The 45,902-nt window shown below is 50.6% G+C and carries 38 protein-coding genes and 5 pseudogenes; 25 read left to right on the forward strand and 18 right to left on the reverse strand.

Going from position 1 to position 45,902, the window contains the following annotated elements; translation table 11 throughout:
* Positions 1–334: pseudogene (gene hopQ1-1 / locus FOV68_RS22965) on the forward strand (type III secretion system effector HopQ1-1); the annotation flags it as partial.
* A gap of 115 nt (positions 335–449) precedes the next feature.
* Here hopQ1-1 and xopB read toward each other — a convergent pair.
* Positions 450–2,600: a XopB/HopD1 family type III secretion system effector gene (xopB, locus tag FOV68_RS22970; RefSeq protein WP_143991650.1), complete on the reverse strand. Its 2,151-nt coding sequence runs from the start codon at positions 2,598–2,600 to the stop codon at positions 450–452.
* A gap of 511 nt (positions 2,601–3,111) precedes the next feature.
* Here xopB and hha point away from each other — a divergent pair.
* The 5 genes and pseudogenes from hha (at position 3,112) to FOV68_RS22995 (ending at position 9,073) form a co-directional block, all read left to right on the forward strand.
* Positions 3,112–3,315: a hemolysin expression modulator Hha gene (gene hha, locus FOV68_RS22975; protein ID WP_143991651.1), complete on the forward strand. Its 204-nt coding sequence runs from the start codon at positions 3,112–3,114 to the stop codon at positions 3,313–3,315.
* A gap of 386 nt (positions 3,316–3,701) precedes the next feature.
* The gene (locus tag FOV68_RS22980; protein WP_010260494.1) at positions 3,702–4,568 is read left to right on the forward strand and encodes a RepB family plasmid replication initiator protein; all 867 of its coding nucleotides are present in this window, start codon (positions 3,702–3,704) and stop codon (positions 4,566–4,568) included.
* A gap of 1,168 nt (positions 4,569–5,736) precedes the next feature.
* Complete coding sequence (locus tag FOV68_RS22985; protein WP_143991652.1) at positions 5,737–6,945, forward strand: AAA family ATPase; 1,209 nt, start codon at positions 5,737–5,739, stop codon at positions 6,943–6,945.
* On the forward strand, positions 6,942–7,928 hold the full coding sequence (locus FOV68_RS22990; protein WP_143991653.1) for a ParB family protein: 987 nt from the start codon (positions 6,942–6,944) through the stop codon (positions 7,926–7,928). Before FOV68_RS22985 ends, FOV68_RS22990 begins: the two co-directional genes overlap by 4 nt.
* Positions 7,929–8,368: 440 nt before the next feature.
* Positions 8,369–9,073, forward strand: a pseudogene (locus FOV68_RS22995) (IS6 family transposase).
* Between the two features lie 367 nt (positions 9,074–9,440).
* On the opposite strand, the gene FOV68_RS23005 reads toward FOV68_RS22995, so the two are convergent.
* Positions 9,441–9,818: a type II toxin-antitoxin system VapC family toxin gene (locus FOV68_RS23005; protein ID WP_143991654.1), complete on the reverse strand. Its 378-nt coding sequence runs from the start codon at positions 9,816–9,818 to the stop codon at positions 9,441–9,443.
* On the reverse strand, positions 9,818–10,021 hold the full coding sequence (locus FOV68_RS23010) for a type II toxin-antitoxin system VapB family antitoxin (protein ID WP_143991655.1): 204 nt from the start codon (positions 10,019–10,021) through the stop codon (positions 9,818–9,820). Before FOV68_RS23010 ends, FOV68_RS23005 begins: the two co-directional genes overlap by 1 nt.
* A 79-nt stretch (positions 10,022–10,100) precedes the next feature.
* Here FOV68_RS23010 and FOV68_RS23015 point away from each other — a divergent pair, with 79 nt between their 5' ends.
* Positions 10,101–10,301, forward strand: a complete 201-nt coding sequence (locus tag FOV68_RS23015) for a hypothetical protein (protein WP_143991656.1) — start codon at positions 10,101–10,103, stop codon at positions 10,299–10,301.
* A 136-nt stretch (positions 10,302–10,437) separates the two neighbouring features.
* On the opposite strand, the pseudogene FOV68_RS23020 reads toward FOV68_RS23015, so the two are convergent.
* A pseudogene (locus FOV68_RS23020) lies at positions 10,438–11,569 on the reverse strand (Tn3 family transposase); the annotation flags it as partial.
* 75 nt (positions 11,570–11,644) lie between these two features.
* Between FOV68_RS23020 and FOV68_RS23025 the strand changes: the two are divergent.
* Complete coding sequence (locus FOV68_RS23025) at positions 11,645–12,568, forward strand: IS5 family transposase (protein ID WP_143991657.1); 924 nt, start codon at positions 11,645–11,647, stop codon at positions 12,566–12,568.
* A gap of 109 nt (positions 12,569–12,677) precedes the next feature.
* Here the strand turns inward: FOV68_RS23025 and FOV68_RS23030 are convergent, their stop codons facing one another.
* From FOV68_RS23030 to sctW, 14 genes and pseudogenes are all read right to left on the reverse strand, one after another.
* Positions 12,678–13,664 (reverse strand): MFS transporter, encoded by a 987-nt coding sequence (locus FOV68_RS23030; RefSeq protein ID WP_370513304.1) that lies wholly within the window; start codon positions 13,662–13,664, stop codon positions 12,678–12,680.
* 282 nt (positions 13,665–13,946) lie between these two features.
* Positions 13,947–14,177, reverse strand: a pseudogene (locus FOV68_RS23035) (IS5/IS1182 family transposase); the annotation flags it as partial.
* Positions 14,178–14,214: 37 nt separating this feature from the next.
* Entirely contained in the window at positions 14,215–14,670 is a 456-nt protein-coding gene (locus FOV68_RS23040) for a GNAT family N-acetyltransferase (RefSeq protein ID WP_143991659.1), read from the reverse strand.
* A gap of 107 nt (positions 14,671–14,777) precedes the next feature.
* On the reverse strand, positions 14,778–15,860 hold the full coding sequence (gene sctU / locus FOV68_RS23045) for a type III secretion system export apparatus subunit SctU (RefSeq protein ID WP_143991660.1): 1,083 nt from the start codon (positions 15,858–15,860) through the stop codon (positions 14,778–14,780).
* A 1-nt stretch (position 15,861) separates the two neighbouring features.
* On the reverse strand, positions 15,862–16,659 hold the full coding sequence (gene sctT / locus FOV68_RS23050; protein WP_143991661.1) for a type III secretion system export apparatus subunit SctT: 798 nt from the start codon (positions 16,657–16,659) through the stop codon (positions 15,862–15,864).
* 2 nt (positions 16,660–16,661) lie between these two features.
* Positions 16,662–16,922 carry a type III secretion system export apparatus subunit SctS gene (gene sctS / locus FOV68_RS23055; protein WP_064690662.1) on the reverse strand — a complete coding sequence of 87 codons (261 nt, stop codon included), beginning with the start codon at positions 16,920–16,922 and terminating at the stop codon, positions 16,662–16,664.
* A gap of 9 nt (positions 16,923–16,931) precedes the next feature.
* The gene (sctR, locus tag FOV68_RS23060) at positions 16,932–17,585 is read right to left on the reverse strand and encodes a type III secretion system export apparatus subunit SctR (protein ID WP_143991662.1); all 654 of its coding nucleotides are present in this window, start codon (positions 17,583–17,585) and stop codon (positions 16,932–16,934) included.
* Positions 17,582–18,589: a FliM/FliN family flagellar motor switch protein gene (locus FOV68_RS23065; RefSeq protein WP_143991663.1), complete on the reverse strand. Its 1,008-nt coding sequence runs from the start codon at positions 18,587–18,589 to the stop codon at positions 17,582–17,584. Before FOV68_RS23065 ends, sctR begins: the two co-directional genes overlap by 4 nt.
* The gene (locus FOV68_RS23070) at positions 18,589–19,062 is read right to left on the reverse strand and encodes a type III secretion system HrpP C-terminal domain-containing protein (protein ID WP_143991664.1); all 474 of its coding nucleotides are present in this window, start codon (positions 19,060–19,062) and stop codon (positions 18,589–18,591) included. Before FOV68_RS23070 ends, FOV68_RS23065 begins: the two co-directional genes overlap by 1 nt.
* Positions 19,059–19,457 carry a type III secretion system protein gene (locus FOV68_RS23075; protein WP_255473754.1) on the reverse strand — a complete coding sequence of 133 codons (399 nt, stop codon included), beginning with the start codon at positions 19,455–19,457 and terminating at the stop codon, positions 19,059–19,061. Before FOV68_RS23075 ends, FOV68_RS23070 begins: the two co-directional genes overlap by 4 nt.
* Positions 19,458–19,485: 28 nt before the next feature.
* On the reverse strand, positions 19,486–20,850 hold the full coding sequence (sctN, locus tag FOV68_RS23080; RefSeq protein ID WP_143991666.1) for a type III secretion system ATPase SctN: 1,365 nt from the start codon (positions 20,848–20,850) through the stop codon (positions 19,486–19,488).
* A complete protein-coding gene (locus tag FOV68_RS23085) occupies positions 20,844–21,767 on the reverse strand; it encodes an FHA domain-containing protein (protein WP_143991667.1) in 924 nt (307 codons plus the stop codon). Before FOV68_RS23085 ends, sctN begins: the two co-directional genes overlap by 7 nt.
* Positions 21,746–23,905 carry a type III secretion system export apparatus subunit SctV gene (sctV, locus tag FOV68_RS23090; protein ID WP_143991668.1) on the reverse strand — a complete coding sequence of 720 codons (2,160 nt, stop codon included), beginning with the start codon at positions 23,903–23,905 and terminating at the stop codon, positions 21,746–21,748. Before sctV ends, FOV68_RS23085 begins: the two co-directional genes overlap by 22 nt.
* On the reverse strand, positions 23,906–25,081 hold the full coding sequence (sctW, locus tag FOV68_RS23095; RefSeq protein WP_143991669.1) for a type III secretion system gatekeeper subunit SctW: 1,176 nt from the start codon (positions 25,079–25,081) through the stop codon (positions 23,906–23,908).
* 275 nt (positions 25,082–25,356) lie between these two features.
* Between sctW and FOV68_RS23100 the strand changes: the two genes are divergently transcribed.
* The 17 genes and pseudogenes from FOV68_RS23100 to FOV68_RS23195 all read left to right on the forward strand — a co-directional run bounded on the left by FOV68_RS23100 (position 25,357) and on the right by FOV68_RS23195 (position 45,717).
* Positions 25,357–25,905: an RNA polymerase sigma factor gene (locus tag FOV68_RS23100; protein ID WP_143991670.1), complete on the forward strand. Its 549-nt coding sequence runs from the start codon at positions 25,357–25,359 to the stop codon at positions 25,903–25,905.
* A 144-nt stretch (positions 25,906–26,049) separates the two neighbouring features.
* On the forward strand, positions 26,050–27,540 hold the full coding sequence (locus FOV68_RS23105) for a PAS domain S-box protein (protein ID WP_143991671.1): 1,491 nt from the start codon (positions 26,050–26,052) through the stop codon (positions 27,538–27,540).
* Positions 27,541–27,544: 4 nt separating this feature from the next.
* Positions 27,545–28,186 carry a response regulator transcription factor gene (locus FOV68_RS23110; protein WP_143991672.1) on the forward strand — a complete coding sequence of 214 codons (642 nt, stop codon included), beginning with the start codon at positions 27,545–27,547 and terminating at the stop codon, positions 28,184–28,186.
* A gap of 355 nt (positions 28,187–28,541) precedes the next feature.
* On the forward strand, positions 28,542–29,516 hold the full coding sequence (locus FOV68_RS23115) for a sigma 54-interacting transcriptional regulator (protein WP_143991673.1): 975 nt from the start codon (positions 28,542–28,544) through the stop codon (positions 29,514–29,516).
* A 203-nt stretch (positions 29,517–29,719) separates the two neighbouring features.
* Positions 29,720–29,959: a hypothetical protein gene (locus FOV68_RS23120; RefSeq protein WP_143991674.1), complete on the forward strand. Its 240-nt coding sequence runs from the start codon at positions 29,720–29,722 to the stop codon at positions 29,957–29,959.
* Positions 29,960–30,021: 62 nt separating this feature from the next.
* On the forward strand, positions 30,022–30,387 hold the full coding sequence (locus FOV68_RS23125; protein WP_143991675.1) for an EscI/YscI/HrpB family type III secretion system inner rod protein: 366 nt from the start codon (positions 30,022–30,024) through the stop codon (positions 30,385–30,387).
* 5 nt (positions 30,388–30,392) lie between these two features.
* Positions 30,393–31,172: a type III secretion system inner membrane ring lipoprotein SctJ gene (gene sctJ / locus FOV68_RS23130; RefSeq protein ID WP_143991676.1), complete on the forward strand. Its 780-nt coding sequence runs from the start codon at positions 30,393–30,395 to the stop codon at positions 31,170–31,172.
* Positions 31,165–31,755 carry a type III secretion system protein gene (locus tag FOV68_RS23135; protein ID WP_143991677.1) on the forward strand — a complete coding sequence of 197 codons (591 nt, stop codon included), beginning with the start codon at positions 31,165–31,167 and terminating at the stop codon, positions 31,753–31,755. Before sctJ ends, FOV68_RS23135 begins: the two co-directional genes overlap by 8 nt.
* Entirely contained in the window at positions 31,749–32,336 is a 588-nt protein-coding gene (gene sctL / locus FOV68_RS23140; RefSeq protein WP_143991678.1) for a type III secretion system stator protein SctL, read from the forward strand. Before FOV68_RS23135 ends, sctL begins: the two co-directional genes overlap by 7 nt.
* A gap of 91 nt (positions 32,337–32,427) precedes the next feature.
* Complete coding sequence (locus FOV68_RS23145; RefSeq protein ID WP_143991679.1) at positions 32,428–32,652, forward strand: type III secretion protein HrpF; 225 nt, start codon at positions 32,428–32,430, stop codon at positions 32,650–32,652.
* A gap of 410 nt (positions 32,653–33,062) precedes the next feature.
* On the forward strand, positions 33,063–35,096 hold the full coding sequence (gene sctC, locus FOV68_RS23155; protein ID WP_143991680.1) for a type III secretion system outer membrane ring subunit SctC: 2,034 nt from the start codon (positions 33,063–33,065) through the stop codon (positions 35,094–35,096).
* A 13-nt stretch (positions 35,097–35,109) separates the two neighbouring features.
* On the forward strand, positions 35,110–35,304 hold the full coding sequence (gene hrpT / locus FOV68_RS23160) for an HrpT family type III secretion system protein (protein ID WP_143991681.1): 195 nt from the start codon (positions 35,110–35,112) through the stop codon (positions 35,302–35,304).
* A 645-nt stretch (positions 35,305–35,949) separates the two neighbouring features.
* Entirely contained in the window at positions 35,950–37,050 is a 1,101-nt protein-coding gene (locus FOV68_RS23170) for a harpin HrpZ family protein (protein ID WP_143991682.1), read from the forward strand.
* A 200-nt stretch (positions 37,051–37,250) separates the two neighbouring features.
* A complete protein-coding gene (locus FOV68_RS23175; protein WP_255473756.1) occupies positions 37,251–37,613 on the forward strand; it encodes a type III secretion system chaperone in 363 nt (120 codons plus the stop codon).
* A gap of 739 nt (positions 37,614–38,352) precedes the next feature.
* Positions 38,353–44,100 carry an AvrE-family type 3 secretion system effector gene (locus FOV68_RS23180; RefSeq protein ID WP_255473755.1) on the forward strand — a complete coding sequence of 1,916 codons (5,748 nt, stop codon included), beginning with the start codon at positions 38,353–38,355 and terminating at the stop codon, positions 44,098–44,100.
* A 56-nt stretch (positions 44,101–44,156) separates the two neighbouring features.
* The gene (locus FOV68_RS23185; RefSeq protein ID WP_143991684.1) at positions 44,157–44,576 is read left to right on the forward strand and encodes a type III secretion system chaperone; all 420 of its coding nucleotides are present in this window, start codon (positions 44,157–44,159) and stop codon (positions 44,574–44,576) included.
* A 351-nt stretch (positions 44,577–44,927) separates the two neighbouring features.
* Positions 44,928–45,717, forward strand: a pseudogene (locus tag FOV68_RS23195) (MBL fold metallo-hydrolase).
* The last annotated feature ends 185 nt before the right edge of the window (positions 45,718–45,902 follow it).

Genomic DNA, 45,902 nt, shown 5'->3' on the forward strand with positions numbered 1-45,902 from the left:
ATTGCTTCCCGGGTTGGATGACTCATGGTTCTTTCGGACGTTCATGCCGAATGCACAGATTGAAGCAGCACAACTGGATAAAAATAAAGAGAGTTCGTTTGAAGATATCTGGCCTAAGGTGACGAAGCTAAACCTGTATGATCCTCTGACATTACTGGCCTCAGTGCCAGGGGCGGCAAAACTGCTATTTAAACCAAAAGCTATACACACAGAAGGATTTGGTGTTGTAGAGCAAGTAGGTCCAGATGATGTGACGCATCCAGAGAAAGCAAAGTTATTGATGTCCGCTTTAGCCAAATCTGCGCTTGTCCAGTCGACGGTAGCCCCAGATTGACCCGTAGTGCCGACAAATGTGGGACCATCCGCGATGGCTAGGGTAGCACGGTGAAAAACCATGCTACCCGCCTGACTGCTGCTCTTGAAGTCCTGTAGATCGCGTCGACTATGATTCAGGGTTCGGGCTGACGCAGCATGTCGGGCATAGCCAGGTCTTGATACGGAATACGTTCGGCCAATGGAGCCTGACCGTATCCAAGCTTCCGAACCAGCGCGGGAATTGCCTCAAAGCTGGCATTCATGCCGTTGACAATCGCAGATCCCACATGGCGCAGGAACTCGCTCCGGGGAGCCAGCATTTGATGTAGCTCCTCTGCGGAAATGTCACGGTTTCCAGCTTCCATGTGCTGGCTGGCCCGCGCAAGGATGGTTTGTACCACGCGTGCATGCTTGGCATTGTCGGAATCAAATAGCCCGGGAACGTTGACACGCCCGCCAAGCGCCAACGCGTTCAGAGCGATGGCTTCGATTGGATTGAAGACGGCGCTCCGGAAAATACGCAGTATTTGTTCCGACAGCAGCCCGGTTGCCTTGTTGCTGGCAATCAGTGGAATCATCCCGACAATCGATGCCAGCCCCATGGACTTGACAGCGGTGCTTTCGCCCGGAGCGATATCCAGCGCATGGCGCGTCATCCGCTCAATCGTCTTTTTGGTGTCCACCCCCTCGCCTGGATGAGCCATCACGCCGTCCTTCATGCTCTGGAATAAGCCAGCACGCATCAGCTCTTCACTTTCCTTTACCTCGGGTGGAATACCGGAGGCGGCGCCAAAGATGGCCCCTTCAGTTGTCACTGAGTTTGCCGCAAGATCGCCGACTCTGGATTTGAAACCTGCATACTGCAAAACATTATTGGGGAATGACACCACCGAGGAAATGGCACCGGCCTTCAACGCCTTGGGAAGTAGATCGCTCATGGACCACTCCTCACCTTTCATGCCCTTGATGATGGCAAGTACGCACATGGTGTCCATGGACTCGATAATCAAAGGAGGCACTGAATCGATTCCAGCCAATTGCAGGGCATATTGGCTCGGTGAGAAATTTTTGCCGAAGATGGCATTTTTCAACAGCTCAGAAGCGCCAAGCTCCCATGCCGAGCCGAGTATGCTGCTGACCCCGATGCTGCCGGCTAGACCGCCGAGCTGGAACTCCTTCTTGGTGGCTACATGCAACAATTCCTGCGCGCCTAGGCGAACCCGGAGATCTTCGTCCCTATTGAGCTTCTCGGTGACGAACGCTGAGAGGAAATTGTCATTGGACGTGATCGTGGGAGCCAATGAGGAGAGAAACGCTTTCGCACTTATCCGGCCGCCATCCGCCTCCTCAATCAATGCGCCTGGGCCAAATGCCGCAACCCCCCGCTCAATAGCCTTGAGCAATAAGGGGATATGGATGTCTGCGTTGACGTCCTCATCTACCCGCTCCGAGGAGTTGGCACCGGACATCAGTTGCGCCTTCTCCACCGTGAAGGCACCTTTGAATTTCTCAAGTTCTTGCTCAATATCCCGACATGGCCGCATTTGCAGCTGGGCTTTGTCAGTAATGCGTGCGAGATGTCGTGGAAATGCCTTGTCGCCCCGCGCGAACGATAGCAGGGCCTGCACTACCGGGTTATCGGAAACAAGGCTGCCTGAGTTCCAGCGGACCGACCCGACATGCACGGGCTTTGGCTGTGATGGCGGACGAGAATGGTCTGGCGAGCTCAGTAACGGAGTTTCCAGGCTACTGCTGTCTACTGCATCTTGTGAGAGAACGCGACTCATACCTAGATGGGTCCGTTCACTCAAGACAGAAGATGCTGAACCATGTGCGGGCGGGGGGCTGGGTACGTCGAAGGATATGGCTTTCGAAGAGCCATGCAAATGTGCGCTGACGCAGACGATGTCGTACTTCGATTGATCATTTAATCGGGCCTGAACCGTCAGCTCGTTATTAATCAAGTGGTCGGCTCTTACGGTATCGGTATCATCTGGCAGACAGATTGGCGCTTGATAGATTACTTGCATGTCGTTACTGGGTTGAAATTGAAGTGTGCCATCCAGCAGAGCGTTGAGTACCAATGATGCAATGCTTTGGTGTTCGGCACTAGCTGAGGAGCTTGCTAGAGCGTTGAGAGCTTGGTGAGCGCTGTCGCTCAATTGAGAAAGTGAAATACTTTCAGGATGGGATTGCTGGGCCTGAGGGCCCACCGCGTCTAATGGCTGACCGCCACTGATTGGGGGAGTTGTAATGTTGTGTTGAATAGATTGTAGAGGATTCATAGCGCTATCAGGTGTCCCGGATGAATTAATCGGATCCTATGTGTGGTCGCAAGGGCTCTTGGGTTCCAAAGACAGACTCAAAACCGGCGAATGCGTCGAGTGGGAAGCACACCACTGACATGGACACACTGCGCGACGAAATGCTCGCGGCGGATTTGCCGATCTGCCCCGCTCATTTTCACTCGCAGCTAATGTGAGTTGCCAGCGATGTAATGCAAGCAGACGCAGTTGAATGCAAGCTCGCTCGCAACTAATGTGAGCCAGAGGGCTGCGTCAGTCGCAGTTAATCTGAGCCGAAAAGTGTGCTGATTGCGAGCACGGTCGTTTTCGATTGCAAGCCGCTACACGTAGTGATCGATTTTCAAGCGATTCTGCTAAAAGCACACTGGTAAATTCATACAGGGACCCGTCGCAGGAATCTGCACCTGAGCGTATAAAATATATGATGAGTACCAGAACTATGCAGTCCTGTAAAAGCCCGCCTGTAGTTCAGAGCTGACATAAGGAAGAAATGACAAAAACAGATTGGTTGATGCGATTCAGACGTTGTCGTTCGATTGATACGCTGGAGACTGTATATGAGCACCTGAAATACAAAGGTGACTCGAAAGAAGAGTTCGCAATTAACTCAGCATACGATCATCGTAAGGCTGAATTGACGGTGGGAAAGTTGTTTGATCGCGTTCCGGCACACGTATGGAAATTCGTTAAATGAGAGACTGTATGGAGCAGCTGCAAGATTTTACCGGTAACTGGCGGCGCACACACAAATTCTTTGTGTGCGCGCCGCCAGTTGAACAAGCCGCAGGCGCGTTAGCAAAGAAGATCGTTTATCCACATTTGCACAGGCTCGATCCAATAACTTACCAATTTAGATCCTTATAGTTCCTAAAAGATCCCGCTGTCTCTTAGGCCCTGCCACATAAGGCCTGAAGCACTTTTATGATGTGTGGTGGCGGGATAAACATGTGTTCTGACGGGAAAATCGTGTGTGCTGGTGGGCTGGTAATGTGTGCTGTTGGGATATAGTGTGTGTGCTGTTGGGATATAAGCCATTTTTAGTAACAGGAAGATCCTGTTACGCAGAGTTGAGATAACTATATGACAGATAAGTCATTCATTGGCGATGCACTTTATAGTGACATGGTCAGTAAAGAAAAACAGCTCACAGTTAATTCTAACAATACTGTTCAGCCAGTGGCACTTATGCGCCTTGGTGTTTTCGTGCCTAAACCCACAAAATCACAGGGTGAAAACAATATTGTTGATGCTTCGGAATTGTTTTCACAGCTGGAGATTGCCCGGGCTGAAGGTTACGATCATATCAATATTTCAGGTCCGCGACTCGATATGGATAGTGACTTCAAAGTGTGGATAGGAGTTATCTATGCTTTCAGCCGACACGGACTGACATCGAATAAAATTGAACTGAAATTCACTGAGTTTGCTAAAGGGTGTGGCTTTTCTGCTAAACGTATAGACGGCAGGCTGCGCCTTTCGATCCATGAGTCTTTGGGGAAATTACGTAATAAATCAATCTCTTTCAAACGTGGACGTGATGCTAAGGGAAGTTATCAGACAGGGCTTTTGAAAACAGGCTACTTTGATGCTGAAAAAGATATCGTCCAGCTTGAAGCGGATGAAAAACTCTGGGAACTGTTTCAGCTGGACTACAGAGTCCTTCTTCAGCAACATGCAATCAAAGCACTACCCAAGAAGGAAGCGGCTCAGGCTATTTACACTTTCATTGAAAGCCTTCCAGCCAATCCTATTCCGGTAAGCTTTTCACGTTTACGTGAACGTCTCTCTCTCAGCAGTTCTGTAAGCGAGCAAAACCGCACAATCAAAAAAGCGCTTGAGCAGTTACAAAAGATAGGTTACTTGGAATTCTCACTGGTTCGTAAAGCGCGAGAAAATTTCGTTATTATTCATAAGCGTAATCCAAAACTTAAACCGGCTGACATCTGAATGTGTGCTATAGGGGGCCTTAGACAGCCCTCCACTTCAGAAAAGCAATTATGCTATCCCGCCAGCGCACATGCTCAGGTAATGCATTGTTCCGGAAACCTGCCAGGACACATATTAAGGGCTCTGACTCTGAACAGCAGCCCGTCAGCACACACTATCGGGTATTTTAAGAACAGCTGCTTCCCTCCAGCACACATTAATCTCCCGCTAACGCACATAATTATGAGTCATTCAGGAAAACCTATCCTGCCAGCACACACTTTTCTGAAGTCCCTGAAGCTCAGTTTCCCGCCAGCACACATGATCGTGACTTTCGGACGGGCTTAACCGGCCATGGCACATTTTTAGTTTTACCTGAGCTCGTATCCCTCCAGCACACATTTCTGTATCCAAATAGAAGAAAATAGCCTGTCAGCCTGCATCTCTTTGCTTCTGCAAAGTAAATGGGCATCCACCTTTTCAGTCAGTTGCTCTATATAGCCCGTTATAGACGGCTTTTAGAGGGAATGCCTGTAAGCAGAACCGCCAGCACATATGTTTAAGTCCCGTACTTTCTAATACCTGCCAGCACACATTTTCCTTTGGGTAAATGAGATCCTGCCAGCGCACATTCTCTTTCATGACAACCCTATTCCGCCAGCACATACCATCTGTTGCTTAACTGTAGATGCTCTGGGTTGTAAGTCTCCTATGGCAGACGTGTATTGTCTAAGAGGTTGAGTAAAGGAGGTTTTTCATCTTCTTAGCTGAAATGACTGTACTCAGTTTTAATTAAAATTGTGCCTCCGCCAAATTTACTGAAGCATGCATGAATGACCATTAAAACTTCTGAAACTGTACAGGCATCACCTGCAGAGTAACTGAAAGACATTGCTGATTATCGCTGAAGTAGAGGGAATTTCAGCCTGAAATAAAATAATAAATCTAAATAAAAACAGGTGCTTGAGTGTTTTAAGGTGTGGGGTAAACCCTTCTGAATTTCAGTGCATTTCTCATGCTGAGACTGTGATTCATTCACTGACAGTGACATCACTTTTGCCAGTGAAGACGTGATACTGTGAGCAATATTTTTTGCTCATGTACAATAAATTCATGTCTTTTCGAAAAATATTGCTCTGACGTTTCTGATATGTACAATCAACATAAAAATTGACAACGGGACAGTTAAATGAAAAGTCATTATGGTGGCGTGGACGAGACTGCACGCAGGGCCAGCGCAATGTTGCGCAGTATGAGCGACGATATATCCCTCAGAAGAAATGAGTTTGGTCTGGATCAGTACTACCAGACATTCACACGTAACTCTGTGGCGAACCTGCCTAAACTCAGTCGGCGTGCAGTTGAGCAGGCGATCGAAGAAATGGAAGCGCAGGGACATGTCTTCGGCAGAAAAGATGCCGGTAATACCCGCCACTATGCGCTGACAATCAAAGACGTTGTTGATATTTACGCTCACCGCAAGGTGCCTAAATACCGTGATCTGCACGTAGGGGAGGGCCCTTTTGTAATCTTTGTTGTGAATCTGAAGGGCGGCGTGTCGAAAACCGTGAGCACGGTGACGCTTGCACATGGTTTACGTGTTCATCAGGACCTCCTGCAGCATGATCTTCGTGTTCTGGTAGTTGATCTTGATCCCCAGGCCTCCAGCACCATGTTTCTCAGCCAGCAAAACAGCATTGGCTCCATAATGGAGACGGCTGCACAGGCAATGCTTAACGATCTTGACGCTGAGCAGCTCCGTGAAGACATTATCAAACCCACAATCATTCCTGGTGTGGATGTAATCCCAGCTTCCATAGACGATGGTTTCATTGCCAGTCAGTGGAATGATCTTGTCAGAGAACACCTGCCGGACAAGTTACCCTCAGAGGTTCTGCGCCGCACTATCATTGACCGTGTTGGCGGGGATTATGATTTTATCTTTATTGATACCGGTCCTCACCTTGATGCCTTCATGCAGAATGCTCTCGCAGCAAGCGATTTACTGCTCACACCCACGCCGCCGGCACAGGTGGATTTTCACTCAACTCTGAAATATCTCACCCGACTGCCTGAAATGATTGAGCAGCTTGAGGAAGAGGGAATTGCGCCGCGTATAAAAGGGAATATCGGTTTTATGTCGAAAATGACCTCAAAACGTGACCATGAGATGACACATGGTCTGGCCCGCGATGTGTTCACGTCTTACATTCTTGATGCGGCACTGCCACGGCTGGATGGCTTTGAACGTTGTGGAGAGAGCTTTGATACCATCATCAGCGCCGATCCCGGCTCTTATCCGGGCAGTGCTGAGGCGTTAAAAAAGGCCAAACGGGAAGCAGAACGCTTTACTCAGGCTGTATTTAAAAGGATTGAGTTCATCAGGGGTGTGAAATGAAGAAAGAAATGGTGAAACTGGGTCGGCAGCTGGGTAACTCAAGTTTTTCGAAAATGATGAGTGAGTCTGACAGCGAGCGGGTGTTCACCCTGAAGTCTGGCGCTCAGGCCCGTTTTGTTCTGACAAAGTTTCTGCATGATGATATTGAAGCACAGACTTTTGTAGACGCAGCCGTTAATGGTCGTGATCAGGCCTTTCTGACGCAGGAATCGGTCAGTGATATTTCCCGTACCATCAGACTGCAGCAGTTCTTTCCCGCTATTGGCCGGGAGGTAGACGGACGTACAGAGATTCTTGATGGTTCACGCCGTCGGGCGGCCTGCCTTTACAACGGGACCGCCTTTGAAGTGCTGGTGACGCGTGATGCGTTATCTCTTTCTGATGCCAGACAGCTGGCCGCTGACATTCAGACTGCCAGAGAGCACACGCTGCGTGAACTCGGTAAACGATTAAAGCTGATGTATCCTGCGGATATGAATCAGTCAGATATTGCCGCCGCAGAAGGTCTTTCTGCGGCTAAAGTCACCCGGGCGTTTCAGGCGGCTGCAGTTCCTGAAGAGATCATTGCAGTGTTTCCTTCGGTCAGTGAACTCTCCATCAGTGACTATCAGATTCTGCTTGAGGTGACTGAGAGAGCCCGGGCGAGAGGCATCAGCACGGAGGAGTTAACTGGCCGCGTCCGTGCTCGTATCGAAAGTGACGTGCATCACGACAGGGCTGATCCCACCTATAAAACAAAGATAGTCAGTTATTTTCGCGCTGAAAGCGCAGAGCCCAAAAAAGGATCGGCCGGCAAAAAAGTCGTGACTGAAAAACTGGCTGAATTTGCTGATAAAAAGCAGTTTGCCAGAAAGAAAACGGATTCAGATAAACGGGTAGTTACTTATGAATTCTCGCGCCTTTCTGCAGCCTGTCAGGCTGAACTTGATGCCGCTGTCAGAAGCGTCATTGCGCGTATGGTTGTGAATGAAAAAGACGCATGACTTACTGCCAGTTGCGGGAAATTCAGAAGAGGATTCCCGCAAAAAAAAATGCTTTAAGCTTATGTTTTTTTTGAATAAAGAAAGAAAATTTCAATCTGAAATTCCCCGAATAGCATTTCCTTTAATTGCCAGCAGCTGACAGGGCCGGTTCTGGTCAAAGCAACAGAGCTATCAAAGCTGTCCAGCCTTAAGCATGATAAAAGAACAGGGGGCTTAACGTAACAAAACTCATTTTTAAAACAGCACTTTTCTGCGAGCCTCGACAGGAATGATTTTGTGGCTGGCTCACCCGTGCTGATTCAACGTTTTCCCCATCCTGGATGTTTATTCATTCCCTATACATAACCTGATACGGAACCTGCTGTACGTCACAAAATGGCACTGTTGCAAATAGTCGATGGTGATAAACTTATCGCCCCCATTTGCTGACGGAGCAGCACATGAACCCATTTAAAGGCCGGCATTTTCAGAGAGACATCATCCTGTGGGCAGTTCGCTGGTACTGCAAATACGGCATCAGCTACCGTGAACTGCAGGAGATGCTGGCTGAACGCGGCGTGAATGTCGATCATTCCACGATTTACCGCTGGGTTCAGCGTTATGCGCCTGAAATGGAGAAGCGATTACGCTGGTACTGGCGTAATCCTTCCGAATCTTTGCCCGTGGCACATTGACGAAACCTATGTAAAGGTCAATGGCCGCTGGGCTTATCTTTACCGGGCCGTTGACAACAGGGGCCGCACTGTCGATTTTTACCTTTCACCGCGGCGTAACAGCAAAGCCGCCTACCGGTTCCTGGGTAAAATATTCAACAAAGTGAAAAGAGGCAGTTCCCGCGATTCATCAACACGGATAAAGCGCCCACCTATGGCCGTGCGCTTGCGTTGCTCAAACGCGAAGGTCGATGTCCGCCTGACGTTGAACACCGCCAGATTAAGTACCGTAATAACGTCATTGAATGCGACGATGGCAAGCTGAAAAGGATAATCGGCGCCACGCTGGGATTTAAATCCATGAAGACGGCTTACGCCACAATTAAAGGTATTGAGGTGATGCGAGCACTACGCAAAGGTCAGGCCTCAGCATTTTATTACGGCGATCCCCTGGGCGAAATGCGTCTGGTGAGCAGGGTCTCTGACATGTAAGGCCTTTCAATCAGAAAAAAGGACCTCATCGCGAACTTTGCAACAGTGTCCTGGAAACAGCCGATACTGACGTGCCGGCTAAAAGTGCATTAATGACTTTACCTTTTTGCACATCGTCTAACGCTGGCTTTCTGCCTAATTGTAGTGACGCGCAATGATGATCGGCCTGACGCGCAATAAATGCACTTTCCCAAACCACATTCTGTGAGAATGAAATCCCGTTTCAAATCATTTTATCTGAGAATGAAATCACATTAGCTGATTCTGAACCACATTAGTGAGACGCTCACGCATCCTCCCTGAGAATAAGCAGACCACCAAAAAATAGGACTGTTTTCTGGTGGTTTCCACGGCGGTTAAAATTCGGTCAATGAATCGGCTGATAATTCGCATTAAGGCGTTGAGCCAGCGCCTCAAGTCGCTTATCCAGCGTCCAGAGCCTCGCTCCTGGTGTTATCAGGGTCGAGGCCAGTAGCGTAAGATCAACCAGTCCACATCCAAGCCCGTACAGCTTTTCGTTTTCAATAAATGCCATCACTTCAGTAATATTGGCCTGATGGCTCTGTGGCAACAGACCCAGATCGCCAAGCGTTCGCAGTCTTGGAGCCGGTGGGGTTCCACAGGCTATTTCTGCCAGTATCATCGGGTGAATCAGAACCAGATCCCGACTCAGCAACTGAATCAACCCGTCATTTCGATTTCTGAAATGGTCAACCCAGACAGACGTATCAACCAAAATAGTCATTATGCGGATGGCTCCTCGCGACGGCGAGGGCTCATCTGCATTTCAGGCGATGAACCACCGAGCGAAGCAAGCCTTTTTGCTGCCTGTACCCGAACAAACGTTTTCACTGCCTCCCGGAAAATATCAGCCTTATCCATACCGGGATCGGCCATTTCCAGCGCCTGCGCATACAGCACATCATCAATTGTGACTGTCGTTCTCATAATCATTCCTCACGAGATTTACATTTTGATGTGATTTTGCATCAAAAACAACATCAACACAACCAGAAAGAAAAGATAAATGGCACAGGGCAATCTTGCGTTGATTTCCACAATGAGTTTTCTTACAGCAATTAAGGTAGAAATTGTGCCAATCTGTAACCATCAGAAAACCGGCCGTTTTTCTGGTGCTTTGCTTATTCTCAGGGAGGGTGCGCGGGCGAATCAGGAATGTGGTTCGGAATCAGCTAATGTGATTTCATTCTCAGATAAAATGATTTGAAACGGGATTTCATTCTCACAGAATGTGGTTTGGGAAAGTGCATTTATTGCGCGTCAGGCCGATCATCATTGCGCGTCAATACATGTAGGGGTTGTAAGCGGGAAGCCGCCAAAATTTTGCGGACTTGCCATACGGCTTATGACAACGTCAGCCCCTCAATAATGGCGTCCAGATCGAGTTCTTTCCCTTCACTGATAAAGGTGTAATGCCCATTCAGAAAAATATGCTGCCAGGCTACGGGGGACATTCGTTTGAGAAGAGCAAGGCCCAGGGTGTTACAAACTCTTCATACTTCTGCAGCAACCGTGACAGCAGGGCTGAGTTATAATAAATAATAATGATGCTGAGCAGCCGCCCGCACTGATTACTGATCTCCAGTTCAATATCATTCTGTCCGGTCAGCTCTTTTTTACCACCAATCTGCGCGATTGCTGAACGAAGCTGATGCCAGGATTCAATGCGATTTTGAGACCGGTGGCTGTTTCTGGTCACCTGCGGGTTACGAAGATACCGGAGGATGTAAAGACTGCGGATCAGTTTATCAAATTCAAACAGGGCCTGCCTTGTCGAGTTTTCCGCTGAATAGGTACACAATTTTCGGATCAGGGCACCCTGAGTTATTTCTTTCATCCCCAGCGTGGCGACAATCTGGTCCAGATGTGGTTTTCATCAATGATAACTTGCTCATTTATTTGACCTAAAGGCTGGATAAGACATTTTTTATAACGCTCCTGATCGCCCGCACAGTATAGCTCTTTCAGCATGTCCTCTGTTGAGGTAAAGCGGGGTTCGAAACGCAGCCCAAACCAGTGAAGAATGGCAAAATTGGCCCGGTTAATACTGTGCATGTCACCGGTTATCGCCGTTGGTACAATCCCGCTGGTATTCCTGTAGCAGATATCGAAAACGTGATGTGCTTCATACTCATGGGCGCCGATGAGATAACCATTTAGTGGAATATGGTTGCACAGCAGAGTGTAGGCCACCACGCCCTTCCCAAGTCCAAAATATTTTTTTGATGCCCGGGCTTTGATCGTCGGGCGTTCGACGCTGAATTTTTGCCCATCGACAGCGCCATACAGTTCCCCCAACTCCAGTGAATAATACGGGAAAACTGGAAGCGTCTTAATTCCGTCGCCAATACAGTCACATGCGGCCTTCAGAGTGGAGAGACGTAGGTATTGCTCGTAGGAATCGTTGAGAGCATGGTAGGGAATATCGCTGGTCTGGGACATCGTCAGATTACCGTGATTCATGGCCTGCGCCAGGCTTTGTTGAATAAATCGAACTTTCGGGAGATGGGCGGCTCTGATCATTAAAGACGTTTCAGCATCAGGTTCCTCATGGCAAAGCAAAAGTTTAAAATCACCAACTGGTCATCCTACAACAAAGTGCTCAGGCAGCGCGGTTCGCTGACGGTCTGCCTTGATGAGTCTGCCATTACGGCATGGACTGACAGCGCACAGCCTGAAGGTCGTGGACGACCGCGTTACTACACCGATATGGCTATCACCACGGTCCTGATGATGAAGCGCGTGCTCAGCCTGCCGCTCCGGGCATTGCAGGGCTTTGTTGATTCGATTTTTACGCTGATGACTTTGCAGCTACGCTGCCCGGACTACTCTCTGGTCAGCAAACGGGCGAAGAGCGTCAACATCAGCATAAAAACGCCAACCCGTGGTGAAATCTCGCACCTCGTTATCGACAGTACAGGCCTGAAAGTCTTCGGCGAAGGTGAATGGAAAGTCAGGCAGCACGGGGCCGACAGGCGCAGAGTATGGCGCAGGCTTCATCTGGCCGTAGACAGTGCGACGCATGAGATTATCTGCGCCGATTTATCACTCAGCGGCACGACGGATGCGCAGGCTCTGCCGGGTCTGATGAACCAGACCCACCGGGAAATCAGGGTCGCCTCGGCAGACGGCGCTTACGACACACGTTACTGCCATGATGCGTTGCTGAGGAAAAAAAGCAGCCCCCTTATCCCGCCGCGAAGCGGAGCGCAATACTGGGCGGGCAAGTATCATGAACGTAACCATGCCGTGGCGAATCAGCACCTGAGTGGAAGTAATGATGTCTGGAAAAAGAAAGTGGGTTATCACCAGCGCTCAGTGGCAGAAACGGCGATGTTCCGGCTCAAAACCCTGCTGGGCGTTCATCTGAGTCTGCGTGATTATGATGCTCAGGTGGGTGAGGCGATGGCGATGGTCAAAGCGCTGAACCGGATGACGTTGTTGGGCATGCCACACAGCATGAGGATCGCATAACAGGTGTAGCAGCGGGAGCCATCCTGTCGGATAACTCTGATTTATTCAACAAAGCCATTTCAGTATTGAATAAACTTCGGCGCGCATCATCTTTATTACAAATAATAAACTACCACTCTTTATTCTTGATTGGAATACTAAAAAGATAACTAAAAATAAGAGAGCTGCACATAGCAATAATGCCGATAAGAATGAAAGTTGATGTTTTTCCGATGCTCGCTGCAATCATGATCATTTGTGGTGCTACAACACGGCTTAACGCAAAACGTGAACTGGCGATAGAAAAATAGCTGCTACGCATTCCTTCAGGACTGATGGTAGCAACATATGTATCATGTAAGCTTACCACAAGTAGCTCACCTATCGTGAGAATGAAAATCCCTAAAAAAAATCCTGACGGCCTTGAAGCAACAGCAAAGATGAGCATACTTACCCCATAAAAAAGCCCAGAAGTAACGAATGCAAATTTCATTGTATACTTTTCAGACAAGCGAGAAAATGACTTTGCAAAAGTTATAGTTAACAGACCATTAGTTGCCAGACATAAAGTGTATATCAATAAAGGAGTAACATGAAAATTTAGGAAATTTAAATCATTAACTTTAATTCTTTCTTGGATAGTTATTGGTAATAGCAAATCAAGCTGCATAAAAGATATTGCAACAAAAATAGTTCCGATTAAAAAAATAGACAAACTCAAATCTTTTAAAGGATAAATAAATTCACTGATTTTATATCCCCCCCTATTTTTTTTAGACTCAAGACTGGGAGTAATTGCATTATGGGCTACTATATTTAAGAGGAGGATTGACATCATTATAAATGCATGTAAAGTGCCGTTATCGTCCACCATCCCACCTAAAATAGGTCCTACTACGAACGCTAAATTAAATATGACTTGTATATTAGAGAAAGTGGCTTTCCATTTGTTAGCGGCAATTACATCACTTATAATTGCCCTACTCAAATAAAAGTAAACTGTAAATGACCATGAAAGCAGACTGAAAGCCAACAAATACAGAACAGGCATTGAATATAGAAAAGATATAATAAAGAGGAGTGACGAAAGGATTTTAACTAAATATATCACATTCATTACTTTTTTTTATCGAAACGATCGGATAAGTGTGCTGTATAAAGACTTATCACAACCCCTAATACTGCAATGCAGGAAAGTAACTCTCCTGTTTCTCCTCCCCATTTTTTGGTGAGATGGATGGATACAAATGGAAACCAAGAGAAAAATATGAGATAAATTAAAAAATCAGAAAAAAACCTGTACAGTGCTATCATTACTATTAACTCCAAAATAGATAAAAATTGGCTTTGTTGAATAAATCAGAGTTATCCGACAGGATGGCTCCCGCTGCTACACCTGTTATGCGATCCTCATGCTGTGTGGCATGCCCAACAACGTCATCCGGTTCAGCGCTTTGACCATCGCCATCGCCTCACCCACCTGAGCATCATAATCACGCAGACTCAGATGAACGCCCAGCAGGGTTTTGAGCCGGAACATCGCCGTTTCTGCCACTGAGCGCTGGTGATAACCCACTTTCTTTTTCCAGACATCATTACTCCCACTCAGGTGCTGATTCGCCACGGCATGTATAGGGTCTTTGTGTTTGCTAAATATAACGCTCCTATCAATCCTTATTATTTATTGTCGAAAACGCACTAACTGAAGGTTCCAGATATTTAACCAAATAGTGTTGTCGATGATGAAGGGGAATCTGCTCTAGCGTCATTTGCAGTCGATACCCCTGCTTTTCATAAAATTCCCGCGCCTGAAAACTGAAAGTGTCGACGCAAACGCGCTGACAGCCACGGACTAACGCTTCCTGTTCTGCGGCCTGCAGCATTCTTGAACCATGCCCTGTTCGGCGCAGTGTCTCATCGACCCATAAAGAATGAATATGCATCCAGTTTCCCCAGGTAATCGCGAGCAATCCTGCAACCTTGTTGCCTTCATCGTTTTTAATAAACAGTGCGATCTCTTTTATTAATTCCAGATCCACATGCTGCGCATTATAAGCCCGCAGTTTATTACGAATTTCACTCACATCGTCAGGATGAGGGGCGGCAGTCATTATCATTTTCACAGACTATCTTCCTGGCACACTAATTTTGGCAGTCGGGTACTCGTCAGCCTTTCAACCTACCCAACACATGATGCGTTTTAAGTGGTGTGTGCCCCGTATAAGTTCCCTTAATCTGCCTCCAGTTTAATAACCTCTTCAATAACCTGATCATCAAGCTCACGCAGCACCCGGTAAACCTGCGCGACTGCCTGTAACGTATGTCTTGGTATTAACTGGCCTTCCTCGGATTGATAAAGCGTCCGCGCCAGCCATACAAAGCGGATCACCGGGATGTTGGCCTTATGCGCCCGCGCAATCAACGTCTTTGCCTCATTGTCTTCACCTTTACAGACAATGCGGGGTAATGGGGTTAACGCTGGGCGGTAGTAGAGTGCTACGGCATAATGGGTGGGATTCACTAGTAGCAGATCGGCATTCTCAAGCGGTTCTCGCTTCACTGGAGGGGCAGGGGCATTCAGCAACTCCTGTGCGACTGCATGTCGATGACCTTTCATATGCGGATCGCCCTCTGACTGCTTATACTCATCGCGGATATCCTGATGACTCATGCGCTGCTGCTTAAGGAAAAAATATTTTTGCAGACCAAAGTCCAGCAGCGTCAGTATCAAAAGCGTTAGCAGGGTCTGACGTGAAACGCGCGTAAGCATGACCTCCACGGCTGGCCAGAAACTATCAAGGTCCCCATACGCCAGACGGGATAATGCATCGAGATCCGGATTGAGCACCAGATAGAAAATGGTACAGATAGCCGCCGCTTTCAGGATGTTGTTCAGCATATCGGTTAGTTTTTTAACCGAAAACATCTGTTTGAACTGATTCATGGGGTTAAGGCGGCTAAAGTCAGGCTTAAGTGTTTCCGGCGCAAAAAGAGGCCCGTACTGGATCCAGCCACCGATAATACGCAGCAGTGCTGCTACCGCCACCGTAATACCAAAAAATGTCGTGACTAACAGCAGCGCGCTACCAGCCACCTCGTTCAGAGCCTGCTCAAAAGGCTGATTCAGGCGCGCAAGCGGCAACATCATGAGTGCCTGAAGCTTTTGCATGCCAACATCGTCCAGTGCCAGTACGGTTTCCACCACCCCGGCACAAATCAGTAGCTTGGGTACATCCTGGCTCTGCGGAACCTGACCTTTTCGGCGCGCATCCTGAAGTTTTTTCTCCGTGGGTTTTTCGGTTTTTTCGGACATGCTAGTGTCCTCCCAGCAAAAGTGGCATTAGCTTATTTAGATCGCGCAACAGGCCTAAACGTTCTTCACCCAAGGCACTCAGCGTGGGGATATAAAGCACAAAAAACAGGAGGCCGAGAAGACATTTTGCCGGAACAGACAGAACAAATGCCTGAAGCTGAGGGCTGTAGAGGCTGAGGATAGCAATACTGAAATCCATCATCAGCAGCAGTGCCACCAGCGGCCCGGCGTAAATAATGATATGACTGAAAGTGTCGGTCAGCAGGGCAAGATATTGCTCAAATCCCTGTTGATGCGGCAACGGCAACCACTGCATGACTGGCCAGATACGATAGCTGTCCCAGATAATCTGCGTGACGCCGCTTAAACCAAGGCTAAGCATAAGCAGCAGGATAAGTGTCTGTTGCAGAAGAAGACCCAGCGGGGTCACATCGCTTCCCAGAGCCGGATTCAACTGACCACCAATTAAGGCGCCACGCTGGTTATCGAACAGCGCGCCCACGGACTGAAACAGCCAGAACGGCATGCTCATGACTATTCCCAGCAGGATCCCAATCACTACCTCCTTCAGTATCAGCGCAATTAGCTGCGGCCAGTCTGGCATCTGTAGCGCCAACTGTGCCTGTAAACCCAGCGTCGGTACTATTGCCAGCGCCAACACGACCCCGGTTCGTACCATGCCCTGAAGAATATTAAATGAAAATACCGGTACCAGGATCAAACAGGGATAAAGACGTGCAGCACTCAGCGTCAGGGCGAACAGGTACTGATAGAGAGTGTGGATGATGTCGATTGCCATCGCTAAGCTCCGGTTTGAGGGATCATGGCGAAAGCCTGCTGGGCCAGCTCAAGCAGCTCAACGCCAATCCAGCGTCCACTCAGCGCCAGTGCGATACCCACTGCGACAAGTTTAATCGCGAACGGCAGCGTCTGATCCTGAAGCTGCATTACCGCCTGCAGCAGAGACACTAACACCCCGACAATCACCGCGACCAGCAAAGGTGGTGCTGAGAGCAGAACCACGAGCAACATCGCCTGCTTAAACAAATTCATTATTTCCATGCTTGCGCCTTAAAGATAACTGTAAAACAGACCATCCAGCAGGCGGGTCCAGCCATTAATCAGCACAAAGAGCAGCATCTTTAAAGGCAAGGAAAGCGTCATTGGGGCCACCATCTGCATACCCAGCGCCAGGAGTACATTCGAGACAATGAGATCGATAACGATAAACGGGATATAAATTAAAAAACCGATTTTGAACCCAGCCTGTAATTCTGACAGGACGAAGGCCGGGATCACCAGCAGCAGATTATCTTTGCTGACGTCGTCTGACATCGGCTTCGGCCACATTTTTCCGCTGTTCTCTTGTAAATGGATTAGAATGTCGGGATCGGTGTTGTGAGTCATAAATTTTTGTAACGGCGCGACCCCATTGGTGATACTGGTTTTCAGGTTATCCATATTGGACAAATCGGCGGGGGCCTGGCTGAACTGCTGCTGCATCTGGTTAAACACCGGTGCCATCACAAAAAGTGTTGCCGCCAGCGCAATGCCGTAGAGAGCCATGTTGGGTGGAACCTGTTGTACTCCAATGGCATTGCGCGTGATCAACAGCACCATAGAGATTTTTAAAAAACAGGTGCAGACGATCATCAATATTGGAATCAGTGACAGGGCCCCAAGAAACAGCGCAAACGTCATCGGGTCAAATTGTTCGGTACTCATTCAGCCACCTGCTTTAATGTCAACAACAACTGGGTGAGCTGTAATCCAAGCTGTCCCTCCACATCCACCAGTTCACCCCGAGCAATCAAGGTGTCGCCGTGGTATAAGCCGGCTTCGCCGGGCGTCATGTTATCCAGCGTCAATATGCGACCCAGCTGCAGCTGTTGCAGTTCCCCTAACGTCAGCCGGGTGCGACCACAACGCACCTCCAGTGACAGCGGCAGCAGCGCGATGTGTGGACTATCTTCGGATTGAAGCGGTTCGGATAGGGATACAGGATTAGTTTCATCAGCATCATAAGGATTCAAAGCGGTACTCTCCATATGGTTAAGCACGAAGTGGTGCGGCAACTGCAATGTTCCCCAGAGCTGCTGTCCTGCAAGGATCAGACTGCCCTGACCGTCCGGCGTAAAATAGTTAACCGGGGGAATCAGCACATCGCCTACTCGCAGCGCCTGTAACTGCGGCGTATGCAGCGTGATGCGGCCCAGCACTAACGGCTGGCTGTAAGTCAGCGAGTGGGGTAGCGCGTACCGACGGGGTTGCCAGCCCGGTTGCTTTAGCCAGTATGACAGGCTTACGTGGCTGAGCTGCAGTGAGCATTCCGTATGGCGATCCCCCAGCCTGACAGAGAGTCTTGCGCGTAACGCATGCCGCTCCGGGGTATTACAGAGTTTTATTTCGCCAAACAGGCTCGCCAGTTCCGGGCTCAGGTAATGATTAAATAATATTGACTGCCACTCATCGTCAGGTGACAGCGCGGTCAGGGGCGACAGCGACAGCATATTGAGTAGCGGCATTGCATCACCCAACGAAAAGTTTCCTAGCCCACAACACCAGTGGGTCAGCGTGGTCGAAGAGGAGGCGTTACCGTTCAGGAGAGAGAGAGTCCCAGTTTCATCACCTAAGGTGAAAGGGAAGCAATAGCCGCTCGTCAGCTGATTTTGCGACCGTGCACTGGCGTGGCTGAAATGGGGGAAGTTTAGAGGCCTTATCTGACGCATCAGGTGTAGCCCTGTTCAATTTTCAGACGCACCGGTGCGGCTAGAGACAGACTCAATTGACGGCGACATTGTATTTCACGACGATGCCAGTGTTGCCAGACACGAGGCGAAAAACGCAGCGCAATATCCCAACCAACTGGTTGGCCCCGGGTGAGCATGACGTCGACTTCACCCGCTTCCGGCAGCATAAGCGTAAAAGCACAGTCTTCGTCTGAATGGCTGGCTATCTGTTCATGCAGCGCCTGATGAAGGCTATGCCAGTCTGGTGGAGGCGCCGCATCCGTGGGCGGATCATTGTTTGGCATATACGCCGTGGTATTGGCAAAAAACAGTGAGTCCGGCGCCATCAGCGACGCTGTGCTCTCCTGCTGGCGCAGATAAGGGGCAAGTACTTGCTTACGATAGTGCTCATCAGGTTGAGCCTTACGTTGAGGGGACGGTAACCGGTCAGGATACCTTGGTGTATTTCTCACACATCCTCCAGGTGTTCAGATAAATATTCCAGTTTTTCCAGGGCTTTTTGTTGTTCACGTGCATATTGTGATGCTTGCGCCAGCGCAGAAGCCGCGTGTCCGCAGGCATGCTCTGCCTGTTGACACCGCTGCTGCTGCTGACCAACTGCCTGTAAGGCGGTCCGCTCAGTGTTGACCTGAGCAGTAAGTTTTTCCCGGCACGATTGCTGCTGTAAGCGTTCGCGTTGACGCTGATAGTGCAGCTGATTCTGCGTTAACCTCCGCTCTTCAGCCTGCTGCTGTGCCTCGGCCTCGGCCAGCTGAGTTTGCTGCTGACGTTGCAGGCGTTGCGCACGATTAAAACGCTGGCGGCGAATCGGTATCAGTATCCGTAGCGTCTGTTGCAAGCTTTCCATTGGGCTCTCCTGTGGGAGCTGATCATCTTCATTCAGGAGCATGATTACTGACCTCCGCAAGTTGAGTGAGGACTTGTTCTAAGGGCTCGGGAGTGCGCATTGACTGACGAAGAAAGTGATTAATCACGTCATTCGCATTGACGGCAGCATCTGTCAGGCTGTCATGGCCGGGTTGATATTCACCCAGTCGGATCAGCATCTCTACCTGCTTGTAGGCGGCCATCAGGCTGCGAATACTTCCGGCCTGCCTCAAGTGTTCCTGGTCAACCACATTGCTCATGGTACGACTTAGGCTGGCCAGAATATCGATAGCAGGGTAGTGGTTACGTTCGGCGAGGCGGCGACTGAGCACAATATGTCCGTCAATCAGTGAACGAACTTCATCGGCTACCGGATCATTCATGGAGTCCTGTTCGATTAACACCGAATAAAGAGCCGTAATCGCACCCTGCCGGGTCTGTCCGGCCCGTTCGACCAGGCGAGGTAAAAGCGTATAAACGGAAGGCGGCAACCCGCCGCGTCCCGGCGGCTCACCCAAGGCGAGACCGATCTCGCGCTGGGCGCGTGCAAAGCGGGTTAAGGAATCGATGATCAGCAGCACACTTTTGCCTTCGGCGCGAAATGCCTCGGCAATGGCGGTGGCGGTAAACGCGGCTCTGGCGCGCTCCATACTGCTGCGATCGGAGGTGGCACACAGCAGGACGGTACGTTTACGTAAAGTCTCATCCAGTTCATGATCGATAAATTCGCGCAGCTCACGGCCGCGCTCGCCAATCAGGCCAAAGACAATGACATGGCAGGGAGTGTTCCGCGCCAACTCTGCCAGCAGCGTCGTTTTACCACAACCCGCGCCGGCAAAAATGCCTACACGCTGACCATTCCCTATCGTCAGCAGCCCATCAATTGCCCGTAATCCGGTTGGCAGAGGCGTGTCGATACGCGGGCGCTCCGTGGGGGGCGGGGCATCACTCAGTACTGGCGAGGTATTGCGCTGAAGACCCGGCTCGGCGAAGGCGCTGCATCCGCCAGGTTCCAGCGCACGACCAAAACCATCAAGTACGCTACCCAGCAGCCGAGCGCTGACGCATATGCTGTGCGGTAAATAAAGCGGTGTAATGAGGGCACCCTGTGATATACCGTCCAGCGCGCCGAGCGCCGAGAGTAAAATTTTTTGTGGACTGAAACCCACAATTTCAGACAATACGCTGCCGCCCCCACTGCGCTCAATGCGGCACAAATCTCCTATGCGCGCACCCGGGAGGCTACATTCTATAAGAATTCCATTGATGCCGGTGACCCTGCCGTACCGTCTGACTGGATCATAGCGGGCGAGCCGCTGTTGGTTCTGCTTTGACCACTCTGTTAAATCATGGTGGAACGCGTGCATTACCATTTCACCCTGAAGTTTTCGCGTCCGCTAAACTCAATGCTGTCGCTGTTGATTGCCACCAGACGAAGTTGATCAACTTCATCTCCAATAAACATACGCTGACCACGATCGGTGACGATATTAGCGTGAGCGCCACTGGTTATTTGCACAATGTTAAATGGCAGCTGGGCACTGACGGCGCTCACGTTGTTATGAATTGCTAACCGCACGTCATAATGGCGATAGAATCTTTTCATCATGCGTTGCAACCGCTGAGCATCGGCGTCGGTCACCCGCCCGGTCAGAGTCAGACTTTGGCTATCTGAGGTCAGAGAAATCTGTTTATTGAGCCCGCGATCCAGCAGCATCCTGGAAATAATTTGACGCGTTGATCCGGCGCTGATGAGCGGTGGTTTACCCGGTCCAGGGGGCGCAGAGGATGCGGCAATGCTGGTATTCAGAATCCAGCTTCCCAGCATAATAACCAGCAGCAGTATCAGCGCCAGATAAGCCATCTTTGCCCAGAACGGCAGCGGTTTTTTTTCCGCCGTCTGTTGCCCTGCATCAGTTTGTTCCGCGGCCGACGCCGCATCAGGATCAGGGGCAGATCCCGCTGTCTGACTTGGTTCACTTTTATCCTCCGGCCAGTGCGTAGCGGCGTTAACGATGCTGAGCCAGATATGACCAACAGCAAAAGCCGTACCGGGTTGCAGATCGTTCAACTGCTCGCAGCGCTGCCCTTCATTATCCTTTAACTGCCCTTCCAGTGCTTTGACCATCCAGCTCTGAGGCGTTTTAATCAGCTGGCAGTGGCGATCTTTTATGCCTGGGTCGAAGAGCGCCAAATCGGCATCCTCAGCGGCACCAATCCACCATTGTTCACCACACAGAGGCAACGCTGCACCGCGGTGCAGGCCGGTCAGTACGCGTAATTCATGCATGATTTATTTTCCTGCTGCGCTGACATTGACTGTTGTAAATCGATCCGTCCCAGCACATTGATGGCAACATTACTGGTACTGCTCAATTCGGCAAAAGAGAGAACTGGCACGGCGTGGAACTCTTCTTTCAGTAGGCCCCTCAGCGGGCTGCGTAAATCCTGAGCGACCAGGATCAGCGCCCGTGGTGTATCATAAGAGGGGAAGGCATCACGCATCTGATGCAGCAGGCCGATGCCATACTCCTGCGTCAGTGAGAAAAAGGTTTCATTCTGCGCCTGGCGCAGGGAGTTACGGAGCAACTCTTCCGTTTCCGGCGTCAGCAGCCAGACATTTAACCCGTTGGGTTGCAGATACTGGTGACAGATGTGTTCTTTCAGCGCCATTCGGACAAAATCGGTCAACGCTTCGCTGTCACGTTCATGTTGGCCATGTTCGATTAGCGATTCTGCAATGGTACGCACGGAACGCAGAGAAATACGCTCGGAAGCCAGCCGTTGCAGTACGGCGGCAAAGCGGGAGAGCGGCATGATACGTTGCAGCTCTTGTGCCAGTTCGGGTTGTTCGCTTTCCAGCCAGTTAAGGATGGATTTGCTCTCCTGCAAACCAATGAACTGCGCGGCACTCTGATGGATAGCCTGCTCCATCCGCTCCATAATAAGTTGTCCGGCATTCCAGGTGAGCTGTTCGTCCTTTTGCAGGAGAGGGTGGTCCGGCGGTAGCCAGCATAAGTGCGTCTCATTCCTCTCCGCTATCCCCTGTATCAGTTGGGCGTGATCGTCATCAGTCTGTTCGCTGTGCCAGCTATCAACGACTCTTTTTCTCACCGCCAGATATGGAACACCAAAGGTGGCAGTAACCAGCGGAATTTCATAGACACAAAAGCGAAATTCATCATCAGCCAGCAGGGGTGAAAACTCGATATCAAAACCGGGCAGAGTGAAACCAAAGCGGTACACCAGGCGGTTACGCAGTCGACGGATAGCCTGAATAAGAGTTGCAGCCGCCTCACTGTTATGATTGCTCTGGCCGAACTGCAACAGATAAGCGCGGGTCGGGTTGAAGCGTCTGAGATCCTGATGGCCATTTTCCTCCGGTGCCAACTGCTGCGCATAACGTTGATCGGCTTCCTGACGAATTGCGTTCTGCTTACTGCGCCACAATTGAAACAGGCCGCTGCTGAGCGCCACAAAACTGATCGTAATGAAGACCATCGTGGGCATACCGGGCAGCAGCGCAAATCCGAACATGCCAGCGGCTGACATAATCCAGGCTTTTGGCTGGCTGGTTAACTGCTCGGCAATTTCCCGGCCAATATTGGCATCGACCTGCTGACCATCGGCGGAAACACGGGTGATAATCATCCCGGCGGTCAAGGAAATAAGCAGTGCCGGGATTTGGGCAATTAATCCGTCACCGATAGTCAGGACTGAATAGATATGCATCGCGGCACTAGCATGCATGCCATTTTGCAGCACGCCGATAGCAAAACCACCAAGCATATTGATAAAGACAATCACAAGGCCGGCGATGGCATCACCCTTTACGAACTTCATTGCGCCATCCATTGCGCCAAATAACTGACTCTCTTTAGCCAGATTTTCTCGTCGCTGACGTGCCTGATGCGGTTCAATCAATCCTGCGCGCAGGTCACTGTCAATTGACATCTGTTTACCTGGCATCGCATCAAGCGTAAAACGCGCGGCCACTTCGGCCACACGCTCTGAGCCTTTGGTGATCACCAGGAAATTTACGACGGTCAGAATCAAAAAGATCACCAGGCCTACCGCCAGGTTTCCGCCTACCACAAAATTGCCGAAAGCTTCGACAATGTGCCCGGCATCCTGTTGCAGCAAGATTTGACGAGTGGTTGAGATTGATAGCGCCAGTCGGAACATGGTTGTTAACAACAGCACCGACGGAAACGTTGAGAAAGCCAGCGGTTTTGGCAGATACATCGCCAGCACTATAAGCAGTGAAGAAATGCAGATATTGAGGGCGATCAGCACATCTATCATGCTGGTGGGGAGAGGAATAATCATAATGAACACGATCGACATAACGATCGTGGCCCCTACGACCTCCGAGCGCTGCATCGCACTAATGGCGAGACGATTCAGCCAGACAAATAGCGAACTCATTTACTCAGCCGTCCTGGTTTTCGTCAGCCCGAAACGCGGTTCAAGAGCCGCATATTCACCAATCATTGTGCGCAGCAGATTCAACGCCATTTGGCGGTTTTTGCTACTATCATCCCGCCACAATCCCAAAGGTAAATGACAGACAAGTGGCACCAATCCGGCAAGAAACAAGATCTGATGATGAGGATGCTGACCGGCTACATCGCGGGTCAGATTTTGCAGGTCGCGCAGATAAGCGCCGTTTGTACTCAGATTGAGCAGACGGCGGGTGAGATCTAATGGGCTAAGGCCGACCGCCGGTAATGTGCTGGAGAGCCGCGCAAGTAACAATTTGCTGGCCGTTAACGTCTGGCTGATATGGCCGGCATCTTTCAGACTGGCCATAATTTTTTGCAGCGCGCGTCGCGGGATGGAGGAGTTTCGCGCTGCAATGTCATCCGACAGCGCACGCTGTAAGGTGCGTAACCCCTGATTGAAGTGCACGCTGCCAAAACGGTTGAGCAGCGCATCCAGCATCGCATTGCCTGATTGCAGATGAACAATGGTTTCGTAATAGAGCTGACGCATTGCCTGCTTCTGGGTGGGATCGGTACTGAAACTGGCGATGGCGTGAGCAGTATTTAAGCCTGCGCTGACTTCTGCTCCCTTTTTCTCATGAAGTTGTTCGATACTCTGCCGCGTTCGCTCGACCAGCGGGATATTTTGCACCCGTTGCGCCTGAATTAGCGCGTGGCGTAACAAAACGTCACAGCGGACCGGGTCATTTCCTGAAGCTTGCAGCAGGTCATCGAGCTCGGGCGAAGGCGATCGCTGCAACAGCGTCTGCATTTTTTGATTCTGCGTTTCCAGCTGCGCATACTGTGGATGCTCAAGCAACTCTATCAGCTCGTATATTTTTTCAATGCGTTCAATATGTTGCATTGCCCTGCTCCCGGGCTGTGCCACAAATTTTACTTTCCGCTGATTGAGCGCCTTGCTTTTCCTTTCAACGTGTTCAGCAAAAGTCAACGAGACCTCTTCCATGGAGTCTTCCAGTGGTGAAGCAGGCATATGTGATGATGCACCGCTTGCCGACGGAGGAGCACTGTTAATAACCGGCTGCTGATCCTCCTCAGCCACGCTGCCGGGAGCCAAATACGTCGGTTGAACGCCGGGTACAACGGGAGCAATTTTCATCCTGTCGAACCTCAAATAGGAAAGCTGTTGCAAATGTGTGGTGGGGTTAACGCTGCGGTTCCCTAAAGAATTTTCCAGCTGACATTATCAGGACTTAATTTTGCAAAGAGTTGCAGGCTCGGCAGGGGTGCCATGGCAAAATTTTGCGGGTAAAAAGCGGCGTATAAATTAAAAGATTCGTATAATCAATCGGTTACTTTATTTTTTTTCTGGCATAGACCTTGCTATCACCATTAAGCCGCACGGCATAAACGTGGAAAGATACGGAGGTTGTTATGTCAGACATTCATTCTCACATCATCGAGCAATTAACCGTCAGCGATGCACTTTCACTTAATATCGACTGGGAGAGGATTTTTCGTGAACATGGGCGTCGCTTATATCATTTCATTCGCAAGCGCGTTGCCCATCGGGAAGATGCCGAAGACCTGGTACAGATGACCTGGCTGGAAGTCATTCGCAATCGCGACAAGTTTGCCGGTGCCTCACGGCCAGAGACGTGGGTTTTTGGCATTGCCTTGAATCTGGTCCGTAATCATTTCCGGCTGCAATCTTCCCGTCCACACTATGATGAATTGGAAGACTATATTGTTCTGAACCAGGATCACGATCCCAGTCACATCACTGAACATCAGCGCATTCTCCACTCCACGCTTCACTCCATTGCCGCGTTGCCGGAAGAAACTCGTGAGCTGCTGAGTATACTGGTAGAGAAAGACGGCAGTTATCAGGATATCGCCGACATTTTAAATATTCCTGTAGGTACGGTACGCTCACGTTTATCGCGGGCGCGCGTATCGTTAAAACAGTCCGTCTTTTACTGAAACTGAATGGACGGTAATGAAAAGGAACCGTACAGTGATCGTTCGAGTGTCCTGCTGTGCGTTAGTGCACTTCTCAATATCACCCTGGAATTCTGTAGATCTGCAGCCAGACCGGGTAAACGAGGTTTACTTTAAGGAGATGAGATGCAGTTTTCGGAGCGACAGCTAAAAAACAGTGATGAACCGATCAAATTACTTGAATTCGCAACAAACATGATAAGAGACGCCGCCATCTACCTGATTGACAGCGAAACCCATTTTTTTTATGTCAATGAGGAGGCGTGTCGCATGCTTGGTTACACCAATGCGGAAATGCTCAATATGCGCGTCTCTGATATCGACCCGGCATGGAGTATCGACGACATTATGGCCATGTGGAAACGGGTAGGAGAGCAGAACGGCGGCAGCTCATTCAACTTTGAAACCGAGCATAAGAGCAAACAGGGCGAGATGATAGTGGTCAAGGTCAGTTCAACGAATTTTGTTTACGAAGAGAGTAGCTACAGTATGTGCGTGGTCAGGGATATCAGAGAGCGCAAACAACTTGAGCAGATGGCTTATGCCAGGGAACAGGAGTTTCGCGTGTTGGTGGAAAACTCACCGGATATGGTAGTGCGTTTCGGCACCGATCTGAAAGGTCAGTACGCCAACCCAGCTGCATTGCGTCATCTGCATTTATCGGTCGAAGAGTTTCGCGGACGCACTCTGCGTGAATTATTGGGCGACTTGCCCTGCGTCACACATATTGAACGCCTGATCAACGAGGTAATCAGTACGCAAATTGAAGCTGATGGGGAACTGGTAGAGTCAGATAGTCCACTCACCGGCGGAACCATGATCAACCACACCCGCTGTGTACCGGAGTTTAATTCGCATGGCAATCTGAGCTCGGTGATGGTAGTAGGACGCGATATTACTGCTATTCATTATGCTGAAAAGAAGCTGGAAGACTCGCATATGCGCTTGCGCTTGCTGGCAAGGCAGCGTGAAGTCTCACGCGAAAAAGAGCGTAAACATATTGCGCGTGAGATACATGATGAACTGGGGCAGCATCTCACATCGCTGAGAATGGGAATTTCCATGCTGCGTATCCAGTTCAGCAAAGACAATCCGCTGTTGCATGAGCGAGTGGTTCATCTGATGGGGCTTACTGATAAAACGATTCAGGTGGTGCGTAATGTCGCCACGCGCCTGCGGCCAAATGTGCTGGATATGGGATTAACCCCTGCCCTGGAGTGGCTGCGTGATGAATTTATCAGTCGCCATCTCAGCTGCCAGTGTCGACTGATGGTGCATGAAAATGAAGTGCGGCTGAATGATGAGCAGGCTACGGCGGCATTCCGCGTTGCCCAGGAGTCTCTGACGAATATCTCGCGTCACGCCCAGGCCACCGAGGTGCTAATACAGCTTATCCATAATGGACACTCAGTGGTGTTGACTGTGCGCGATAACGGGCGTGGCTTTGACTGTGATCAGCGCCAGGATAACGAGTTTGGTCTGTTGGGAATGAAAGAACGTGGCCGGATGCTGGGGGGCCAGGTCGATATTGAAAGTGAGCTTTCCTTAGGGACTCAGGTGACGCTGACAATTCCACTGAGCCCGGTAGTGACGAATAATATTGCAGATTTGGTATAATATTATGGATAACACGATTAGGCTGATGGTTGTAGATGACCACGTCATTATGCGTGAAGGGTTGAAACAAATTTTCTCGCTGGACGAACGTCTGGTGGTGGTGAGCGAAGCGGGAAATGGTAAACAAGTGATGGACGGTCTGCGAATTGAGCGGGTCGATTTATTGCTGTTAGATATGTGCATACCCGGATTAAGCGGTGAGGATCTGATTAGCCGCATTCACTCGCAATACCCTCAGATGCCTATTCTTATCCTCACAATGTATAGTGAACCGCAGATTGCGCGACGTGCACTAAAATGCGGAGCGCTGGGTTACATCACTAAAGATAACGATCCTGAAACGCTGTTGGCTGCCATACATCGCGTGGCGCGAGGACAGCGCTATATTGACCATATTCTGGCTGAGAAAATTGTCTTTGATCAGCAGGCGCAGACAGAGGAAAGGTTACATGAGCGCCTTACTGCGAGAGAAATGCAAATTATGCTGAAGCTGGCGCGTGGCGAAGGCGTGAATAGCATTGCCGAATCGCTAGCCATCAGCAATAAAACAGTTAGTACGCATAAATCCCGCCTGATGGAAAAGATGTTGTTTAAGACCAATGCAGACATTGTCAAATACGCGATAAATCACCATTTAATTTCCTAGGATTGCTCTTATATTTTTTTGTTAATGCTACCCATTGTTATTATTTAATCATTTCAATAGTTTAAGAAAAACCCTTTCTTGACAACCTGTTATCATCATTGCGATGTGTAAACGCTTCCACTCTAATGATGGTGGTTAGGAATATCCCTACCCTTATCTTAGTAAATTCCTTACTCGTAGTTCAGCATAAGACGATGGTTAATCTGAGCTGGCATGATATTTTTTATTCCATTGTAAGCGAAACGTAATCACGCGTGCTGTCAGTGTAAAAAATTGTAAGTGATGAGATGGCGATTAGATTGCTGTGCACCACAATGCCGTTAAATAAAACAGGATAGGAAAGGGGTAACTTCTTATGAGCATCAAGAATAGTGAACACTCGTTCCGATTATGTACGGAGCAGAGGGAGCAAATCTCGTTGACAAAAGAGCAACCTATCGATATCCACGATCCATTAGCTTCTATCATAAACACTGTAGCACCGTTAGATATAGATCTTATTCTGGAGGGGGAGACGGGTACGGGAAAAGACACACTGGCCCGGAAAATTCACCAGCTTTCTGGCTGTGCCGGGAAACTGGTCGCGGTTAACTGTGCGGCCATTCCGGAAACTCTGGCTGAGAGCGAGCTTTTTGGCATTAACCAAGGGGCTTACACCGGTGCCGGGCAGGCGAGGTCAGGATACGTTGAAGAAGCGCATAACGGCATTCTGTTTCTGGATGAGATCGACAGCATGCCGTTATCGTTACAGGCCAAGATGCTGCGCGTACTGGAAAATCGCGGGGTTGAGCGTCTTGGCGGCACCCGATTTATTCCGGTGAATATGCGGGTCATCGTAGCCACACAAACACCGTTACTTACACTGGTTGAACGGGGCACTTTTCGTCGCGACCTCTATTTCCGTCTCAGTACCGTCACTATCCAGTTACAGCCTCTCCGGTCGCGGGTTGACATGATTATTCCTCTGTTTCGCCACTTTATGGCCGGGGCGGCCAGCACCTTGCGATGCACTCCGCCTGACATCAGCCAGGAACATTATGAATATTTACTGAGTTACAACTGGCCGGGCAATATCCGTGAACTGAAAGCGGCTGCTGAGCGATTTGTGTTGGGATTAGCGCCGCTGAACCTGCCCCAGCATGCCGAACGGCAGCCTGCCCAGTTGAAGGAGAGGATGCGTCGCATCGAAAAAAGCCTGATTCACGACTGCCTTGTGCGCCATGGTCACAGCATTGATGATGCGGCCCAGGAGCTGGGTATGCCATTACGCACGCTCTACCACCGCATCAAATTACTTAACGTAACGACCCACCGCGTCATTGCCCGGTAGTACGCCTTGTCAGCCGATCCGGATTTCTCCTGATCGGCTCTGATCGCATTGCTTCGAGTCCACTCGTCAAAAATCTTCACCTGAAAGCCGTGAGGGCATCAAAAAAATAGCGTTGCAGGGAACCGATGCAAAAGACTCGCCACTTAGTTTACGAACATTGTGTGATGTTCCGGGAATAAACCTAATCAATTGGAGAGAAAATTATGAGCGGTATTCTTACCAGTCTGGTCGGCTTGGGTAGCAATGGTGCACTAACTGGCGCCAGCAACGCGGCTTCAGGCATTCTGGGAGGTGCAATGAGCGATTCACTGATGCAGTCAGCAACCGCCCAGGCAACGAAAATGAAAGTGGATACACAGAACTCCATCCTGGATGGAAAGATGGACTCTGCATCCAAAGAGATCAACTCCGGTCACAACGCGGCAAAAGCCATTCAGTTCTGATTAATAAACGGGCGTCAGATATCGACGCTGCGCCCGTTATTTACTGCTGATAAGGACGAACCATGAAAATCAATACCGGTAACGCCCCTTCATTAGCCACCAATCCTGGGGATAATGTCGTCAGTACGGCGACCAGCAGCACAGCAGATGCATCATGGTTCAGCGCAGCACTGCAAACGCCGGCCACCAAAGCTGATCTGCAGGATAATCAGGCGTGGATCACTAAGCTTACGAATTTGACGCAAGCGGCAAGCGGGCAAGCGCACCAGGCTGACAGGGCACTGGCGAAAGCTTCACGCAGTATCGATGCCAAAAGCGTAATGGATGCTAACCGCACGTTATCCTCTTACTACCTTGAAAGCCTGCTCAATGCAAAACTGGTTGGCAAAGGTGTCCAGAGTCTTGAAAAGCTGACTAATATGCAGTAAATCCCATGGCTAAATTTTTTCTCAAATTACTGCTCTTACTGCCGGTATTCCTGTTGTTCGGTTGCAATGATCAGGTCGAGTTAAATCATGGTCTGACAGAAAACGATGCCAACGAAGTCGCGGCGGAGCTAGGGCTTTACAACATCCAGGCTGAAAAACGCATGAGTAAAGACGGTATCAGCGTGCTGGTTGATGCCGCTGAATTAAACCGCGCTGTTCATATTCTGGATGTTGCAGGTTTGCCCCGACCTGCGCGCACCAATCTGGGTGAAGTTTTTCAGAAAAATGGCGTGATCTCCACGCCACTTGAGGAGCGTGCGCGGTATATTTACGCGCTGTCGCAGGAGGTGGAGTCCACTCTAAGCCAGATTGATGGGGTTGTTGTGGCCAGAGTGCACGTGGTGCTGCCGGAACGTGTCGCGCCGGGTGAACCGGTACAACCCGCCAGTGCGGCGGTGTTTATTAAATACCGCCCCGAACTTGACCCGGATGTTATTGAGCCACGTATCCGACAAATGGTGGCCAGTAGCCTGCCCGGGCTAGCCGGCCGGCCCGACAAAGATCTGGCCATCGTCTTTGTTCCGGCGGAAACCTATCAGGATAAGCCATCCGAAGTTTCTTTCGGCCCATTTACCGTTACGCCCCAGCGTGCGACACAATTAACTTGGATGAGCGGCACAATCGGTACGCTGATTCTGCTGAGCGTGGCTTTGGTTATCGGGTTGCCCTACTATCGGCGCTATCGTCAAAGCAAAAAAATCCAGCCGGAAGTGAAAGGTGAGTGATCGGTATCTGGCAGAGGATGCGAGTTTACGCTGGCTACGCTGGTGGTGTATAGACAGCTGGTTAGACGCCGATATCAGTTGGCGTAAAGCCGGGCTTTATCAGATTGAGGAGACTCGCCTGGTCGCCCTGGCCCGGACCCACCACACGGCAATATGTCAAGAGTTGCAAATAAGCTGCGCAGTTGCGCCGGTGGATGCTGAAATGGTGGCATGGCTGGATCTGACTTTGCAGCAGCAGCAGCTGGCACTGCGCCTTGCGGCAGAAGTGTGCTGGCGTGATTCTGCGCAGGCGATGCTGGTACCGATGCAACAGCGCTGGTGTCGTCGAATTGCACAGGCTATGCGTCCCGGTATCTGGCTGACGCAGGCCGAAGAGTTGCCCGTCCGCAACGTTGATATCAACGGTTTATGGTTGTTACGTTTACGCGCCGGTCCGGTATGCTGGTCGCGCCTGCGGCTGGCCTTCCCTGCGGAGAGCGTGCATCACGTGGAACAGCTGAAGCAGAGTGACGTTTTCCCCTCGCGCCTACTACCACTCTGGCAGGCTGTTTTCTGGTATGCCATACAGGAGCGACCATGCTAACGCGCAAAAGTATCACCTTGTTGAATGGCACAGCTGATCTTGCGCCGGTGATCTCCCGAAACCAGCTGGCTATGCAGCAGCAAGCTGAGGCTATTCTTCAGCAGGCGCAGCAGCAGGCGGCGAAGATCGTAGCTGCCGCGGAACAGGAAGCGGAAGCGGCTAAGCTGGGCATAAGGCAACGCGCCGAAGAAGCGTTCTGGGCACAGGCAAACAAGATGTTCACCGATTGGCAACAGCAACAGCAACAGATGGAATCTGACGTGTTGTTGGTCATGGACAGCGTGCTGGCACTGGCATTAGAACAGCTGCTGACGGAGGTACCAGAACCTCAGCGCCTCAGCGCCCTGCTACGCATGTTGTTACGTGAGAAAACGCATGCAGATCAGGCTTGTCTCTCCTGCCATCCGTCCCAACAGCAGTGGGTCGCAGCCTGGCTGGAAACGTATTCACACCTGAGCTGGCAACTGCAACCGGATGAAACCCTGCCGCCCGACAGCCTAAAACTGGTCACTGCACAGGGTGAATTATCCCTCGACTGGCAGCAGGCGACACGGCTATTACAGCCTTCTCAGGCGCAATAGAGGATTCGCGCCGAAAAAACTCTCCTGCAGCGGAACTGCCTCGTGTAACGCACCACTCAATAACAGGGTCACGTAATAAGAGAGCTTATCAATGTCATCACTGAGTCCGTTACAGCGCCGTTTAGACAGCCAGTTTGAGCGTGCGCAAAATCAATTAGACGAAACCACCCTGAATGCCAGTGATGGCTATAGTCAGGCAGACAGTTTTGCTTTTTTTGAGGCCAGCATGGGACTCTCCAGCGCCAGCTGGGCGGCTACCCAAGAATTAACGGTCAAACACGGGCTGGCTAAAGCTATTATCAACGAGATCAACTGAATTGCAGCAATCGGTGCAGGCGTTTCTGGACAATCCCGCTGAAGACCAGCAGTGGAAAGTGGATGATGGCTTTCTCTGGTTGCAACAAAGAGGGGGGCGACTTTTGCGCTAGGAGTTGCCAGGCGATGCATCACTGGATGAAGCTTTTCTTGCGCGCGCATTGCAGCTTACCGCCCCAGCTCTACGTTATTATGGCCGGCATACGGCCGCGCTGGCTTTAAAGGAAAATTGCCTAGTATTGGTGTTGGGCCTGCACGAAACCCATCCTGACAAAATATGTGAACAGCTGGAGTCACTTCTTAATCAACGTGATGTCTGGCAAAGCTTGCTACTAAAGCATCAAAGAAAAGTCACAACCCATGGCACAGTGCCCTTGCACAGCCTGGCTTTTTTACCAAGGGAAAGAAACCATGGTTAACAAACGTAAAGCGCGCCGGTGGGCACTGTGCGCGTGCTTGATGCTGGGCGCGGCATTCCAGGCGCAGGCGCAGGTCCCGTCAGACTGGAAAGAGCAGTCTTACGCCTATTCTGCCGATCACACCCCGCTATCCACGGTGTTGCAAGACTTTGCCAATGGACATGGGGTCGATTTGCAATTAGGTAATGTCGAAGACACGGAGGTCAATGGCAAGATCCGCGCTGATAGTGCTAGTGCTTTTCTGGACCGTCTGGCGCTGGAGCACCGCTTTCAGTGGTTCGTCTACAACAATACCCTCTATGTCAGTCCACAGGATGAACAGGGTTCCGAGCGGCTGGAGATCTCGCCGGATGCCGCGCCGGACATCAAGCAGGCGTTAAGCGGCATTGGTCTGCTGGATCCGCGTTTCGGTTGGGGAGAGCTGCCTGATGATGGGGTGGTGCTGGTCACCGGTCCGCCGCAATACCTGGCGCTGATTAAGCGTTTCAGCGAACAGCGTGAGAAAAAAGACGATCGGCGTAAAGTCATGACCTTTCCACTGAAATATGCCTCGGTAGCAGACAGAACCATTCACTACCGCGATCAGACGCTGGTCATCCCGGGTGTTGCCACCATGCTGAGTGAATTGATGAGCGGTAAGCGTGCGGCACAGACCAGCGCCAGTGGGGTTGAAGGAAATATGGCGGTGCCTGACAGCAACGCGATGATGCAAAACACGCAGTCATTGTTGGCTCGGCTGGCAAGCCATACCAATAACACGAACCGCCTTGGAGACAGAGATAACGACAGTTCTGATGATCTCAGTGGCCGCATCTCTGCAGATGTGAGGAACAATGCGCTGTTGATTCGGGATGATGACAAGCGTCGGGATGAATATATCCAACTGATTGCGAAAATCGATGTTCCGCAAAACCTAGTGGAAATTAATGCCGTCATCCTTGATATCGATCGCACTGCGCTTAACCGGCTGGAGGCTAACTGGCAGGCTACGCTGGGCGGCGTGACCGGAGGAACGTCGCTGATGTCGGGCAGCGGCACGCTGTTCGTCAGCGATTTTAAACGCTTTTTTGCCAATATCCAGGCGCTGGAAGGGGAAGGAACCGCATCGATTTTGGCCAACCCGTCTGTACTGACGCTGGAAAACCAGCCGGCGGTGATTGATTTCAGTCAGACCGCTTACATTACAGCCACGGGTGAACGCGTGGCGGATATTCAGCCAGTGACGGCGGGGACCAGCCTTCAGGTTACACCGCGTGCGGTAACCTATAAGAATCACCCCAGTATTCAGCTGATGATTGATATAGAAGACGGGCACGTCGAAACCAACAGCGACGGACAGGCCACCGGCGTTAAACGCGCGACTGTCAGCACTCAGGCATTGATCAGCGAAAATCATTCGCTGGTGCTGGGAGGATTCCATGTAGAAGAGAGTGGTGATCGTGACCGTCGCATCCCATTGCTGGGGGATATTCCGTGGATTGGTCAGCTTTTTACGTCAAACCGTCATGAAATTTCTCAGCGTCAACGTCTGTTTATTCTCACGCCGCGCCTGATTGGCGATCAAACCGATCCCACACGGTATGTCACTGCCGATAACCGGCAGCAGTTGAGTGACGCAATGGCGCGTGTTGAACGTCGTCACACTAATATCAACCTGCACGATGTGGTGGAAAATGCCTTCCGCGATCTGGCTGAACGACAAACGCCCGCGGGTTTCCAGGTTCAGGCGTCAGGCGTGCGTCTGAACGACGTTTGCCAGGCCGCCTCTGGCCTGCTTTTTGATAATTCGCGTGGAGAGTGGTACAGCGATAGCAAGGGGAGTGTACAAATGAGCGTGGGCGTGGTAAGCAACATTACGCACAAACCGCTGCGCTTTGACGAGGCCAACTGTGCCAGTAAACGTACGCTGGCGGTGTCCGTGTGGCCGCACAGCACTTTGGCACCGGGCGAAGCGGCGGAAGTCTACATAGCGCTGGACCCACATCAGGTCATGGCTGTGTCGCGTGAATCGCTGATAAATCGCTGAGGAGAAATGCATGATGAAACTGGTCTCATGTTTACTGCTGGTTGCTCCATTATTAATGGCGGGTTGCGCCACGCAGCAGGATAAAGGATTGTCCTGTACGGCCGTGGATTGCCGCCCGCAATCCAGCCCGAATCAATTGGTTATCTGGTGGCAACCTGAGTTGCGCAACAGCGCAGCAGATTTTACGCAGGTCTCGGTAAATGAATAAGACCTGCCCCCAGGTTGGCTCGTTTTCAGCGCTACTAAGACTGCTGCAACTTCATCAGAATTGCCGTTGGGTGGTGCAACATGGCACGGACCTCGTGGTGCTGTGCGGCGTTCACAGAAGGGAAGCGATGCTCAACGTGAATCCCACCGCTCAGGCGCCCGGACTGTATCAGCGACTGCTGCGACGCCGGGCGCAATAGCCAGAAAGCTATGAGGGCTGTTATCTCTGTTTGAACAGCGAACGGGTCCTCTCTTGCTGGCGGCAACTGAGCGAGACGGACGCAGAGGATAAACAGCAGATTGCGCAACTTTTTGACCTAGCGGGTATCGACTTGGCAGTCTAGATTTTCGTGTTTTCAGCCATACCTCATCTTCTATCTGTTGTGTTCAGTCACTCCCATTTTCACAACAGGGCTAAAAGAACTTTTTCCTGTCAGACATCTTACTTTTACTTCCTGCTCTCTTTCTTCGATGGCGCGTTTGCGTTTTTTCATCTCAGGCGCATTTTCGTTAAGCCAGAGCGTATTTATTCATCATGCAGAGGAACCAGCCTCGTTATAGAGGCACTAATTAAAGGCTTTGCCCGGGCACTTATTTGGTGCTTCGTCCGCAGGGTAAATATCATTCATTCACAGAGGAAGAAGGTATGAGTCTGAATACGAGTCCGCTGGGCATTCCCGCAATGCAAATCTCGCTGGGTGATAGTAATGGTTTACCCGGACCAAATCTGCAAAACGCGGTATTAAATTCGATGGGCGCTCGCAGCACGGATGAAACCATAAATCAACTGGCAGGTGCACTTACCGCCATGATGATGATGATGAACATCATGGGCGGCAGTGGCTTGGGTGGAGGGTTAGGTACCGCGGGTGGCGCGCTGGGTGGGCAATTAGGCGGTGCTCTGGGGACATCCCTGGGTGGTACCGGAGGCGCAGGTTCTTCACTGGGTCAGGCGCTGGGTCTTGATCCAACTGCTGATGGTGGGGGCTTGTCCGGCTCCAACGGCACGTATGGTATGAGTCCAATGGATCAGTTAATGAAAATGTTCGCGGAAGTTATGCAAAGCATGTTTGGCGGTCAGGGGGACACATCGGGGAGAGGCAACGGAAATCAGCCCACTCCGAATGAGCAAAATGCCTATACTAAAGGCGTTACTGACTCGCTGACCGCCGTGATGGGCGGTGGCCTGAGCCAGATGCAGGGAAGCGGCACTGGGGGCGGAATGAATGGCAGCATCGGTTTCGGTAACGGCCTGGGCGGCAAAGGCTTACAGGAACTGAATGGTCCAGCTGACTTCGAGCAGTTGGGTGTTGGGGTCGGTACCGGTGTCGGTATGAAAGCGGGTATCGAAGCACTGAATAATATCGGTACGGAAAGCGACAGCAGTACCCGTACTTTTATTAACAAAGAGGATCGAGGGCTGGCTAAGGAGGTCGGTCAGTTCATGGATCAGTACCCTGAAACTTTCGGCAAACCTCAGTACCAGAAAACCCCTTATTCAGAGGTAAAAACGGATACAAAATCCTGGGCAGAGGCACTCAGTGATCCTGACGATGACGGTATGACGCCAGCCAGCATGGAGCAGTTCAATAAGGCCAAAGGCATGATCAAAAGCGCCATGGCAGGCGATACCGGTAACAGTAATCTGCAGGCAAGAGGGGACGGAGGATCATCATTGGCTATTGATGCCACGATAACTGGAGATGTCATCAATAATATGGCACTGGGCAAACTGGGCACGGCATAAGGTGTTACATGGCGGGCAGGCGCTTCTGCCCGCTCACTTTTTGCCTGTTTATTGCAGTTAAGCCCCCGTCACAAGCTAATTCGGGGTAAACAGTAATATAATACAAGATTTACTGGGCGCACTGGCAAGAAGTCTTGAAACAGGCGCGTTGGTGCTGGATTCGCATTATCTTTGCTGCCTGAAAGTGAACACGCTTGGAGATGACGCTGGAGTTTGTGGAACAACAAAATTGCCTGTTTGTGTATCTCAACGTAGGCGTTTTCTCAACAACGCAGCACGATCGCCTGCTGGTAGATGTGCTCGCTGCCAATCTGCTCCATTATGGTACCAGCGGGGGAGGGGCGGCATTTGGTCTGGATAAGGAAACCAACGAGTTGCTGTTGTTTCAGCGTTTTCAGGTGGCATCTGTGGATGAGTCTGGTTTTGTCGGTGCCTGTGTAGAGATTGTTGAAGTGGCAACTGTGTGGCAAAAAAATTTCCAGCACTGCTGTGCTGAGTTATCCACAATGCCACGTATGCAGGCACAGCAGCTATTAATCCTGAGCGTGGGCGTGAAACGATGAATATTTTTTAGCGTAAAAACCGGTAATAATCAGGTGTCACAGCAGAGCGAAAACACGCCAACCTCCTCTCCGCCTGCATCGTCGTTGTCGGCGGGCAGGGCCGGGCGATTACAGCGGCAAAATGCCATGTCCTCTGATTTGCGCTACAGTGCTTACATTATGCCCAGCTCGCCAGAGCGCGCGCCAACGCCCACGAAAAGTATCGTGATGAGGGCAGTTCCTCTGGCTCAGGCCATTTCCTCTGCCGTTCCTTCCACGCCTTCCGAGATTACGGAAGAGAATGACGACAGTGAGTTTGAGCAACTGCACCAACAGCGGCTGGCGCGTGAGCGAAACAACCCCTTGCCGCCGCCAAACGGACCGGTTGCCCGCCGATTCCAGCCCACGTTATCGCCCATCACCGAAAACATGCCGGAAGAAGCAGAAGCCAGCCAAAAGTTGCCGCCACTTAAAACTCAGCCACCGTTGAAAGGCGTGCCCTCGAACGTCACCCCGCCCGCTCGAGGAACCGGTCGTGTCCGCCGACCCACGCTGGGTGAACCTATTGCATCATTGCGCTTCATAAATTTTATTGATGTTTTGTGTTGCAGAGGACGATGAGAGCGGGTGGGTTATGAAGCTGAGTGGGCATTTAACAGAACAGAAAACGGCAGTCCAGAACGTTGAACGTACCGTCTATGATGCCGCTACAACGCTGCAGCAGGGGAGCAGTTGCTGCGCCCCCCAGGCGGCTGGCGGATTGTTAACCAGTGAGGGTAAAAATCGCGGAAAGATGCCCAATATACGTCAGTACTTTAAAGGGGAAAATAAAAAAGATGCCGCTCGTCAGCAAAAAAAAAGCGTCAGCCTGAAAAATCTGTTCGGATTTAAAAAATCAGCAAAGTCCCCTGAACAGACATCGAACGCCACCCCGCCCGCGCCAGAAACCGGCCGTGTCCGCCGACCCACGCTGGGTGAGCTTTTGGCGCAGCCTGAGGATAATGGCTCCCCGGAAATGCGTTCTTCGCCTGTTTCCCCTCGCCTTAAGCAGCTGCACAATTTCAGTGAGGTGCGGCAAAGCATGCTGAACAGAATGGGGCAGTCTTCTTCGGCAGGGAAAACGGCGTTAACCGAACCTGCTGAAGCGCCCGCCTCTGCCGTTCCTTCCACGCCTTCCGAGATCACGGAAGAGAATGACGACAGTGAGTTTGAGCAACTGCACCAACAGCGGCTGGCGCGTGAGCGAAACAATCCCTTGCCGCCGCCAAGCGGACCTGTCGCACGCCGATTCCAGCCCACGTTATCGCCCGTCGCACAAAGCCTACCGAAAGCAGAGGCCAGCCAAAAGTTGCTGCTGCTTCAGACTCAGTCGCCATTGAAAAGCGTGCCCTCGAACGCCACCCCGCCCGCGCCAGAAACCGGCCGTGTCCGCCGACCCACGCTGGGTGAGCTTTTGGCGCAGCCTGAGGATAATGGCTCCCCGGAAATGCGTTCTTCGCCTGTTTCCCCTCACCTTAAGCAGCTGCACAATTTCAGTGAGGTGCGGCAAAGCATGCTGAACAGAATGGGGCAGTCTTCTTCGGCAGGGAAAACGGCGTTAACCGAACCTGCTGAAGCGCCCGCCTCTGCCGTTCCTTCCACGCCTTCCGAGATCACGGAAGAGAATGACGACAGTGAGTTTGAGCAACTGCACCAACAGCGGCTGGCGCGTGAGCGAAACAATCCCTTGCCGCCGCCAAGCGGACCTGTCGCACGCCGATTCCAGCCCACGTTATCGCCCGTCGCACAAAGCCTACCGAAAGCAGAGGCCAGCCAAAAGTTGCTGCTGCTTCAGACTCAGTCGCCATTGAAAAGCGTGCCAGTCAGTCCGATTAGCATCACGATAGACAACGGTAAATTGCAGCTTGGGGGCAGTAACCTTCCAGCAATCAATACGCTGCTGGAACAAACGTTAGGCAAAGATGGTCAGCGCTATCTGGCCCACTCTGCCAGTGCCGATAGCCGCCAGCACCTGTTGCTGGACAATGAGGGGCGATTGTTTGACATCAGAAGTCATGAGGTAGGTTACAGCGTCCTGCATAACAGCCAGTCTTCCACAATCAGGACGCAGCTTACACAGAACAAATATACGCCGGTGAGGCTGGAGAATGACAACGGAAAAATTGCCATTAGCCTTGGGGCTGAAGGTCAAAACAGACTGAGTCTCAATCAGCCTGGAGATGTTCAGCATGCGTTGATCAGCGGTATCTGGCAACACTCGACGGCGGCGGGTATACAATCGGAAAACGAATATGTCCGTCTTCATGATGATAAAATTCATATTTTAAATCATGTAATCGGTGTGTGGAAAGCGTCAGGCAATACGCCGTATAGCCAGCTGTCTAGCCAGGGTGATGGCAAACTCTATGCCGTGCAGGACGGTCGAACATTGCACAATCTGTCCGATAATCACGTTTCCGAAAAGTTTGTTGATAAGATTAAGTCATTTTCTGTCAGTGAGCGTGGGCAAGTCGCCATTCTGACTGATACTGACAGCCCACATCATCTCTGCCTGATGCCTTCAACGAATGCCCCTGCCGGACAGCGTATCCAGTTCAGTCTTCATCTGGCGGATACTATGTTAATGCTTCAGCGCGGTGAGTCTCATTTAGACGCCGAATCGATCGCCATCAGCAACGAAAGGCTTTATGCCGCCGACAGTGAAGGTAAATTATACAGTGGCGTATTATCGCAGATCAGAGACGGCGAGCTGCCCATGGAGCAAATGTCACAAAAGGTGCTCAACCAGCACTTTGGCCACGATCATCGCATTGAAGGTTTTTTTACTGATTACCACGGCCAGCTAAATGCGCTGGTAAAAGATAACTTCAGACAGCAGCACGCCTGTCCGCTGGGTAATGATCATCAGTTTCAGGCAGGCTGGAACTTGAGTGATACCCTGGTCATCAACAGCCAGCTCGGCATGGATAACGGCGATCCTGCGCCACATAATATCCTTAACCTGGGACGCGAAGGCAGTCTGATATTGCAGGATGGCAAGGTTCACTATTTTGACCAGCTTACTAAAGGCTGGAGCAGTGCAGAGTCGGGCTGTCAGCAGTTAAAAAAAGGGTTGGACGGTGGCGCTTATATTCTTAAAGAGGGCGAGGTAAAGCGGCTGTATATTAATCATAGCACCTCCTCCATCAGCCAAGGAAAAGACAACTTTTTCGCCTTGCCACATGTGCGCAATAAACCCGAACCGGGAAGTGCACTCCAGGGACTCGATAAAGCTGATAAAGCTGATAAAGCTCAGGCTATAGCAGTGATTGGCGTGAACCATTATCTGGCCTTGTCTGATAAAGAAGATATTAGGTCTTATCAGATTAGGCCTGGTACGCAGCAGTTGGCACGTCCTCCGCGAACTCTCAGTCGGGAAGGTCTCAGCGGTACCCTCAAAGATATTCATATCGATCATGAACAGAACCTGTATGCCGTGAACCACGACGGTGAGATTTTTCATCAACCGCGTGAGCAATGGCAAAATGGCAAGCCGGCCAGTGGCTGGAAAAAACTCGCGATGCCCCATAATGATAGTGATCTGGATCGGCTGGAGATGGATGGTGATCATCAACCGGTTGCCACACTGGTCGACGGTAGCCGGTACGAGTTGAGGGGGGAGGCGTGGCATGCACAAACCTCAGCTGAGCCCACTCAACTTGAAGCAGGCCTGAGCAATTCACAGCAGGTATTTGTCAGACTTAATCGGGGTGTCAAAGGCCGGCTTATTCCCGGAACCGGGGTAACGGTAAAGGCATCTGCCCAGTTTATGGCCCAGACATGCAGGGAAAACTGGAAGATTCGAAGTAAATTCGTCGATCGGATACGGGCGTATATCTTTAATCCCACCATGACTACACCGCGGCCCCTTAAAAATGCCGCTTATAACCTTCAGCACAGATGGCAAGGGCGAAAAGGGTTAAGCGCCGTCTATGAAATGCAGGGCGCACTCATTAAGCAGCTGGAATCTCAAAATGCACGCAATAGTACGATACAAACGGATTTGCACAGCAAACTGGATGCGCTGGATTTAGGTGAACAGGGGACGGCATTACTCAATGATATGAAGCGATTCCGTGAGGAACTGGAGCAGAGCGCCACCCGTTCAGCAATAATGCTGGGGCAGCATCAGGGCGTACTGAACAGCAATGGTCAGATCAACGACAGCTTTAAACCTTCACTCATCAAAGCCGCGATACAAAGCTTTAACGTCAACCGCTCTGGCCGCGACTTAAGCAAAGCTCTGGAGCAGGCCGTGCTCGCTGCCGCACCGTCTCCTCAAAGTAAATTGCAGACACTGCTAAGCCATTTTGTCAGTGCCGGGCTGAATATGAGCCACCAGAAAGGTGATATGCCAATGGGACGCCAGCGCGATCCCAACGATCAGACATCACTAACCAAGTCGCGGCTTATTCTGGATACCGTCACCCTTGGCGAACTGCATCAATTAGCGGATAAGGCAGCGCTGGTGTCGGGACATAAACCTTATCCCAGTCAGGTACAGCAGCTACGTCAGCAGTTTGATGCACTGCGTGAGAAACAGTATGGCGCTAACCCGGTGAAACAATTTACCGACATGGGCTTCACTCATAACACCGCTCTTGAGGCGGATTACGACGCCGTAAAAGCTTTTATTAACGCTTTCAGCAAAGAGCACCACGGCGTTAACCTGACCACGCGTACCGTGCTGGAAACCCAGGGTAACCCAGCACTGGAGAAAAAATTAAAAGACACGCTGCTGTCGCTGGATGCAGGTGAAAGATTGAGTTTCAGTCGCGCCTATGGTGGGGGACTAAGTACCGCCTTTGCGCCGACCATAAAAAAAGTACCGGTGCCGATTGTGCCTGGCGCTGGTATCACCCTAGACCGAGCCTATAATCTCAGTTTTGGTCGTACGACAGGTGCACTTGAGGTCGGCTTCAGTCGTGATGGTGGGGCTACGGGTACCGTATCCGTTTCCACCGGCCGAGATTTAATGCCTTATATGACCGGCAAGAAAACCATCGCCGATAACGCCAGTGACTGGCTTAGCAAAAAACATAAAATTAGCCCAGATCTGCGTATTGGCGCCACACTCAGTAGTAACCTACAGCGGACGCTGCAAAACAGCCTTAGTTTTAAGCTGACCGAGGATGAACTCCCGTCTTTTCTCAAGGGACTGATTCAGGGCACATTGAACCCGGTAGAACTGATGCAAAAAGGCATAGAACATCAGATGAGGCAGGGAAGTAAACTGGTGTTCAACGTGGATGTCTCCGCCGCGTTGGATCTTCATGCTGGTATCAATATCACCGATTGCGTCCATGGATTCGATACGGTGACCTTCCGTGCATCTACCGGATTGCGCGCCTCGGCCAATCTCGTCACCGCCAGTCGTGCGCGCAGTAAACAACGTGGCGAGCTTAGTAATACCGTTTCGGCCAGCGACAATCGTCCCACCTTTCTCAACTCCGCAGCCCTGGGTGCTAACATCACCCTGAATGCGGGCGTCGCAAATGATTTTATCCGCAAAGCCAGCATTAACGACGATGGAACCAAAAAGCCAGAAAAAAAACTGGGAACCCTCCCTGCGTTTGTCTCAACAAACGTATCTGTGTCGCTGGCCATGGATAATCGCACCACACAAAGCATTAGCGTTGAGATGAAACAAGCAGAGCCCGTCACTCTTAACGATATCGGTGAGCTGGTTTCAACTCTGGCTAAACATTTTAAAGATAGCGCGAGTACTAAATTTCTGAGCGATCTCAATAAACAGCAAAATCCGGATCCAGCAAAGCAACTAAGCGACCTGCTTCGGCATTTTAGCGGAAGTAATGTCATGGGTGATGACCGCTATGAAGCAGTACGCCGCCTGAAACAGTTGGGTCAGCGCCAACAGGCATCTGAAAGCAATATGATGAAATTAGGCACAGCCATACACACCACTCAGTACAGCAACCTTTCACGTCTGGATGAAAATGGCATTGTCGACCTGTTGCGTCACCATTTTACTGCAGCCTTACCGTCAACAAGCGCGACTCGTCTGAGCAAAATGATGGATAGAGACCCGCGACTGAAGTCAATAATCAAACAGTTACAGACTACACCGTTCAGCAACGCCAGCGTATCGATGGAACTGAAAGATGACCTTCGCGATAAAACCGAAAAAGCCATTCTGGAGGGTAAAATCGGACGTGATGAACTGGGGGGGCTGTTCCAGGATCGTAATAATCTGCGTATTAGCTCGATCAGTGTCAGTCAGAATGTCACCATAAGTGAAGGTTTCAATATGCCCGCGCTAATCCTGTCGGCCAGCAACCGCGCAGGCCTCAGCATGGAGCGCATCATTGGCACCATTAATTTCATATATGGCCAGGATCAGGAGACGCCAAGGCGCTTTACCCTTGCGGGTGAAATTGCCAAAGCCAATGCTGAAGTGGCATCAGCACTCTCTGAGCTAAAGAAAGAAGGTTTTGAAATGAAAAGCTGATGGCCCAGGAGGTCTGTCAGACTGGTAGAATTAATACTGAATCTGGGAGTGAGATGATGACACCGTCACAACAACGAGTTGATGCGTTTTTACAGCACTTTGCCGCCAGTTGCAAAACGCCGCTGCATCTTAAAGCAGGCGTGTGCGCCCTGTATACCGATCAGGGAGAAGAAGCCGCTGTGCTCGAGGTACCAGAGCACAGCGACTGTCTGCTTTTACATTGCGAGTTAGCCAGTACTGACCCTCACTCTGCTCTGAATTTTTATGCACTTTTATTGCAGTTGAATTTTGAGATGGCGGCAATGCGGGGCTGCTGGCTGGCACTGGATGAACAGCATAAGGTGCGTTTATGTTTCCAGCAGTCACTGGCCCAGATGGATGAAACAAACTTGAGCCAACTGCTGAGCGGATTTATTGCACAAGCAGGTGAAGTGCGTGAATATATCGGGCAACTTACCGAATACAGTGTGACCTGACTAATTAAAATAGTTATAGCAAGGAAAGTAGGAGGAACTACTCAACATCCTTCGCAATGCTTCTCTGACCGCCCGTTACCCTTGGCTAATGCTATTCTGCGAGGCACCAGTGTATCCGATTTAGCCGCAACTATGGACAGAAACAGCGTGCTGGCGCTTCATCATGGCGAAATGGGTGCCACGGTGATAGCTTTGCAGCTCGGTATTGCCCGCTCTACTGTTTAAAAATTCTTAATGAGCATGCTAAAAAGGAGTAAAATCTGTACAGATTTTAGCTGACTAAAGGGTATTTACCGTGAAAAAAATGATTTTACCTGTTCTGGCACTGGACTATTTTCAGGCACCGCAGCAATGGCAGCACTACTCAGCCTTGAGGTCTATAACCCGCAGGAAAAGGGTATCTTTGCCGTGTCCTGATAACCGGACCGACAGATACCATGCTTGTTGACTCACAGTTCAGTATCAGGGATGGCGAAAAACTGGTGGAGAAGATTAACGCAAGCGGTAAAAAACTGAAGACTATCCTCATCCCCTCCGGGGACCCGGACTTTTATTTTGGACTGCAGCCGGTTGCAAAAGCTTTTCCTGATGCAAAAGTCATCGCAACGCCGGCGGTGGTTAAACATATTAATGAGACCAGAGATGTCAAGCTGGCCTACTGGGGGCCTCAGCTGAAGGACGGCGCTCCGGTTGAACTGACAGTTCCGGCAGCGACAAAAGAAACTCGCTTTTACGTCGACGGTGAGAAGGTCGAAATTCACAGCCCTGAGTCCTATGCGGCCTACGTATGGGTTCCTTCTGCTTAGGCTGTTCTGGGTGGCACAGGCGTCTCGTTGGGTATTCACGTATGGAACGCAGATACCCAGACGAAAGCCAGTCCCCAGGGGTGGATTAAAATCCTGTCTGAGATGTAATCTCTCCACCCGGAACGGGTAATTCCGGCCCACTATCTGGGGACGCTGCTGGCAAAAGCAGAAGCCATCACATTCACGTCTGACTACCTGAAGTCCTTTAATAAAGCACTTAAGTCACACAAAGAGTCGGCGCCGTTATCAGTTCGATGGAAAAGGCCTAGCCCGATTTGCAAAAAAATTCTCTTAAGCTGAGTGCGAAAGTGAACACCGGCGAAATGAAGTGGTGATGCCCTGTTACGGTCAGGAATCATCATAATCTACGCTGAATATGACAGTAATGATGCTTTTCAGTTAATCATATTAACGGTGTTATCGTATTAAGGGTGATGTAAATCATAAAGCAGCTATACGGACCGCTAGCTCTGCGTCCGTAGCCTTAGTGAGTGGCATTTTGGTCGTGACGTAGACTTAG

The sequence above is a fragment of the Pantoea sp. paga genome, assembly GCF_007558755.1.
In the GTDB taxonomy this organism is placed as follows: Bacteria; Pseudomonadota; Gammaproteobacteria; order Enterobacterales; family Enterobacteriaceae; genus Pantoea; species Pantoea agglomerans.

Excerpts from the sequence above, each read along its gene's own strand:
- FOV68_RS23175 (WP_255473756.1), top strand. The coding sequence starts at position 37,251 with ATGACGCTGGAGTTTGTGGAACAACAAAATTGCCTGTTTGTGTATCTC.
- sctV (WP_143991668.1), bottom strand. The coding sequence starts at position 23,905 with ATGAGTTCGCTATTTGTCTGGCTGAATCGTCTCGCCATTAGTGCGATG.
- sctW (WP_143991669.1), bottom strand. The coding sequence starts at position 25,081 with ATGAAAATTGCTCCCGTTGTACCCGGCGTTCAACCGACGTATTTGGCT.
- sctR (WP_143991662.1), bottom strand. The coding sequence starts at position 17,585 with ATGAGTACCGAACAATTTGACCCGATGACGTTTGCGCTGTTTCTTGGG.
- xopB (WP_143991650.1), bottom strand. The coding sequence starts at position 2,600 with ATGAATCCTCTACAATCTATTCAACACAACATTACAACTCCCCCAATC.
- FOV68_RS23115 (WP_143991673.1), top strand. The coding sequence starts at position 28,542 with ATGAGCATCAAGAATAGTGAACACTCGTTCCGATTATGTACGGAGCAG.
- FOV68_RS23065 (WP_143991663.1), bottom strand. The coding sequence starts at position 18,589 with ATGCGTCAGATAAGGCCTCTAAACTTCCCCCATTTCAGCCACGCCAGT.
- FOV68_RS23005 (WP_143991654.1), bottom strand. The coding sequence starts at position 9,818 with ATGACTATTTTGGTTGATACGTCTGTCTGGGTTGACCATTTCAGAAAT.
- FOV68_RS23010 (WP_143991655.1), bottom strand. The coding sequence starts at position 10,021 with ATGAGAACGACAGTCACAATTGATGATGTGCTGTATGCGCAGGCGCTG.
- sctJ (WP_143991676.1), top strand. The coding sequence starts at position 30,393 with ATGGCTAAATTTTTTCTCAAATTACTGCTCTTACTGCCGGTATTCCTG.
- hha (WP_143991651.1), top strand. The coding sequence starts at position 3,112 with ATGACAAAAACAGATTGGTTGATGCGATTCAGACGTTGTCGTTCGATT.
- sctL (WP_143991678.1), top strand. The coding sequence starts at position 31,749 with ATGCTAACGCGCAAAAGTATCACCTTGTTGAATGGCACAGCTGATCTT.
- FOV68_RS22980 (WP_010260494.1), top strand. The coding sequence starts at position 3,702 with ATGACAGATAAGTCATTCATTGGCGATGCACTTTATAGTGACATGGTC.
- FOV68_RS23030 (WP_370513304.1), bottom strand. The coding sequence starts at position 13,664 with ATGAATGTGATATATTTAGTTAAAATCCTTTCGTCACTCCTCTTTATT.
- FOV68_RS23025 (WP_143991657.1), top strand. The coding sequence starts at position 11,645 with ATGGCAAAGCAAAAGTTTAAAATCACCAACTGGTCATCCTACAACAAA.
- FOV68_RS23085 (WP_143991667.1), bottom strand. The coding sequence starts at position 21,767 with ATGCATGAATTACGCGTACTGACCGGCCTGCACCGCGGTGCAGCGTTG.
- sctC (WP_143991680.1), top strand. The coding sequence starts at position 33,063 with ATGGTTAACAAACGTAAAGCGCGCCGGTGGGCACTGTGCGCGTGCTTG.
- FOV68_RS22990 (WP_143991653.1), top strand. The coding sequence starts at position 6,942 with ATGAAGAAAGAAATGGTGAAACTGGGTCGGCAGCTGGGTAACTCAAGT.
- FOV68_RS23170 (WP_143991682.1), top strand. The coding sequence starts at position 35,950 with ATGAGTCTGAATACGAGTCCGCTGGGCATTCCCGCAATGCAAATCTCG.
- sctN (WP_143991666.1), bottom strand. The coding sequence starts at position 20,850 with ATGGTAATGCACGCGTTCCACCATGATTTAACAGAGTGGTCAAAGCAG.
- FOV68_RS23100 (WP_143991670.1), top strand. The coding sequence starts at position 25,357 with ATGTCAGACATTCATTCTCACATCATCGAGCAATTAACCGTCAGCGAT.
- FOV68_RS23120 (WP_143991674.1), top strand. The coding sequence starts at position 29,720 with ATGAGCGGTATTCTTACCAGTCTGGTCGGCTTGGGTAGCAATGGTGCA.
- FOV68_RS23145 (WP_143991679.1), top strand. The coding sequence starts at position 32,428 with ATGTCATCACTGAGTCCGTTACAGCGCCGTTTAGACAGCCAGTTTGAG.
- FOV68_RS23075 (WP_255473754.1), bottom strand. The coding sequence starts at position 19,457 with ATGGAAAGCTTGCAACAGACGCTACGGATACTGATACCGATTCGCCGC.
- FOV68_RS22985 (WP_143991652.1), top strand. The coding sequence starts at position 5,737 with ATGAAAAGTCATTATGGTGGCGTGGACGAGACTGCACGCAGGGCCAGC.
- hrpT (WP_143991681.1), top strand. The coding sequence starts at position 35,110 with ATGAAACTGGTCTCATGTTTACTGCTGGTTGCTCCATTATTAATGGCG.
- FOV68_RS23125 (WP_143991675.1), top strand. The coding sequence starts at position 30,022 with ATGAAAATCAATACCGGTAACGCCCCTTCATTAGCCACCAATCCTGGG.
- FOV68_RS23110 (WP_143991672.1), top strand. The coding sequence starts at position 27,545 with ATGGATAACACGATTAGGCTGATGGTTGTAGATGACCACGTCATTATG.
- FOV68_RS23015 (WP_143991656.1), top strand. The coding sequence starts at position 10,101 with ATGGCACAGGGCAATCTTGCGTTGATTTCCACAATGAGTTTTCTTACA.
- sctT (WP_143991661.1), bottom strand. The coding sequence starts at position 16,659 with ATGGCAATCGACATCATCCACACTCTCTATCAGTACCTGTTCGCCCTG.
- sctU (WP_143991660.1), bottom strand. The coding sequence starts at position 15,860 with ATGTCCGAAAAAACCGAAAAACCCACGGAGAAAAAACTTCAGGATGCG.
- FOV68_RS23105 (WP_143991671.1), top strand. The coding sequence starts at position 26,050 with ATGCAGTTTTCGGAGCGACAGCTAAAAAACAGTGATGAACCGATCAAA.
- sctS (WP_064690662.1), bottom strand. The coding sequence starts at position 16,922 with ATGGAAATAATGAATTTGTTTAAGCAGGCGATGTTGCTCGTGGTTCTG.
- FOV68_RS23185 (WP_143991684.1), top strand. The coding sequence starts at position 44,157 with ATGACACCGTCACAACAACGAGTTGATGCGTTTTTACAGCACTTTGCC.